Genomic DNA, 56,568 nt, shown 5'->3' on the forward strand with positions numbered 1-56,568 from the left:
CGGCGCACACACCGATGGGGGTCGGCAACATGTGCGCAAGCACCGTCACGCTCAAAGCAAAGGGGGAAAGTCTTCAAACCGGCAAGCTCGCGGGGCGACGGGGGTCGCCTCTTCGCGGCGCCGGGACCATATCCAACGACCGACGACCCACCAACATTCCGGGCCCGGCCACCCAGCGGGGTGCCTCGATCGCGTGGTTCATGTGCAACGACCGGCGGCCCGCCATCATTCCGGAACCGTGCCGGCGCCCCAGATCTCCGTGGGGCCAATCCGACAGCCGGCTCCCGGGGCCTTCCTCGGCCGTGCACCCGGGTTCAACGACCCCCAGCCGCCCGCCATTCCGGCCCCAGGATGCCGCCAGCCACTCCCAAACCGGACATCATCCGCCAGAACACTCGGACAGGCGACCACGAACCTCCGAAGATCCACTCCACGTCGCGTAAACGGCGGTATCCGACAGCCGCCGATACCGCCACATTCCGTACATGGAGTCGATCAAGGACCGGCCGGCGCGCAAAGGGCGACATACTCCACCAAAAGAGGGCCCGGACCGCCGGAAGACCACACCTCCCCCCAAAGCGCGCCCCCGAGCAGACGCCCACCAAGGCCCTGAGGCAAGTACCACCCCGTACACGCCGGGCGAACCACACAGCTCGGGCATCCGGGCGGCGATCGCCCACGACGGGGTGTGGCCCCGCCGTGACCGGCGCAGGGATCAAGCTTGACCCGCCTGGAGGCGGACACGGCGGGGCCACACCCGGAAACATCGACCAGGCAGGGCGGCGCCAGCGCGGGTCAGGCGGTGCGGACCGCGGCGGAGAGCAGCTCCCATGCTCGTCGACGTGCCCCTCGGCGCGGGTCAGGCGGTGAGGAGGTCGTCGGCCGCGGCGGAGAGCAGCTCCCATGCCTCGTCGACGTGCCGCTCGGCGGTCAGCGGCGAGCCGACCGCCAGGCGCAGCGCGTACCGCCCGTCGATCCGGGTGTGCGTGAGGTGCACCCGCCCGGTGCCGTTGACCCGGCGCAGCAGCTCCGCGCTCGCCTCGTCGCCAGCCCGCAACCGGAAGCAGACCAGCGAGAACGGGTGCGGCGCGGCCAGCTCGAACCGGTCGTCGGCCGCCACCCGCGCGGCGAAGCGGTCGGCGAGTGCCACCCCGGCGCGGATGTGCGCCCGCAGCCCCTCGACGCCGTACCAGCGAAGCACGAACCAGAGCTTGAGCGCGCGGAACCGGCGGCCCAGCGGGACCTGCCAGTCCCGGTAGTCGATCACGGCACCGGACTCGGTCGCCGCGTTGCGCAGGAACTCCGGCATCACCGTCAGCGCCTCGATCAGCTCGCCCCGGTCGGCCACCCAGAAGGCGTCGCAGTCGAAGCCGGTGAGCAGCCACTTGTGCGGGTCGAAGCAGTACGAATCGGCGTGCTCGACCCCGGCGTGCGACCAGCGCAGCTCGGGGCAGACCGCCGCCGCCCCGGCGTACGCGGCGTCGACGTGCAGCCAGACGCTGTGCTCGGCGCAGATCGCGCCGATCTCCGGCAGCGGGTCGACCGCGGTGGTGGACGTGGTGCCGATGGTGGCCACCACGATCGCCGGCACCACCCCGGCGGCCAGGTCCGCCTCGATGGCCGTCCGCAGCGCCTCCGGGCGCATCGCCTGCGTGGCCGGGTCCACCTCGATCGTCCGTACGCCGTCGGCGCCCAGCCCGGCGATCCGGGCCGCCTTCTCGATCGAGGAGTGCCCCTGCGTGGAGGTGTACGCGCGGTAGCGGCGGTCGACACCGTCGATCCGCCAGCGGCCCTTGCTGGCCCGATGCAGCGCGCCCAGCGTGGCGACCAGCATCGCCGACGAGGCGGAGTCCTGGATCACGCCGCCGCCCCGGCCGGTCGAGCGGAACCCCTCCGGCAGGTCGAGCAGGTCGGCGAGCCAGTCCAGCAGCACCGTCTCCAGCTCGGTGCAGGCCGGGCTGGTCGCCCAGAGCATCCCCTGCACGCCGAGCCCGGAGCTGACCAGGTCACCGAGCACGCTGGGGCCGGAGGTGTTGGCCGGGAAGTAGCCGAAGAAGCCCGGGTGCTGCCAGTGGGTCAGCCGGGGCGTGACGATCCGGTCCAGGTCGGCCAGGACGGCCTCGAGCGGCTCGCCCCGCTCGGTCGGCCCGGCGGGCAGCGCGGCGGCCACCGCGCCCGGCGGGTCCTGTGAGGTCACCGGCCGCTGGCCGAGCGTCGTCCAGTAGTCGGCGATCCAATCCACCACGGCGTGCCCGGCGCGGCGGAATTCCTCCGGGTCCATGTGCTCAGCCATGGTGTGGAGTCGATCAGGTGGGCCGGCCCGGGGGCAAGACCCGGGCGGGCCGACGAAATGGCACCGGGTCGCCAGGCCGCGGAACCCGCAGCGCTGGCGACCCGGTGCACCACACCGCGGCACTCCCGACCCGTCCCGACCGGGAGTGCCGTACCACCACCGGTCATCAACCTACGGGTGCCGCGCGACGGAGGGGTGACGTGGCTATGAAGAGCGTGTTTCAGGCATCCCGACGCAGGCCGCCGGCCACCTGCTCGGCGATCAGCTCGAACGAACGGACCCGGTCCGCCACGTCGTACACCATCGTGGTCAGCATCAGCTCGTCCGCGCCGGTGCGCTCCAGCAGCGCGCCGAGCTGCCGGGCCACCGTCTCCGGCGAGCCGGTCGCCTGGCCCTCCCGGCGCTGGGCCACGAACTCCCGCTCCAGCTCGGTGTACGGGTAGGCCGCCGCCTCCTCCGGCGTCGCCAGGGGCTCCGGCCGTCCCGAGCGCAGCTTCAGAAAGGACAGCCCGGCCGGACCGGCCAGCCACTCCGCCCGCTCGTCGGTCTCCGCGCAGACCGCGTTCACCGCGACCATCACGTACGGCTGCTCAAGCCACTGCGACGGCCGGAAGCTCTGCCGATAGAGCTGCAGCGCGGGCAGCGTGTTCTGCGCGCTGAAGTGGTGCGCGAACGAGAACGGCAGCCCGAGCAGCCCGGCGAGCTGGGCGCTGAACCCGCTCGACCCGAGCAGCCAGATCGCCGGCGACTGGCCCCGGCCCGGGGTGGCGGTGATCGGCCCCGGCTCCGCGCCGCTGAAGTAGTTCATCAGGTCGGCCAGTTCCCGCGGGAAGTGCTCGGCCGACAACCCCTCCATGCTCCGGCGCAGCGCCAGCGCGGTCACCTGGTCGGTGCCCGGCGCCCGGCCGATGCCCAGGTCGATCCGGCCCGGGTGCAGCGCCTCCAGCGTGCCGAACTGCTCCGCCACCACCAGCGGCGCGTGGTTGGGCAGCATCACCCCGCCCGAGCCGAGCCGGATCGTCGACGTGTGCGCCGCCAGGTGGGCGAGCAGCACCGCCGGGGCCGAACTGGCGATCGAGGGCATGTTGTGGTGCTCGGCCACCCAGAACCGCCGGTAGCCCAGCTCCTCAGTACGCCGGGCCAACTCGGTGGTGTGCCGCAGCGCCTCCCCGGCGCTGCCGCGAGCGGCCACCGGAGCAAGATCAAGAACAGACAAGGGTACGTTGATCACGCCCTGGCTCAACCGGCCGAGCACGGCCCTTGTTCCGCAAGGTGCCCTAACCCATACCGCGCGCCTGCTCGAAGATCAGGCTGGTCTGGGTGTGCTGCACCGCCGGATCCACCGCCAGATGGTCCAGCACGAAGTCCCGCAGCGCGTCCCCGGACGCCGCCCGCACGTGCAGCACGTAGTCCTCCGCGCCGGCCACGTGGAACACCGACACCACCCCCGGCAGCCGCACCGACCGGGCCCGGAACGCGTCCACCGCCGCCCGCTCGTGTGCGGCCAGCCGCACCGACACCAGCGCCTGCAACGGCAACCCCACCGCCGCCGGGTCCACCTCCGCGTGGAAGCCGCGGATCGCCCCGCACTCGCGCAGCGCCCGGGTACGCGTCAGGCACGTCGACGGGGCCACCCCGACCCGCTCGGCGAGGGCGTTGTTCGGCAGCCGGCCGTCGGCGGCCAGCTCGGACAGGATCGCGCGGTCGACGTCGTCCAGCGCGGCGAACGGTCGTACATCATTCGGTGCGACGGGCATGCGGGCATCATCCACCGAACCGCCGGGTGACGGAAGCGCAAATTGCAGAATCTTGTTCGATCCTATTGCCCGATCTCGGCCTCATGTTCGACGCTTCCGCCATGACCGCCGTGGACACCAGAGCCGTGCACGCCGGGCGCGACGACCTCGCCGGTCTCGGCGTCCACGTACCGCCCATCGACCTCTCCACCACCAACCCGCTGCCGTCGGTCGCCGACGGCGGCGACGCGTACGAGACCCTCGCCACCGGCGGCACCCTCCCGCCCGGCGGCAGCGCCGTCTACCAGCGGCTCTGGAACCCCACCGTGGCCCGCTTCGAGACCGCCCTCGCCGAACTCGAAGGCACCGCCGAAGCCGTCGCCTTCGCCAGCGGCATGGCCGCCCTCACCGCCACCCTGCTCGCCGCCACCCGCGACGGGCACCGCCACGTCGTCGCCGTCCGCCCCCTCTACGGCGGCACCGACCACGTGCTCGCCACCGGCCTGCTCGGCACCGAGGTCACCTGGGCGCAGCCCCACCAGGTCGCCGCCGCGATCCGCCCCGACACCGCCCTGGTCGTCGTCGAGACCCCGGCCAACCCCACCCTCGACCTCGTCGACATCGCCGCCCTCGCCACCGCCGCCGGCGACGCCCCGCTGCTCGTCGACAACACCGTCGCCACCCCCGTGCTCCAGCAGCCCGCCCGGCACGGCGCCGCCCTCGTGCTGCACAGCGCCACCAAGAGCATCGGCGGCCACGGCGACGTCCTCGCCGGCGTCGTCGCCTGCGACCCCGACTGGGCCGCCCGGCTGCGCCAGGTCCGCGCCGTCACCGGCGCCATCCTGCACCCGCTCGGCGCCTACCTGCTGCACCGCGGCCTGCAGACCCTGCCGCTGCGGGTCCGCGCCCAGCAGGCCGGCGCCGAGAAGCTCGCCGGCTGGCTCGCCGGCCACCCCGCCGTCACGCGCGTGCACCACCCCGCACTCCACGACCCGGCCGGGCTGGTCGGCCGGCAGATGTCCGGCACCGGCAGCCTGCTCGCCTTCGAGGTACGCGGCGGCGCGCCCGCCGCGGCCACCGTCGCCGGCGCCTGCCGCCTGATCACCCACGCCGTGTCGCTCGGCGGCGTCGACACCCTCATCCAGCACCCCGCCTCGCTCACCCACCGGCCGGTCGAGGGCGACGCCAAGCCGTGCGGCGGGCTGCTGCGGCTCTCCGTCGGACTGGAGGACCCGGAGGACCTGCGGGCGGACCTGGAGCGGGCGCTGGCGGCGATCTGACATCTGGCCGTCGTCGCGTCCGTGGTGCTGCTTGGTCTCAGGACTTCGGGCCGACGTGGCGGTCCAGGGCGGCGACCGCGTCCCGCCGGGCGACGGAGAGCGACCACGGCAGGTTCATCCGCCAGGCGATGCCGAGCAGGTCGAGGGCCCACTGACAGAGTTCCATGATGTCGGGCGATCGGTTGGAGAACATGTAGCGCGGATAGACGTACTCCCTGCCGCGGACGGTGACCCGGTTGGCGAAACGGGTTCCGTCGGAGTGGAACAGACCGCGCAGGAAGTGGCCCGCGTGTGGCGTCAGGATGTCCCACTGCCAGGGGGTGAGGACGATGGGGCGTTCGTGCTTCTTGCCCGGCCCGTGTTGTGGAATGAGGCAGGGCCAGTGCCGGGCGGTGCTCTGCACGGCGACGCAGCCGCGTTTCTGGATCCGCTGGACCTTGTTGGCCAGCACGGCGCGCATGGCGGTGTCGCAGGCGTCAATCAGATTGGGCCAGGCGTCGGCGCAGTAGATGCGGAGCACCGGCACCCGGTCGGTCGTGACGAGATGCCCGTCTCCGAGATATAGGCCCAACAGGTAGGCGTAGGCCGCAGGATCGGGCGGATCTTCCTGATCGGGGCGGCAGCGGAAGCAGCGGACGGCGCTGCCGAGCATGGCCGGTTCCGGCCGGTCGACGCACCAGTGCCAGACGGTGGTGTAGGGCAGGGAGAGGGTGCGGGCCACCGAGCGGATGTTGTGGCCTCGAGCCCTCAGAGCCCGGGCACGTGCTCGCATTTCGGGAGGATGCACATCGGCATCATCGAACAGGTGTATGACAAAAGTGCCGGGAGCGGGACTTGAACCCGCACGCCCTTTCGGGCAGATGCTTTTGAGGCATCCGAGTCTGCCGATTCCTCCATCCCGGCGTCACCCCTGCGGAGGGTGTGGCTCACTGTACCCGACTAGGCTCATGCGGGAGCATGGGTGGTGACCGTGCCGAGATGGATGGTGGGAGAGGCTCGTGGCCGAGACGCAGACGGATGGGGAGCGCAGGCGGGTACTGATCGCCGAGGACGAGGCGCTCATCCGGCTGGACCTGGCCGAGATGCTGGTCGAAGAGGGCTACGAGGTGGTCGGCGAGGCCGGTGACGGCGAGACCGCCGTGAAGCTCGCCGAGGAGTTGAAGCCGGATCTGGTCATCCTCGACATCAAGATGCCGATCATGGACGGGCTGGCCGCCGCCGAGCGGATCGCCGGCGCCCGGATCGCCCCGGTGATCATCCTCACCGCGTTCAGCCAGCGCGACCTGGTGGAGCGGGCCCGGGCCGCCGGCGCGATGGCGTACCTGGTCAAGCCGTTCCAGAAGAGCGATCTGGTGCCGGCGGTGGAGATCGCGCTGTCCCGCTACTCGGAGATCGCCGCGCTGGAGGCGGAGGTGGCCGGCCTCACCGACCGGCTGGAGATCCGCAAGACCGTGGAGCGGGCCAAGGGCGCGCTCATGACCACGTACGGGATGACCGAGCCGCAGGCGTTCAAGTGGATCCAGCGCACGGCGATGGACCACCGGATGACCATGAAGGAGGTCGCCGAGCGGATCCTCGCCGAGACCGCCGGCGGTGAGGTGGCCCAGCCGGCCTCCTGACGGCGCCGGTCGGGCGGTGCGCGGCAGCGGCGGCGATCGATAGAATCCGGCCGTGGCGACGCGGCGGCTGGTGGCGGTGCTCGGCGTCGTCGCCGTGCTGCTCGCCGGCTGCGTGCGGGCGAGGGCGCACGTCGAGCCCGGACCGCTCGACCCGCGGTGGCAGCCGCTGACGCTGACGCTGCCGGTGCCGCGGGGCACGCCGGGCCGGTTGGTGCTGCGCGACGTGGTGGCCTGCGCCGGGCGCTGGTTCGTAGTGGGCGGGGTGGCCGACCCGGCGGGGGAGACCCGTCCGGCGGCGTGGGCGAGCGCGGACGGTCTCTTCTGGTCGTCGGTGCCGATCGCGTCGGCGAGCTTCTACGGCGCGCGGCACGTGCTTTACGCGGCGGCCTGTCGGCAGGGTCGGTTGGGGGCGCTGGGCGCGCGGAACGGGGGCGTGCACGGCAATCCGCGCACCGGTACCTGGGTCCAGGATCCCGATGGCGCGCTGCGGGAGGTGGTGGCCCCGTTCGAGTTGTACGGGGGGCCGCGGGCGGTGAGTGTCTCCCGGCTGGTGGCGGGGTCGGGCGGGTGGCTGGTGGTCGGGTCCCGGGCCGACGGGGCGGCGGTGTGGACGTCGCCGGACGGGGAGCGGTTCACGCTGCGCGAGGGTGTCCCGGAGTTGGCCGGCGACGGTCGGGGCCGGACGGTCGGGTTGGACGCGGTGGCCGTACCGGCGGGCTGGCTGGTGGTGGGTGCGGTGCTGCCGCCGCACGCGACCACGGCGTCGCCGCTCGCTTGGACGTCGGTGGACGGTCGGGTCTGGCGGCGGGTGGGGCTGCCGGCGTCGGACGGGCGGAGCCAGGCGCAGCGGGTCGCTTTGGTGCGCGGTGCGGTGGTGGCGGTCGGTCCGGTGCGGGACGGGTTCGGGGTGTGGCGGGCGGCGTCACCCGACGCTGCGGGGTGGCGGAGGGTCGGTGGTTTCGGTGCGGCGGGCCCGGGCGTGTCGGCGGTGCGTGGGTTGGTGTCCGCGCCGGGCGGGGGGCTGCTGGCGGTGATCGGCGACGGGAGTGGTCACGGTCTGTGGTTCTCGGTCGATTCGGGTGGTTCATGGCGGCCGATGGCGTTGCCGGTGGTGGTGCCCGACGGTGGGGACAGTGCGGTGGCGGCGGCGTTCGGTGAAGATCGACTGATGTTGGTCGCCGATGACGGTGTGAGGTCTCGTGCCTGGTGGGCGGCGGTGCCGGTCGCCGACCGGTAGCGGGTGGGATGGCATTGGCTGCTTACCGACGAAACAAAGGCGAGAAACTCTCGTGACCGACGGTTCTTACAGCGATCGCTTCCGATCCGCCACGGCGTGTAACGGTTCGGTCAACCCGCTCTCCTGGGACTTACGCCACAGCGCCACGTGGGATAACGTCCCGGCCCAGACCGGCGACGACGGTCTGGTTCGTTCGCCCCCCGCAAGGGCCAATTGGCAGCGGGTGGTTGGGGCCATGCGACGGAGGAGGGTTCGGGCCTTGAGGCAGAAGCTCGCGCGCGTGATCGGTGGAGCCGCCATGCTGGCGCTCGTCGCCGGCGGCGCCGCCTGCAGCAGCAGCGGCGGTGACGACAGTGCGTCCGGTGGTGACAAGTGTGGCAACAAGATCGCGTTCTTCGGTGCGCTGACGGGTAGCTCGGCGGCGCTCGGCATCAACGAGAACAACGGCGTCAAGCTGGCCGTCGACAAGTACAACAAGGAGAACGCCGACTGCAAGGTCGAGCTCGTCCCGCTCGACTCGCAGGGCAGCCCCGACCAGGCCCCGAGCCTGGCGCAGAAGGCCATCGACGACCCGAAGATCCTCGGCCTTGTCGGCCCGGCCTACTCCGGTGAGTCGGAGGCCGCCGACCCGCTGTTCGCCGAGGCGGGCCTGGTGCACATCACCGCGTCCGCGACCCGGCCCAGCCTGGCGCAGCAGGGCTGGAAGACCTTCTTCCGCGCGGTGGGTAACGACCTCAGCCAGGGCCCCGCGGCCGGTCAGTACATCAAGGACGTGATGAAGGCCGACCGGGTCTACGTGATCGACGACCAGTCGGCGTACGGCGCGGGCTTGGCCGACGAGGTCAAGAAGGTGCTCGGCGCGGCCGTGATCGGCTCGGACAAGGTCCAGGGCGAGGGCAAGCAGACCGAGTTCTCCGGTGTGGTCACCAAGGTCAAGACCGCGAACGTCAAGGCGATCTTCTACGGTGGCTACTACCAGGAGGCCGGCCTGATCCGCAAGCAGCTCACCGCTGCCGGGGTCACCGCTCCGCTGGTCGCCGGCGACGGCGTCAACGACCCGGCCTACATCGCCTCTGCGGGCGCGGCGGCGGCCGAGGGCACCATCCTCACCTGCCCGTGCCAGCCCGCCAGCGAGGCGCGCGGCACCTTCAAGGAGGAGTACAAGGCGCTCAACGGCACCGACCCGGGCACCTACAGCGACACGGCGTACGACGCGGCGAACATCCTGCTGGCCGGCATCAAGGCGGGCAAGACCACCCGCGCGGACCTGCTGGACTTCGTGAAGAACTACAGCGGCGAGGGCGTGGCGGCCAACTACAAGTTCGTCGAGGGTGGCGAGCTGGACCCGGCGCAGGTGAAGGTCTGGGCCTTCAAGGTCCAGGGTGGTCAGGTCGTCCCCGACCAGGAGATCAAGAAGTCCTGACGACGGTCGCTGCTAGAGCGATTGAGTCGTGATCGCGGGTGCGGCCGGGAGCTCGCTCCCGGCCGCACCCCGCTTTTTTCGCCACACCTGATGGAGCGTCCCTCCCTTGAACTTCGACGGACTGTTCTCCAACTTCGGAGAACTCACCACGACCGGCCTGACGCAGGGCGCCATCTACGCCCTGGTCGCGCTCGGCTACACGCTGGTCTACGGCGTGCTGAGACTCATCAACTTCGCCCACTCCGAGGTCTTCATCGCCGGTGCGTTCGCCGCGATCTGGACGTGGAACGGCTTCGGCCTCGACCAGAACTCCCAGGTCAGCGGAGTCGGCTCGATCATGTTCTACCTGCTCGCGGCGGTGATTGTCGCGGCCATCGCCTCGGCGGGCACGGCGACCGTGATCGAGCGGGTGGCGTACCGGCCGCTGCGTAAGCGGAACGCCCCGCCGCTGGCCTTCCTCATCACGGCCATCGGCGCCTCGATCGCGATCTCGGAGGCGTTCGGCGTCTACACCCGTCGGCTTCCGGAGGGCGCGCCCAACCTGGTCAGCACCAAGCCGCTGTTCGAGATCGCCGGTGTGCCGATCGACTCCGTGCAGCTGCTCACCGTCGGCGCCGCGCTGGTGATGATGATCGCGCTGGACCTGTTCATCAACCGCAGCCGGCTCGGCCGCGGCGTCCGGGCGGTGGCCCAGGACGCCAACACCGCCGCGCTGATGGGCGTGAACAAGGACCGCATCATCATGCTGGTCTTCATCGCCGGCGGCACGATGGCCGGCGTGGCCGGTCTGCTCTACGACGTGAAGATCGGCACGCTGACCTACAGCGTCGGCTTCCTGCTGGGCCTCAAGGCGTTCACCGCCGCGGTGCTCGGTGGCATCGGCAACCTGCGCGGCGCGCTGCTCGGCGGCCTGCTGCTGGGTGTGGTGGAGAACTACGCCTCGGGGCTGTTCGGCTCCCAGTGGAAGGACTTCGCGGCGTTCGCCGTGCTGGTGGTGCTGCTGATGTTCCGGCCGACCGGTCTGCTGGGCGAATCGCTGGGGAGGGCACGGGCATGACAACGACCGTTAACCCGCCGAACCCGGAGCAACGGGAAGCGGCGATGGACCGGCTGCGCCACGGCCGCGAGGCGATCGCGGAGCGGTGGCGTAACGCCCCACGCTGGGTGCGCTGGGTGCTGCTCGCCGCGGTCATCGCGTTCTTCTACGCGCTGCCGAACAAGGAGTTCTACCAGTACCTCGGGCCGATCCCGACCCCGGGCGCGAACTTCACCCAGGTGATGTTCACCGTCTCGATCTACGTGCTGATGGCGGTCGGGCTGAACATCGTGGTCGGCTTCGCCGGCCTGCTGGACCTCGGCTACTTCGGCTTCTTCGCCGTCGGCGCGTACACCGTGGCGGTGCTGACCTCGCCGAGCAGCGACATCAAGGCGCTCTGGCCGTGGCTGCTGGTGGTGCCGGTGGCGATCGCGCTGACCATGGTTTCGGGCGTCATGCTCGGCACGCCGACGTTGCGGCTGCGCGGTGACTACCTGGCCCTGGTGACGCTCGGCTTCGCCGAGATGATCCGGATCTCGGCGGTCAGCCTTCCGTTCCTCAAGGGACAGCGGGGCTTCAACCAGATCCCGCACCCGCCGGGCAAGTACGCCGACGGCAAGCCGATCTTCGGCATCCTCGACGCCCGGCCGTACTACTGGCTGGTGCTCACGCTGATCATCCTGGTGGTGATCGGGGTGCGGAACCTCACCCACAGCCGGGTGGGGCGGGCGTGGATCTCCATCCGGGAGGACGAGGACGCGGCCCAGCTGATGGGTGTGCCGACGTTCAAGTTCAAGCTCTGGGCGTTCGCCTCGGGCGCGGCGATCGCCGGCCTGGCCGGCGCGCTCTTCGCCGGCAAGCAGAACTTCGTCAACTCGCAGAACTTCGAGCTGCTGAACTCGATCATCATCCTGGCCGCGGTCATCTTCGGCGGCTCCGGCAACATCTTCGGCGCCATCGTCGGCGGCGGCCTGGTGGCGTACATGATCGAGCGGTTCCGCGGCATCGAGCTGTTCGGCCTGGAGCTCTACGAGTACCGGTTCCTCTTCTTCGGCCTGGTGCTCGTGGTGATGATGATCTTCCGGCCGCAGGGCCTCATCCCGAACCGACGACGGGCGGCGGAGTTCAAGGACCGCCGCAAGGAGGTGATCGTCGGTGAGTGACGTCGAGCAGACGCCGGCCGTCCCGGCGCAGGCCACCGCGCCCGCGGTGGAGACGGCGCCCGCGCGGGAGCCGCTGCTGGAGGTCGACAACGTCACGCTGCGCTTCGGCGGTGTGGTCGCGCTGAACCAGGTGGACTTCACCCTCTACAAGGGCGAGATCCTCGGTCTGATCGGCCCGAACGGCGCCGGCAAGACCACCTGCTTCAACGCGATGACCGGCATCTACCAGCCCACCGAGGGCGAGATCCGGTTCCGCGGCGAGAAGATCAGTGGCAAGAAGCGGCACCGGATCACCAAGATGGGCATGGCGCGGACGTTCCAGAACATCCGCCTCTTCCCCGAGATGACCGCGCTGGAGAACGTCCAGGTCGGTGCCGACGCGCACCACAAGACCAGCGTCGTCTCCGCGCTGCTCCGGCTGCCCCGGCACTGGCGGGAGGAGCGGGAGGGCCGCGAGAAGGCCGAGCGCCTGCTGGAGTTCGTCGGCATCCGCAAACGGATGCACGAGTTCGCCCGCAACCTCTCCTACGGCGAGCAGCGGCGACTGGAGATCGCCCGCGCGCTGGCCACCGATCCGGTGCTGCTCTGCCTGGACGAGCCGGCCGCCGGCTTCAACCCGGCGGAGAAGGAGGAACTGCTCCAGCTCATCCGGCAGATCCGCGACACCGGCGTGACCGTGCTGCTGATCGAGCACGACATGCGCCTGGTGATGGGGGTCACCGACCGGATCGTGGTGCTGGAGTTCGGAAAGAAGATCGCCGAGGGCGTGCCCGCCGAGGTGCGGGACGACCCGAAGGTGATCGCGGCGTACCTGGGGGTGCCGGACGATGCTGCTTGAGATCGACGATGTGAGCCTGCTGTACGGGCGGATCCAGGCGCTGCACGGCATCAGCCTCACCGTGGACGAGGGCGAGATCGTGGCCCTGATCGGCGCCAACGGGGCCGGCAAGTCGACCACGATGCGGGCGATCTCCGGGATCCGGCCGGTGGCCTCCGGGCGGATCCGGTTCAACGGCGAGGACGTCACCAAGCTCCGGGCGGACCTGCGGGTGCGGCGCGGGCTGTGCCAGGCCCCGGAGGGGCGCGGCATCTTCCCGGGCATGACCGTGCTGGAGAACCTGGACATGGGGGCGTACACCCGACGGGACCGGGCGGGCGTCGCGCAGGACCTGAACCGGGTGATGGAGCTCTTCCCCCGGCTAGCGGAGCGGCGCAAGCAGGCCGGGGGTACCCTTTCCGGCGGCGAGCAGCAGATGCTGGCGGTGGGCCGGGCCCTGATGAGCCGGCCGAAGCTGCTGCTGCTCGACGAACCCTCGATGGGTCTCGCGCCGATGTTGATCCAGCAGATCTTCAACATCATCACCGAGATCAACGAGCAGGGCACGACGATCCTGCTGGTGGAGCAGAACGCGCAGCAGGCGTTGGCCCGGGCGCATCGCGCGTACGTGTTGGAGACCGGACGGATCGTCAAGAGCGGCACCGGCGCCGAGCTGCTGCACGACCCGTCGGTCAAAGAGGCATACCTCGGCGTGGCCTGACCGGCGACCCCCACATAAGGAGTACAGCCATGTTCAACCCCTCTGGTGCTCGACGGGCGGCGGTCGGGGCCGCCGGCGCCGCCGTGCTGCTGCTGTCCCTGGCCGCCTGCGGCGAGAAGGAGAATTCCGGCGAGCCCGGTGCCGGCCCCTCGGTGACCGCGGCGGCGGATTCCGCCCTCGCCGCGAAGGTGCCGGACGCGATCAAGGCGGACGGTGTGATCAAGGTGGGCACCGACTCCACCTACGCCCCGGCCGAGTTCCTCGACAACGACGGTAAGACCGTCGTCGGCTTCGACGTGGAGCTGTTCAACGCGGTCGCCCAGAAGCTCGGCCTCAAGGCCGAGTACGAGTCCGCGCCGTTCGACTCGATCCTGCCCGGTGTCGACTCGGGCAAGTACGAGGTCGGCGTCTCGTCGTTCACCATCAACGCCGAGCGCCTCAAGAGCGTCAACATGGTCAGCTACTTCTCCGCCGGCACCCAGTGGGCGACCAAGAAGGGCAACCCGGGCGGCATCGACCCGGAGAACGCCTGCGGCAAGAAGATCGCCGTGCAGACCGGCACCGTGCAGATCGACGACATCACCGCCCGGTCGAAGAAGTGCACCGACGCCGGCAAGCCGGCCATCACCATCGACCAGTACCAGGCGCAGAGCGACGCCACCGCCGCCGTGGTCAGCGGCAAGGACGAGGCCATGCTGGCCGACTCGCCGGTGGGCGCGTACGCGGTGAAGACGAGCAACGGCCAGCTGGAGCTGCTCGGCGACATCTACGAGTCGGCTCCGTACGGCTACGCGGTGAAGAAGGACCAGCAGGCCTTCGCCGAGGTGCTCAAGGAGGCCGTCCAGGCGGTCATCACCGACGGCAGCTACAAGACCGCGCTGCAGAAGTGGGGCGTCGAGGGCGGCGCCGTCACCACCGCCGAGCTGAACCCCGCCAGCTGACCATGTCGGTCGAGACGGAAACACCCGAACGGGCACGGCCGGAACCCATCCAGGCCGTGCCCGTGCGGCATCCCGGCCGCTGGGTCGCCGTTCTGGTGATCGGGGTGCTGGTCGCCATGTTCGTCCACCTGCTGGTGACGAACAAGGCGTTCAACTGGTCGTTCATGGTCGACAACATGTTCCGGCCGCCGATCATCGACGGGCTGAAGGGCACCATCGCGCTGACCATCCTCGCCATGGTGATCGGCATCGGCCTGGGCATCGTCATCGCGATCATGCGGCTGTCGACGAACCCGATCCTGCGCGGGGTCTCCTGGGTCTACACCTGGTTCTTCCGGGCGGTGCCCCGGCTGGTGCTGGCGATCCTCTTCGGCAACCTCGGCATCCTCTGGTCCCGGGTGGAGTTCGGGCTGCCGTTCGACCGGCAGATCGGCGCGCTGTTCGGGATCGACAACTTCGAGGCGCGGCTGTTCGGCTTCAGCGCCGTGGACATCCTCACCGGCTTCGTGGCCGGCATGCTCGCCCTCGGCCTGTCCGAGGCCGCGTACATGGCGGAGATCGTCCGGGCCGGCATCCAGTCGGTGGACGAGGGGCAGACCGAGGCGGCGCAGGCGCTCGGGCTGAGCCGGGCGCAGATCCTGCGCCGCATCGTGCTGCCGCAGGCCATGCGGGTGATCATCCCGCCGACCGGCAACGAGACCATCGCGATGCTCAAGGACACCTCGCTGGTCGCCTTCGTGCCGGTCAGCACCGAGCTGTTCTTCCAGCTCAAGGCCGTCGGCAACCGGACCTTCCAGGTCTTCCCGATGTACGTCGCGGCGTGCCTGTGGTACCTGGTGCTGACCAGCGTGCTGCTGGTCGGGCAGTACTACCTGGAGCGGCACTACGGGCGCGGCTTCGGCCGGAGCAGCGACGCGAAGAGCAAGCTGCAGGGCTTCGGTGTCTGGGGCCGCAGCACCGGAGGGGCAGGAGGCGCATGAGCGAGCTGATCGTGCCGGCCCAGGCCGGCGCGCCCGCGGCGGAGTCGGGCCTGATGGTCCGGGCCGAGCAGGTGCACAAGTCGTTCGGGCCCCTCGAGGTGCTCAAGGGCATCGACCTGGAGGTGCGGACCGGGGAGGTGTGCTGCCTGCTCGGGCCCTCCGGCTCCGGCAAGTCGACCTTCCTGCGCTGCATCAACCACCTGGAGAAGATCAACGCCGGCCGGATCTGGGTGGACGGCGACCTGATCGGCTACCGGGAGCGCGGCGGGAAGCTGCACGAGCTGCGGGACAAGGAGGTGGCCGCGCAGCGCCAGGCCGTCGGCATGGTGTTCCAGCGGTTCAACCTGTTCCCGCACATGACCGTGCTGCAGAACGTCGTCGAGGCGCCGGTGCTGCTGCGCCGGGCGAAGAAGGCGGAGGCCCGGGACCGGGCCGCGCAGCTGCTGGACCGGGTCGGGCTGGGGGACAAGCTCGGGGCGTACCCGGGTCAGCTCTCCGGCGGCCAGCAGCAGCGGGTGGCGATCGCCCGGGCGCTGGCGATGCAGCCGAAGCTGATGCTCTTCGACGAGCCGACCAGCGCGCTGGACCCGGAGCTGGTCGGCGAGGTCCTGGACGTGATGAAGAACCTCGCCCGGGACGGCATGACCATGATCGTGGTGACCCACGAGATCGGCTTCGCCCGGGAGGTCGGCGACTCGCTGGTCTTCATGGACGGCGGCGTGGTCGTCGAGCAGGGCAACCCGCGCGAGGTGATCGCCGCGCCGAAGCACGAGCGGACCAAGGCGTTCCTGGCCAAGGTCCTCTGACCGGTCGGGTCCGGTGCGGTACGTGTCGCACCGGACCCGACAGACCGGACACCACCACCGATGTCCGGCGGATCGCGGCCGTTCACGCCGCGCCGCGGGTCGGGCTTGTCGGCGGTACGGACTAGAGTCGCTGCCGTGACAGCTACGACGCCGCGCCTGCTCCTCGTCGACGGACACTCCCTGGCATACCGGGCCTTCTTCGCCCTGCCGGTGGAGAACTTCTCCACCACCACGGGGCAGCCGACCAACGCCGTCTACGGCTTCACCTCGATGCTGATCAACGTGCTCCGCGATGAGCAGCCCACCCACATCGTGGTCGCCTTCGACGTCTCCCGCCGCTCCTTCCGCACTGAGAAATACGCCGAGTACAAGGCCGGCCGCAGCGAGACCCCGACCGACTTCAAGGGCCAGGTCAGCCTGGTCAAGGAGGTGCTGGCGGCGCTGCGCGTCCCGGTGGTGGAGAAGGAGGGCTACGAGGCGGACGACGTCATCGCCACCCTCGCCTGCCAGGCCCGCGACCAGGGCATGGAGGTGCTGATCACCACCGGTGACCGGGATGCGTTCCAGCTGGTCGGCGACCGCATCACGGTGCTCTACCCGCGTAAGGGCGTCTCCGACCTGGCCCGGATGGACCCGGCTGCGGTCGAGGCGAAGTACGGCGTCGGCCCGGACCGCTACCGCGACCTGGCCGCCCTGGTCGGCGAGACCAGCGACAACCTGCCCGGCATCCCCGGGGTCGGCCCGAAGACCGCGGCCAAGTGGATCAACACGTACGGCGGGGTCGAGGGCGTGGTGGCCCGGGCCGACGAGATCAAGGGCAAGGCCGGCGACAGCCTGCGCGAGCGGCTCGCCGACGTGATCCGCAACTACGAGATCAACTGCCTGGTCTCCGACCTGGAGTTGCCGGTGCGCCCGGAGGACGCCCGCTGGCAGGGCTGGGACCGGGAGGCCGTGCACCAGGTCTTCGACACCCTCCAGTTCCGCATCCTGCGCGACCGCTTGTATCAGTACCTGGAGGCCGTCGAGCCGGAGGCCGAGGCGGGCTTCGAGCTCGCCGGGCAGGTGCTCACCGAGCCGGGCGGCCTCGCCGGCTGGCTGGAGACGCACGCCCCGGCCGGCACGCCGGTGGGCGTGGCGGTCAAGCTCGACACCGGCCCCAACCGTCGGCACACCGCCTCGGTGACCGGGATGGCCCTGGCCACCGCCGGCGGCGCCGCGGCCTGGTTCGACCCGGCCGCCGTCGACCCGGCCGACGAGGCGGCCCTCGCGGGCTGGCTGGCCGACGGCACCCGCCCCAAGGTGCTGCACGACAGCAAGCCGGCGGTGCTGGCCTTCGCCGCGCACGGCTGGGACCTGCAGGGCATCTCCCGGGACACCCAGATCGCCGCCTACCTGGCCCGCCCCGACCAGCGGTCCTACGACCTGACCGACCTGGCGCTGCGCTACCTGCACCGCGAGCTGCGGGTCGACGCGCCGGAGACCGGCCAGCTCACCCTGGAGGGGCTGGGCAACGACGGCGAGGCCGAGCAGAACCTCATGCTCCAGGCCCGGGCCACCCTCGACCTGGCCGACGCGATCGACGCCGAGCTGTCCCGCGACGGCGAGCAGTCGGCCCGGCTGATGGCCGGCGTGGAGCTGCCGCTCATGCGGGTGCTCGCCACCATGGAGCGCACCGGCATCGCCGCCGACACCGAATACCTGTCCGAGCTGGAGGCGCACTTCGCCGCCGAGGTGAAGGCCGCGGCGCAGGGCGCGTACGCGGAGATCGGGCGGGAGTTCAACCTGGGCTCGCCCAAGCAGCTCCAGGAGATCCTCTTCGGTGAGCTGGGCCTGCCCAAGACCAAGAAGATCAAGACCGGCTACACCACCGACGCCGACGCCCTGCAGTGGCTCTACGCCCAGCAGCCGCACCCGGTGCTGGCGCACCTGCTGCGCCACCGGGACGTGGCCAAGCTCAAGTCGACCGTCGACGGGCTGCTCAAGTCGGTCTCCGACGACGGCCGCATCCACACCACGTTCAACCAGACCGTGGCGGCCACCGGCCGGCTCTCCTCGACCGAGCCCAACCTGCAGAACATCCCGATCCGCACGGAGGAGGGGCGGCGGATCCGCCGGGCCTTCGTCGTCGGCGCCGGCTACGACTGCCTGCTCACCGCCGACTACAGCCAGATCGAGATGCGGATCATGGCGCACCTGTCGTCGGACGACGCACTGATCGAGGCGTTCAACTCCGGGCACGACTTCCACGCGGCCACCGCGTCCTCGGTCTTCGGCGTCCCGGTGGATCAGGTCACCGCCGACCAGCGGCGCAAGATCAAGGCGATGAACTACGGCCTGGCGTACGGGCTGAGCGCGTTCGGCCTCTCCCAGCAGCTCGGGATCACCGCCGAGGAGGCGCGCGGGCTGATGGAGAACTACTTCGCCGGCTTCGGCGGGGTGCGCGACTACCTGCACGAGGTGGTGGCCCGGGCCCGGCAGGACGGCTACACCTCCACCATCCTGGGCCGCCGCCGCTACCTGCCCGACCTGGTCAGCGACAACCGGCAGCGCCGGGAGATGGCCGAGCGGATGGCGCTCAACGCCCCGATCCAGGGCTCGGCGGCCGACATCATCAAGGTCGCCATGCTGCACGTCGACACCGCGCTGCGCGCGGCCGGGCTGCGCTCCCGGATGCTGCTGCAGGTGCACGACGAGCTGGTCTTCGAGGTCGCCCCCGGCGAACGGGAGACCCTGGAGGCCCTGGTCCGCAAGGAGATGGGGGAGGCGTACCCGCTGTCGGTGCCGCTGGAGGTCTCGGTCGGCGAGGGCCGCGACTGGAACAGCGCCGACCACTGACCCCGGCCGTCCCGCCCCGGTCCGGCCGGGTGTGGACACTGCGGTTGATCATGAGGTTGGCGGTGGTCGAGGCAGGTCCGGTTGCCGGTCCACCCGTCGCGGCGCCGGCCGGTCGGGCGCGGCCCGGCGAAGGCGGAGCCACGTTGATCGACTCCGCCTCGCCGATGCGGCGGCATTGACCAGGTCCGGACACCGCGACATCGCCGATCCGGCGGCACCCGGCGGCTCAGGCGACCACCGCATGAGCGGGTTCGTGGCGAGCCGCCGGCCCGGCCTCGTCCAGCTCGGCGGGCGGGCCGCGCCCGCGGCTCGGGTGCGGTCGGTCAGCGTCCCGGGCCCCGGCGCGCCTTCGGTGGGGCGCCGTGGCGCTGCAGGGCCTTCCGGGACGGGCCGCCCGGCGGCGGAAGCGGGGCCTTGACCGGGTCGTGCCCCCAGTTCATCAGGGAATAGCGCCACCGGGTCGCGCGGACGTCGCCGCTCGGTCGCTGCGCCATGTGCCGCCGGACGTACCCGACGACCTTGCGCATGTGCTTGTAGTCGGCCTCGGAGAGTTCGGCGCGCTTGCGGCGCAGCAGCTCGATGATCTTCCGGCCGGACTCGTGGCCGACCGACTCGCCGCCCCGGCTGCCCTTCTTCCGCCAGCCGACGTGCTTCGACTCGTCCGTCTCCAGCCACTTCTGGAGCTCACCGGGCTTCATGTTCACCGCCTCGGTGAACTCCCGGTAGGTGTCTCGGCCCCCGTCACTTCGGCTCATGGCGCAGCGCCTCTGGTCGGTGCGCGACGTCCCGACCCGAGTGGTCGTTGCGGATCCGGTACTGCGGGTCCTCCGGCGAGGCGTTCACGGTGTGCCCCCGGACGTGCGTCCGGTCCACCAGCTTCTCCTTGACCACGCCGTACGCCCGGCCGCTGTGGCTGGCCCAGGAGACGTGGTCGCCTTCGCGGAACTCCTTCTCGGCCATGCCCTTCGGGTACCCGGGGCCGCCCGGCGGAAACGACGACTACCCGCTGGCCGGCTTCTCCGCGACGAAGATCGCGGTGCCGGGGAAGAGCCGGCCGCGCAGCGGGCTCCACTGCCCCCAGATCCCCTCGTGCCCCTCCGGCCACTCCGGCTCCACCAGGTCCAGCAGGCGGAACCCGGCCCCCACCAGTTCCCGGATCCGGTCGCCGAGGGTGCGGTGCTGCTCGACGTACGTGGCCATCCCGTGCTCGTCCTGCTCGACGTACGGGGAGCGGTCGAAGTACGAGTGCACGGCGGCCAGCCCGCCCGGACCCGGGTCGTCGAGGAAGATCCACCGCATCGGGTGGGTGACCGAGAAGACCCACCGGCCGCCGGGGCGCAGCACCCGGGACACCTCCCGCATCACCGCCGCCGAGTCCGCCACGAACGGGATCGCGCCGAACGCCGTGCAGACCGTGTCGAAGGCGGCGTCGGCGAACGGCAGGGCGAGCGCGTCGGCCTGCACCAGCGGTACGCGTACTCCGGTGCGGGCGGCGGCCTGCGCGGCGTGCCGCAACATGCCCGCGGACAAATCCAGGGCGACCGGCCGGGCCCCCTGGGTCGCCAGCCAGCGGGCGGCGGCCGCGGCCCCGCAGCCGAGTTCCAGGATCCGCCGGCCGGCCACCTCGCCGAGCAGCCGGGCGTCGGCCTCGCGCAGCCCCTCGGGGCACCAGACGAAGTCCACGTCGCCCAGGAACGCGCCGTGCTCGGCCTGGTAGTCGTCGGCGTCGGCGTCCCACCAGCCCCGGTTGGCCCGGCGCGCCTCGGCGGCGCCCACCCGGCGCCGGGTCACCCTGTCCTCGTCCACCCGCTCACGCTAGCTTCCACCCGACTGGCCGCCGGCCGCGGTGGGTCGGGTGGGGCCGATGTGACGGACGAGACAGCTGGAGCACCTTACCGCGCGAAATCTCCGCTTTCGCAGCTGACGAGGTCGTGAGGACCCGGGAGGGCTTGCACGCTGTGGTAATGCAGCGGGTAGGCTAGAGGATGCGCTCGCGGATCGTGTGCCTCGGCAGGGAGCAGGTGCGCGGTCACCGGAGCCACTAATGATCTTCTGACGGCGATCGTTCGGTGTGCCCGGCGACGGATCCGCTGGCGCGGACTGAGTCACCGCGACGCCACGCCTGCTGTGACACCCATCCGACCGGAGCAACCGCCCACATGACGAGCAGCATCGAGGCCACCTCGAGCGCCAACAAGGTCACCGTCGACGACCTCGGTTCCGAGGAGGCTTTCCTCGCCGCGATCGACGAGACCATCAAGTACTTCAACGACGGCGACATTGTCGAAGGCACCGTCGTCAAGGTCGATCGGGACGAGGTCCTGCTCGACATCGGCTACAAGACCGAGGGCGTGATCCCCTCTCGGGAGCTGTCGATCAAGCACGACGTGGACCCGGCCGAGGTGGTTTCGGTCGGTGACCACATCGAGGCCCTCGTCCTCCAGAAGGAGGACAAGGAGGGTCGCCTGATCCTCTCCAAGAAGCGGGCGCAGTACGAGCGGGCCTGGGGCACGATCGAGAAGATCAAGGACGAGGACGGCGTCGTCCGCGGCTCGGTCATCGAGGTCGTCAAGGGTGGTCTCATCCTCGACATCGGCCTGCGCGGCTTCCTGCCCGCCTCGCTTGTCGAGATGCGGCGGGTGCGTGACCTGCAGCCGTACGTCGGTCGCGAGCTCGAGGCCAAGATCATCGAGCTGGACAAGAACCGCAACAACGTGGTCCTGTCCCGCCGGGCCTGGCTGGAGCAGACGCAGTCCGAGGTGCGCACCGAGTTCCTCAACAAGCTGCAGAAGGGCCAGGTCCGCAAGGGCGTCGTCTCCTCGATCGTCAACTTCGGCGCGTTCGTCGACCTGGGCGGCGTGGACGGCCTGGTGCACGTCTCCGAGCTCTCCTGGAAGCACATCGACCACCCGTCCGAGGTCGTCGAGGTGGGCCAGGAGGTCGAGGTCGAGGTCCTGGACGTCGACCTGGACCGCGAGCGGGTCTCGCTGTCGCTGAAGGCGACCCAGGAGGACCCGTGGCGTCAGTTCGCCCGCACCCACGCGATCCAGCAGATCGTGCCGGGTAAGGTCACCAAGCTGGTGCCGTTCGGCGCGTTCGTCCGGGTGGACGACGGCATCGAGGGCCTGGTCCACATCTCCGAGCTGGCCGAGCGCCACGTGGAGATCCCGGAGCAGGTCGTGCAGGTCGGCTCCGAGGTCATGGTCAAGGTCATCGACATCGACCTGGAGCGTCGCCGGATCTCGCTGTCGCTCAAGCAGGCCAACGAGGGCTTCGTCGAGGGCGAGGAGCACTTCGACCCGACCCTCTACGGCATGGCCGCGACCTACGACGAGCAGGGCAACTACATCTACCCGGAGGGCTTCGACCCGGAGACGGGCGAGTGGCTCGAGGGCTACGACAAGCAGCGCGAGACCTGGGAGAACCAGTACGCCGAGGCGCGCCAGCGCTGGGAGGCCCACACCAAGCAGGTGCAGACCTCCCGGGCCGCCGACGCTGAGGCCGCCGCTCACCCGGCTCCGGCCGCTGGTGCCACCACCACGACCGCGGCCCCGAGCCGGCAGGCCGAGGAGCCGTCCGGCACCCTGGCCACCGACGAGGCGCTCGCCGCGCTGCGGGAGAAGCTCGCCGGCGGCAAGTGATCCTGCGACGACTCCAGCTCGGCGCGTCTGAACGCCGCGCTTGAGCCGTCACTGACGACGGGCCCCGTCCCCGCGATCCGGTCTCACCGGGCCGCCGGGGGCGGGGCCCTCGCGTATCTCTACCCGGCCCGTCGTACGCCGGACCGCCGGGCGCGCTCGGTCGAGTCGGTGTGCGGCAGGTGGTGTTGTTACGGCCACCGGACACCCCGACCTGCGCCGACTGGCTCCGGCGGGCGCGGGCGGACGGGCGTCGGGGCGTTCCGCGCCGATCGCGCGGCCCTGAGCGGTTTGGCGCCGGCCGGATGATCGGGTTGACTGGGCGGGTGCTGATGGTGGGGTTGACCGGCGGTATCGGGTCCGGCAAGAGCGCGGTGGCCAGCCGGCTGGCCGCACTCGGCGCAGTGATCATCGACTCGGACCGCGTCGCCCGCGAGGTGGTCGCCCCAGGCAGCGAGGGGCTGGCCGAGATCGTGGCCGCCTTCTCCGACCGGGTGCTCGACGCGCGCGGCGCGCTCGACCGGGCGGCGCTGGGCGCCGTCGTCTTCGCCGACGAGGCGGCCCGTCGCCGGCTGGAGGCGATCATCCACCCCCGGGTCCGGGCGCGTACCGCCGAGCTGGCCGCCGCCGCGGCCCCGGACGCGATCGTGGTCAACGACGTACCGCTGCTGGTGGAGGTGGGGCTCGCGCCGACGTACCACCTGGTGGTCGTGGTGCAGACGGCGGTGGCCACCCGGCTGGCGCGGCTGGCGCGCGACCGGGGCATGGACCGCGCCGAGGCCGAGCGGCGGATCGCCGCGCAGGCCGACGACGCCCGCCGGCAGGCGGCGGCCGACGTGCTGCTGACCAACGACGGCCCGCTGGACGAGCTGCACGCGGCGGTGGACGCGCTCTGGCGCGACCGCCTGGTGCCCTACGAGCGCAACGTCCGCGAGCGCCGCGCGGTCCGCCCGGAGCAGGTGGTGCTCACCGACCCCGACCCGTCCTGGCCCCAGCAGTACGCCCGGTTGGCCGCCCGGATCCGGCGCGCGGTCGGGACCGACGTGCGGGTGGACCACATCGGCTCCACGGCGGTGCCCGGGCTGGCCGCGAAGAACGTCATCGACATCCAGCTCACCGTCTCGTCGCTGGCGGAGGCGGACGGGCCGCTGGCCGAGCGGCTCGCCGACGCCGGATTCCCCCGGCTGCCCGGCGACTGGTGGGACAACCCCCGCCCACCGGGCAGCGCCCACTGGGAGAAGCGGCTGCACGGCAGCGCCGACCCGGGCCGCCCGGTCTACCTGCACCTGCGGGTGGACGGCTCGCCCGGCTGGCGGTACGCGCTGCTGATGCGGGACCATCTGCGCGCCGACCCGGGCCAGCGGGCCGCGTATCTGCAGCTGAAGCGGGAGCTGGCCGCGTCCGCCCCGGACAGCGCCACCTACGGGACGCTGAAGGATCCCTGGTTCGACGAGGAGCACCTGTGGGCCGAGGAGTGGGCCGCGCAGACCGGCTGGCGGCCCTGACCGGGCTCAGCGTGTGGTCGGTGGGGATGCGGCCGTGGGCAGCGCCGGCACCGGACCCGGGGTGAGGTCGAGCTGGGCCCAGACGCCGCGCCCGGTCCGCAGCTCCAACCGGCGCGGCAGCCCGCTCCGGTCGATCCACCAGCGCAGCGCCGTGGCGCCGGAGCGTACCTCGATGACGTCCACCGCGTGGTCGGCCAGCCGGTCGTCGCGCACCCGGATCGTCGTCTCGGCCGGCCCGGGGTCGCCGGCCCGCAGCGCCGCGTCCAGCAGCCGGTCCAGGTCGTCGCCCGGCGGCCGGTCGGTCGGCCAGGTCACCCCGGTCGGTGGCGGCAGTGGTGGCGCGGCCAGGGCCCCGGCCGACCTGCCGTCGCCGGGGACCTCCACCCGGGCCGCCCGCCCGGACCGCCACCGCAGCAGGGTCCGGCGCCCCGGGGCGCCGGCCTCGACCACCGCCAGGTACGCGGCGGACTGCGCCCAGCTCAGCCAGCCGGCGGCGCGCAGGTTGGCGGTCGGGCCGAGCGGTGCGGTCAGGGTCACCGTGGCGCCTCCGCTCGCCCGCAGCCGGGTGGGTAGTCGGGCCAGCCGGTCGGCCTCACCGTCGGCGAGCGCGCGGGGCAGGCCCGGGCGGCCGCCGAGCGCGTCCACCGGGCGGAGCGTGGGGCGGTCGCTGCGCACCAGCTCGACGGTGACCGGGGTGCCGTCCGGGAGCGGCCCCTCCAGCCGGTGCAACCGCGCGTCCCGGTCCAGCCAGAGGCGGGGCCGCCAGCTCGATCCGGCGCTGTCCGCCGGTCCGCCGGCCGGTCCGGTGTCCCCGGTCGGGGCGGTGGGGCCGGCGGTGCTCGGTCCGGTGCTGCTCGGGATGGTGGTGCTCGGGCTCGGGGCCGCCGGCAGGGGTGCCTGGATGATGTCGACGGGGATGCTCTCGGCGGTTTCCTGACCCAGCCAGCGGGCCTCGGTGGGCGTGGGGTCGGTCCGGTTCGTGCTCAGCCCGAGGAGCAGGTCCCGGACGGCGGCCACGGCACGCGCGGCGGAGGGCTCCCGCAGCCGCCAGCGGTCGGCCGGGGGCACCAGCGGGGGCGGGGTCGGGCTGGGTGCCGCGGCGGGGTCGGGTCGGACCAGCAGCGCCGACCGGGTGGCCTGGAGGAGTCCGCGTTCGGGGCCGGCGCCCGGGCCGCCGATCGCCAGGTAGACCAGCGGCCGGGCCCAGTCGACCCAGCCGACGAACTCGGTGCGCCCGTCGCCCGTCCCGACCGAGCCCCGGACGCCGGCACGGACGTCGCGCTGGTTGGTGACCCGCATCGCGGCCAGCAGCTCGGCCTCCGGCGTGGTGAGCGGCCGGGTGGGATCGGCCGGCTCCGGCGACCAGCTCAGCAGCCCGGCGACCAGCGCCGCCGCCGAGGCCGCCGCGGTGACCCCGAGCGCGACCAGCAGGGCCCGGCGCCGGGTCGGCTGCTCCGGCGGGTCGCCGGTGCCGCCCGGGTCGGGGTCGGCCGGCGTTCCGGCCCGGGTGGCCGGCGGTGGAGTCGTGGCGGCTGCCGGGTCGGCCCGCCGACGGCCCAGCAGGGCCAGGAGTCGGCCACCGGGGGCCGAGCGGGCGCGGCGGTGGCGGCGGCCCGGCTCGCGTGGCACGGCTGTCGGGGCCGAGCCCTCGTCCGGGCGGGGGCCGGACGGCTCGGCGCCGGTGTCGGGCGCGGGGGTGACGCGGCGTCCGGCGCGGCGTCGCGTCCGGCCGGCGCGTGGGATCGGAAGGTCCCCGGGCGATGTCCCAGGGCTGGGCCGCGTAGGCGGGTGTGGGGGTGGTGCGCCGGATCCGGGCGGGTCGGCGGTGGGTGGAGTCGATGCGCCGGGTCCGGGCCGATCGGCGGTGTGGGCGGGCGGTGTGCGGGGATCGGGCCGGCCGACCCTGCGCGGCGCCGGTGTGCCGGGATCGGGGTGGTCGGCCGGGCGTGGACGCGCCGTGCCGGGGCCGGGTTGGTTGGTCGTGGGTGGGGTCGGTGTGTCGGCGTCAGCCTGGTCGGCCGCGCATCGGGGTGGCGTGCCTGGTCCGGGCCGGTCGGTCGGGTGCGGGGCCGGCGTGTCGGCCGCGCCCCGGGCCCGGGTGCCGGAGGCCGGCTCGCCGGCACCGCCGGGGGCCCGCTCGTCCGGGCCGCCGGTGGGCGGGTGGTGGTGGGTGTCGTCGGCGGGGGACGGGCGGACGTCGGGCGACGGAGCGGGCCGGGACGGGCGGCCGGGGGAGGTCTCCACGAGTGGAGAACGCGGCTGTCGGGATCCGGTGACGAGTAGGGGCGCTCGCGGCGGCCGGTCAGCGCCTCCAGCGCGACCACGCGGGCGCGCACGCCGGTCGTCCCGGGTGCTGCGATCCCCGGTGCCGGGGGCGGCCGCGCCCTGAGGGGCGGTCGCCGGCCCGGTCGGCCGCCGCGAGCGGCCTACGGTACGAGGGTAGTCCGGTGAGATGGAGCACACAATGGGAATATCGAAGCCGATCAGGGACGGTCCGTGGTCGGCCCGAAGTGTCGGACCTCGGGCGTACCGTGGACGTCATGGCGCTCGACATTCCCCGGCTCGACGGCCGCTTCCAGGTCGTGAGCGAGTTCCAGCCGGCTGGCGACCAGCCCGCAGCCATCGACGAGCTTGAGCGTCGCGTACGGGGCGGCGACCGTAACACGGTGCTGCTCGGCGCGACCGGCACCGGCAAGAGCGCCACCACGGCGTGGCTGGTCGAGCGGCTGCAGCGGCCGACCCTGGTGCTCGCCCCCAACAAGACCCTCGCCGCCCAGCTCGCCAAGGAGTTCAGCGAGCTGCTCCCGCACAACGCGGTGGAATACTTCGTCTCCTACTACGACTACTACCAGCCCGAGGCGTACATCCCGCAGACCGACACCTACATCGAGAAGGACTCCTCGATCAACGAGGAGGTCGAGCGGCTGCGGCACTCGGCGACCATGTCGCTGCTCACTCGCCGCGACGTCATCGTGGTGGCGACCGTGTCGGCGATCTACGGCCTGGGCACCCCGGAGGAATACCTGGACCGGGCGGTGCGGGTGGCCGTCGGCCAGGAGCTCGACCGGGACCAGCTGCTGCGCCGGCTGGTCGACATCCAGTACACCCGCAACGACATGGCGTTCCAGCGCGGCACCTTCCGGGTCCGCGGCGACACACTGGAGATCATCCCCGCGTACGAGGAACTGGCCGTCCGGATCGAGCTCTTCGGTGACGAGATCGAGAAGCTGTACTACCTCAACCCGCTCACCGGGGACGTGGTCCGCGAGGTCGACCAGCTGATGATCTTCCCGGCCACGCACTACGCGGCCGGGCCGGAGCGGATGGAGCGGGCGATCCGCGACATCGAGACCGAGCTGGGCGAGCGGCTGGCCGAGCTGGAGCGGCAGGGCAAGCTGCTGGAGGCGCAGCGGCTGCGGATGCGCACCACCTACGACATCGAGATGATGCGGCAGGTCGGCTTCTGCTCCGGCATCGAGAACTACTCCATGCACATCGACGGCCGGTTGCCCGGCAGCCCGCCGCACTGCCTGCTCGACTACTTCCCCGACGACTTCCTCACCGTGGTGGACGAGTCGCACGTGACCATCCCGCAGATCGGCGGCATGTACGAGGGCGACGCCTCCCGCAAGCGGATGCTGATCGACCACGGCTTCCGGCTGCCCAGCGCGGCCGACAACCGGCCGCTGCGCTTCGACGAGTTCCTGGAGCGGGTCGGCCAGATGGTCTTCCTCTCCGCCACCCCAGGCCCGTGGGAGCTGGAGCAGGCCCAGGGCGAGTTCGTCGAGCAGGTGATCCGCCCGACCGGCCTGATCGACCCGGAGGTCGTGGTGAAGCCCACCAAGGGGCAGATCGACGACCTGATGCACGAGATCAAGCTGCGGACCGAGCGGGACGAGCGGGTCCTGGTCACCACCCTGACCAAGAAGATGGCCGAGGACCTGTCGGACTACCTGCTGGAGAACGGCATCCGGGTGCGCTACCTGCACTCGGAGGTCGACACGCTGCGCCGGGTGGAGCTGCTGCGCGAGCTGCGCAAGGGCGAGTACGACGTGCTGGTCGGCATCAACCTGCTCCGGGAGGGTCTCGACCTGCCGGAGGTCTCCCTGGTGGCCATCCTGGACGCCGACAAGGAGGGCTTCCTGCGCAGCGGCCGGTCGCTCATCCAGACCATCGGTCGGGCGGCCCGTAACGTGTCCGGCCAAGTCCACATGTACGCCGACAAGATCACCCCGTCGATGGCGGACGCGATCGAGGAGACCAACCGGCGCCGGGCCAAGCAGATCGCGCACAACGAGGCGCACGGGATCAGCCCCGAGCCGTTGCGCAAGAAGATCCACGACATCCTCGACGACATCTACCGCGAGGCGGAGGACACCGAGAACACCCGGGTCGGCGGCGCGGTCCGGCAGCTGTCCCGCGGCAAGGCCCCGGTCAAGGAGACCCGCAGCCGTGGCCGGGGCGGTGCCGCCACCCCGTCCCGGGAGGGCATGGCCCGGGCCGACCTGGCCAACCTCATCCAGGAGCTCAACGACCAGATGCTCGCCGCCGCGCGGGAGCTGCAGTTCGAGCTCGCGGCCCGGATCCGCGACGAGGTGGCCGACCTCAAGAAGGAACTCCGCGGGATGGACGCGGCCGGGGTGAAGTGAGCGGCCGGGGCCAGCGGTGGCCGGTGTGCTGACCGAGACGGTCGTCGGCCTGCCCGACCCCCGGCTGCGCCCGTACGTGGACCGCTACCTCGGCTACCGCGAGCAGGCGGCCCGGCCCCTGGTGCGCCGCGAGGTCGCCGGCGCCTTCGTCGTGCTGATCCTCGGCTGGGGCGCCCCGCTCGACGTCACCGATCCGCGGGCCGCCGAGCGGGGCGCGTACGGGGTGAACGCGTTCCTGGCGGGGCCGTTCGACGCGTACTGCACGACGCGCACGGTCGGGGAGGGCGCCGGGGTCCAGGTGCTGCTGACGCCGCCGGCCGCGCGCCGGGTGCTGGGGCTGCCGCTGGGCGAGGTGACCAACCGGGTGGTGCCCGCCGAGCGGCTCGCCGGCTGGCTGGCCCGGCTCCGCGATGAGCTGGCCGACCTCCGCGACTGGGCGGCACGGTTCGCCCGGCTCGACGCGGCCCTCGCCGCGCGGCTGGCCACGACCGGGCCGGTCGACCCGCGGCTGCTGCGGGCCTGGCGGCTGCTCGACGACAGCGGCGGCGGGGCCGCCGTGGGGGTCTTGGCCCGGGAGGTGGGCTGGAGCCGCCGGCACCTGGCGGTCCGGTTCCGGCGGGAGTTCGGGCTGCCGCCGAAGACCGTCGCCCGGCTGGTGCGCTTCCAGCGGGCCTACGCGACGCTGGGCCGCGGGCTGACCGGGCCGCCGGGGGACGGCGCGGCGCCGACCGCCGGCACCGAGCCGCCGCCGGGCGGGGCCGGCGGGCCGGGGTGGGCGGAGCTGGCGGCCCGCTTCGGCTACTTCGACCAGTCGCATCTGATCCGCGAGTTCCGGGAGTTCGCCGGGGACACACCCGGGGCGTTGGCTGGCCCGAGGTCACATTCGTCCAATCCCGGCTGACCGGCCCGCCGGCAGACTCGGCGCATGCGAAGCATCTACCCGGTCCTCCGGTACGCCGACGCCCACGCCGCGATCGACTTCCTCCGGTCCGCCTTCGACTTCACCGTGCACGAGGTGCACGAGGGGCCGGACGGGACGGTGCAGCACGCCCAGCTCGGCTACGGTGACGGACTCGTCATGCTGGGCAGCGGGTCAGCGCCGGCGTCCCGGCCGGCCGACGACGACTACCGCGTCTACGTGGCCGTGACCGACGTCGACGCGCACCACGAGCGGGCCCGGGCGGCGGGCGCGGAGATCGTCCGGCCGCCCTTCGACACCGACTACGGCTCCCGCGACTACGTGGCCCGGGACCTGGCCGGGCTGGTCTGGTCGTTCGGCACGTACCGGCCCTGATCCGGCGCCCGCTCCGCCCGGCGCCGGAGGCCCGATTGCGGTGCGCAATTGAGGTATTGCCCTGAGTGACGGCAGTGCGTACCCTCCCACGGTGGGAGGCCACATGCCGCTGTCAGCAAGTCCGGTCGTCCGGCGGGTGCGTCTCGGCGCGGAGCTGCGCCGGCTGCGCCGCCGGGAGTCGCTCACCCTGGAGCAGGTCTGCGTCCGGCTCGGCTGGGCGTCCACGTCGAAGCTGTCCCGCATCGAGCTGGGCCAGAGCCGGCCGGACCTGGCCGACGTGCTCGACCTGCTCGACGCCTACGAGGTGCCCGCCGAGCAGCGCAACGAGCTGATCGTCATCGCCCGGGACGCCGCCACCGGCCGGGGCCTGTCCAAGGCGTTGGGCGAGATGGGCGAGCGGCAGCGGGCGTATGCGGAGCTGGAGGCGGGCGCCGCCCGCATCGTGGAATACCAGCCCGCCCTCGTGCCCGGGCTGTTGCAGACCCCCGCCTACGCCCGCCTGCGGGTGAGCGCCGGGGTGCTGCTGGGCGACGAGGTGGACGTGGACGCCGACGTACGGGGCCGGACGGTGCGCCAGGAGGTGCTGCGCCGCCCGGACCCGCCGCGCTACACGGCGCTGATCGACGAGCGGGTCTGCGAGCCGGGCGGCGTCCCAGCCGACGTCTGGCGGGACCAGTTGCGGCATCTCGTCGCGCTCGCCGAGCGGCCGCACATCACCATCCGGGTGGTGCCCCGCGACGCCGACCCGGGCGGGGGTGTCCAACCGCTGACCGGCTTCTCCTACTACGCGTACCCGGATCCGGCCGACCCCCGGACGGTGCTGGTGGAGACCCTCACCACCGACCTGCGGCTGGTCGCCGAGGCGGACATCGTCCGCTACGAGCGGCTGGTCGACCGGCTGCTGGCGGCGGCGCTGCCCGCCGAGGAGACGGTGGAGTTGCTGGCCCGCCGGCTCGGCCCGGCGCACGTGCCCCGGCCCCGCGAATCCCGCGAATCCCGCGACGCCCCGGTCCCCGAGCCGCTCTGACCCCACCCGACCGCACCAGGAACCTGCCGCGCCGCCACCGGGCCCGGCGCCCCCGATGCCCGTCGGGACCGGTGGCCGGCGCGTCGCCCGCAGGCTATGCGAGGGGTACGACAGGTCAGGCCGGCACGTCCACGAAGTGCTCGACCAGCGGTGGGTTGGCGAAGTGTGGGCCGATCAGGGCCCGCCACTGCGGGAACCGCTCGCTCTGCCGGAAGTTGACGTCGTGCGCCTCGACGGAGTCCCACTCCACCAGCAGCACGAACCGGGACGGCGACTCCACGCCCCGGGTCATTCGCACCGAACGGCAGCCCTCCGCGCCACGGAGGATGGGGTACGCCTGCGCGTAGGCGGCGGCGAAGGCGTCCTCGTGTCCGGGTGTCACGTCGATCAGGGCGACCTCAAGAACCATGCCCGAAGCCTCGCACGCCGCCCCTGGGCCGGTCCGCCCCGGGGGTCCCCGGTCCACACCAGATCGCGGAGCCGGCGGAGTCCAAGGCCGATCCGCTACCGTCCCATCTCGCGCACCTAGCCTCCTAGGACGACGTGCGCGGTGTGCGGCGGGCCCGGTCCGAAAGTGATTCCCTTGGCAATCCGGGCCCCCGGAGATGCGCTGGGCCACCCTGATGGTGAACAATGGCGCCCGAGGAGGGGAGTATTCCCCCGCAACGGAGTCGTCAGCACGGAAGAGCGCCGGCCCCCGGTGGCACGACCCGGCTCCGTTGGTCAGTGATCCGGCCTCCCGGATCGGTGGCGGAAGAGACCTCCGACAGTCACCAGAGTCAGCGTCGACGCACCCCAGCCCCGCACGGGGCGTACGGTGTGCCCGACGCTGTGTGTCTGCCGGAGGTTGGATCTTGAACGTGTCCGGATTGGCGTGGGCGGGGACCCTCATCGCGTTGACCGCGGTCCTGCTCGTCGACCTGTTCATCATCGGTCGGCGCCCGCACGAGCCCAGCGTCCGTGAGTCGAGCATCTGGGTCGGCTTCTACGTCGGGTTGGCCCTGCTCTTCGGCGCCGGGCTGTGGCTCGCCGCCGGGCCCGGCGTGGCCGGCCAGTTCTACACCGGTTGGCTCACCGAGTACAGCCTCTCGGTGGACAACCTCTTCGTCTTCGTGATCATCATGGGCCGCTTCGCGGTGCCCCGGAAGTACCAGCAGAAGGTGCTGCTCGTCGGCATCCTGCTGGCGCTGGTCATGCGGGGCGGCTTCATCGCCGCCGGCGCCGCCCTGCTCGCCCAGTTCACCTGGGTCTTCTACATCTTCGGCGCGTTCCTGATCTACACGGCGATCAACCTGGCCCGGCAGGGCGAGCCGGACGAGGATGAGTTCAGCGAGAACGTGCTGATCCGGTGGAGCCGCAAGGCGCTGCCGCTGTCCCGGGACTTCGACGGCGCGAAGCTGACCACCCACGAGAATGGGCGGCGGCTGTTCACCCCGATGCTGATCGTGATGATCGCGATCGGCACCACCGACCTGATCTTCGCGCTCGACTCGATCCCGGCGATCTTCGGCATCACCCAGGAGCCGTACCTGGTCTTCACCGCGAACGTCTTCGCGTTGATGGGGCTCCGGCAGCTCTACTTCCTGCTCGGCGGGCTGCTGGACCGGCTGATCTACCTCAGCTACGGCCTGGCCGTGGTGCTCGGCTTCATCGGCGTCAAGCTGGTCCTGGAGGCCCTGGCCGACAACAACCTGCCGTTCATCAACAACGGCGAGCACGTGGCCTGGGCCCCGCACATCCCGATCTGGCTCTCGCTGGCCGTCATCCTGGGCACCCTGGGTGTCGCCACCGCGGCCAGCCTGGTCAAGTCGTCCCGCGACCGGCGCCGCGAGCTGGCCGAGGCGCGAGGCTGACGGAACCGCACGCGACGAAGGGGTGCTCCCGCGGTCGGGAGCACCCCTTCGCGGGTACGCGGGTCAGCCGACGCGGTGGGCGGCGACCAGGGTGGCCTCCCGCTCGGCGGGGAGCCGCTCCTCCAACACCCGGCGCTGGATGTAGCAGGCGTGCAGCATCCGCCGGACCTCTCCGTGCGGCTCGCTGCTGACGATGCCGATGTGGTGGATCCGGCGGCCGGGCCGGGCGAAGAAGTAGAGGTCGCCGGGGCGCTCCTCGCCGAGGGCCAGGGGCGTGGTGGCCTTGGCCTGGTCGTCGGCGTCGCGGGGCAGCGTCACCCCGTGCCGCCGCCAGGCCAGGCGCACCAGGCCGGAGCAGTCGATCCCGCGGCTGGAGACCCCGCCCCAGACGTAGACCAGGTCGTGCAGCCGCTCCGCCACGCCGAGCACCTCCTTGGCCTCCGGCCGCTCGGTCGGCAGCGGGACCACGTCGGCCTCGGGCGCCCAGAGCGGGTCCGCCCGGCCGGGTACGTGCACGGGCCGCCACCCGTCCACCGGCCGGCCGGCCGGTGCGAGGCGGGTGCCGAGGACCACACCGGGCAGGGCCAGCGGGCCGTCCGGGGCCGCGCGCAGCGCGGTGAGCGTGGCGTCCACCACCAGTGGACCGGCCGATGTGCCGGCCTCCGCCGGGGCGGCGAGCTGGGCGGCGGGCAGCCAGCCGGGGTAGCCGCGGGGGTCCAGCTTGGCGGCGGGCTGTTCGAGGGCGACGACGTGTGCCCAACCGTCCTCGCGCAGCTCGGTGACCAGCACCCGCTCGCCGAGCAGCAGCTGGCTCAGCACGCACTCGCCGACCTGCTGGTCGCGGTCCATGCCGGCGACCCAGGCGGCGACGTCCGGCGCGTCGCCCAGCGCCGCGCGGTCGACCGGGCGGACCGCCTCGGGGGCGGACCAGAGGGTGGCTACCGGGACCCGGATGACGGCCTCGCGGCCCGGCTGCAGCTCCACGTGCACTCCCACCTCGCGTTCCTCTCTGGCGACCCTATGAAAAATTCCGCCAGCCCTCAACCGCGCGGCTGAACATTGACTTCACTCACGGCCGAGATGCCGAGGCCGGGCGCGTCGGGCAGCAGGACGTTCGCGTCGTCGTACCGGATTCCGCCCTGCACCGGCGACCAGGCCAGCCACCACGCGGCGTCGAGGTCGGAGACGGCGGTGGTGCCGTACGCGGCGACCAGGCTGGCCGCGGCGCCCACGCCCACCGCGCTCTCCATCATCGAGCCGACGATGGTGCCCATCCCGTGTGCGGCGGCCAGGTCGAGCAGCGTCCGCGCGGTGTGCAGGCCGCCGCACTTGGCCAGCTTGACGTTGACCATGTCGGCCGCCCGCCGTCGGATCACCTCGACCAGGTCGCGGACGTCGAAGACCGACTCGTCGGCGAGGATCGGCAGGTCGACCCGGTCGCTGACCCAGGCCAGCCCGTCCAGGTCCCGCCGGTGGACCGGCTGCTCGACCAGTTCGACGTCGAGCCCGGCGTCCTCGATGCCCCGGATGACCCGGACCGCCTCGCGCGGCGTCCAGCCCTGGTTGGCGTCCAACCGGATGCGTACGTCCGGGCCGACCGCCGCGCGGACCGCGCGGACCCGGTCGAGGTCGCCCCGGGCGTCGGTGCCGACCTTGAGCTTGAGCACGGTGAACCCCTCGGCCCGGCGCTGCTTCGCGGCGGCGGCCAGGTCCACCGCGTCGCCGGCGGCCAGCGTGACGTCCGTCGGGACCCGCAGGCTGGTCCCGCCGAGCAGCCGCACCAGTGGTACGCCGAGCCGCCGCGCGGCCAGGTCGTGCAGGGCGACGTCGACGGCCGCCCTGGCGGACTCGTTGCCGACCACCGCCCGGCGCACCTCGGCGCAGCGGGCCTGCAGGTCGTCGGCGTTCCGTCCGGTCAGCGCGGGGCCGAGGAGGTCCCGGACGCAGGCCTCGGCGCCGGCGATGGACGCCCCGGTGACCTGCCAGACCTGCGGGGCCTCGCCGAACCCGGACCGCCCGTCGCTGTCGATCACCTCCACGACCAGCGTGTCCACCGTGGTCGTGCGGCGCAGCGCGGTGACGAACGGGGTGTGTAAGGGGGCGGAGAGCCGGTGGGTGCGTACCGCGGCGATCGTCATGTGGGGCACCCTATATGCAGGTTGCCGGGCACTGGGGAGGGCCGATGGCGGAACGGGACTGGGCACTGGTGGGCGCGCCGAACGCGCGTGACCTCGGCGGCCTGCCGACATCCGACGGGCGGCGGGTACGCCCCGGCCGGCTGATCCGCACCGCCGCGCTGGGCCGGCTCGCCGACGAGGACCTTCCGGTGCTGGGCAGGCTGGCCCCCGCCTGCGTGGTGGACCTGCGGCACGTCAGCGAGCAGGAGGTCGCCCCGCCGGACCGCCTCGCCGGCGAGCCGCGGGTGGTGCACCTGCCGGTGTACGACGCGGCCCATCCGGTGTTCACGTACGTCTCGGCGGTGCTGCTCGGCCACGACCTGAGCGCGTACGAGGAGTTGGCCCGGGAGGGCGTGCCGGCGGCGATGGCGGCGATCTACCGGTGGTTCGTCACCGGGGAGTCGGCCCGGGCCGGGTTCGGGGCGGCCGTGCGGCTGGCCGCCGACGGGGCGAACCTGCCGCTGCTGTTCCACTGCTCGGCCGGCAAGGACCGGACCGGCTGGCTGTCGGTGGTGCTGCTCACCGCGCTCGGCGTGGACGAGGCGGCGATCCGGGCCGACTACCTGCGGCACAACGAGTTGACCGAGAGCCTGCGCGAGGTGCTGCTGGTGGCGATGACCCGGGGCCGGCCGGACCTGGACGCGGCGAGCGCGCGCCCGCTGCTGGAGGTGCGGCCCGAGTACCTGGACGCGGCGTACGACGAGGTCCGGCGGGTGCACGGCTCGTTCGGGGCGTACCTGCGGGACGGGTTGGGGGTGACCGACGAGACGGTCGCCGCGCTGCGGGCGCACCTGCTGGAGTGAGCCCGCGCCCGCCGGCCCGCACGTCGGCGGGCCGGCGGGCGGTCAGTCGGCCAGGCCGTGCCGGGACTCCCAGACCTGTGCGGAGACGTGCGCGATCAGGCGGCAGGCGTCGTCCTCCTCCTCACCGCTCGGGCCGCCGTCGGCCAGGTCGGTGGTGGTGCACACGACGATCACGTACGGCGGCGCGTCGGCCGGGAAGACCACGCCGGCGCCGTGCCGGATGCCGCGTACCCAGCCGTTCTTGTGCGCGATCCGGGTGCCGGTCGGCAGGCCGGCGGCGAGGTCCTCGCGGTGTTCCTGGGCGAACAGCACGTCCAGCATGGACGCGCAGCCGGCCGGGGAGGCGAGCGGGCCGGGTTCCCGGGCGCCGCGGGCCAGCCCGCCGAGCAGGGCGGCCAGGTCGGCCGCGGTGACCAGGTTGTCGATGCCCGCCTCCCGGGCGGCGGAGTCCTCGATGCCGCGGCCGGTGACGCTGTGCCGCGCTCCGCTCAGCGTCCATGCCTCGGCCACCGCCGGCAGTCCCACCGCGCCGATGATGATGTTGGTGGCGAGGTTGCTGGATCGGACGATCATGCGTTCGGCGAGCCAGCGCAGCGACGCGGTGCCGCCGACGCGCGCCCAGACCGCGTCGTCGTTGTCGTAGTCCCGGTCGTTGGCGAACCGGGGTGCGCCCGGCAGGGCGGAGTCGAAGCCGTTGTGCACCGGCACCGGCGCGTCCAGGTCCAGCCGGCCGGCCTCGGCGGCGCGGTGCAGCGCCACCAGCACGCCGACCTTCATGGTGCTGGCCGCGTAGTGGGTGGCGTCGGGCAGGCGGGTCCAGGTGGGCCGGGCGCCCAGCCGCCCCACGTACGCGGAGACGGTGCCCGGCACCTTGTCGAGGTGCGAGTCGAGATCCTCCCAGGTCATGCGGGTGACCGTAGCCGATCACCGGCGGGGCTGCGGGCCGGCGGGCGGTGGGGTTAGCGTGCGGAGATGACGACTGCCGCGTACGACGCCATCGCCGACTGGTACGAGCAGTACGCCACCGACACCTCGGCCGACTACATGACCCGGGTCCGCCGTCAGCTCGCCGACCTGCTCGGCGATGGTCTGGGCCGCTGTCTCGACCTGTGCTGCGGCACCGGGGTGCACGCCGCCGAGTTGCGCCGGCTGGGCTGGGCGCCGGTCGGGGTCGACCTGTCCGGCGGGCAGTTGCGGTATGCGCGTGACCGGCTGCCGGTGGCCCGGGGCGATGCGGCCCGGCTCCCGGTGGCCGACGGGAGCGTGCCCGCTGTCACCTGCGTACTCGGGCACACCGACCTGCCCGACTACCCGGCGGTGATCGCGGAGGCCGCTCGGGTGCTCGCCCCCGGTGGGTGCTTCGTCCACATCGGCGTGCACCCCTGTTTCTGCGGCGCGTTCGCCGACCGTTCCGACCCGGCGCGCATCGTCATCGACGGTGGGTACGCCGAGCGGGACCGCAGCTTCCGGTCGTGGAACTCGAGCGGGGTGCGGGCCCGGGTGGGCGCCTGGCACCTGCCCCTGGCCGACCTGCTCAACGCGGTCACCGCCGCCGGCCTCACCGTGACCCGCGTCGAGGAGTCCGGCTCCGCCCCCATCCCGGACATGCTGGCCTTCCAGGCCACCAAACCCGCCTGATCCTCACCCCCGTCGGGCCGGCCTGCGTTGATCGTGAGGTGGGCGGCGATTTCGATCTGCTGGTGGAGACGGCGGAGCCCGGGCCGCCGGGGGCGGTCCGGGCTCCGGGGTGGGCCGGGGGTCAGCCGGCGTGCTTGCGGCGGGCGGCCAGGCGGCCGCGCTGGGTCTGGTCGAGGATCACCTTGCGGATACGGACCGCGCTCGGGGTCACCTCGACGCACTCGTCCTCGCGGCAGAACTCGAGGGCCTGCTCCAGCGACAGCTTGCGCGGCGGGATCAGCTTCTCGGTCTCCTCGGAGGTCGAGGAGCGCATGTTGGTGAGCTTCTTCTCCTTGGTGATGTTGACGTCCATGTCGTCGGAGCGGGAGTTCTCCCCGACGATCATGCCCTCGTACACCTCGGTGCCGGGCTCCACGAAGAGTTGGCCGCGCTCCTGCAGGTTGGTCATGGCGAACGCGGTGACCGCGCCCGAGCGGTCGGCGACCAGCGAGCCGGTGGCCCGGGTCCGCAGCTCGCCGAACCACGGCTCGTACGACTCGAAGACGTGGTGCAGGATGCCGGTGCCGCGGGTCTCGGTGAGGAACTCGGTGCGGAAGCCGATCAGGCCCCGGGCCGGGACCAGCCACTCCATCCGGATCCAGCCGGTGCCGTGGTTGACCAGCTGCTCCATCCGGCCCTTGCGGGTGGCCAGCAGCTGGGTGATCGCGCCCAGGTACTCCTCGGGGGCGTCGATGGTCAGCCGCTCGACCGGCTCGCAGGTCTTCCCGTCGATCTCCCGGGTGACCACCTGCGGCTTGCCGACGGTCAGCTCGTACTGCTCGCGGCGCATCTGCTCGACCAGGATCGCCAGCGCCAGCTCGCCGCGGCCCTGCACCTCCCAGGCGTCGGGGCGCTCGGTGGGCAGCACCCGCAGCGAGACGTTGCCGATCAGCTCCTTGTCGAGGCGGTCCTTGACCATCCGGGCGGTGACCTTGGCGCCCTTGACCCGGCCGACCAGCGGCGAGGTGTTGGTGCCGATGGTCATCGAGATGGCCGGCTCGTCGACGGTGATCAGCGGCAGCGGGGCCGGGTTCTCCGCGTCGGCGAGGGTCTCGCCGATCATGATGTCCGGGATGCCGGCGACGGCGATGATGTCGCCCGGGCCGGCGGTCTCGGCCGGCTTGCGCTCCAGGCCCTCGGTCATCAGCAGCTCGGAGATGCGCACCCGCTGGGTGCTGCCGTCGGTGCGGCACCAGGCCACGGTCTGGCCCTTGCTGATGGTGCCCTGCCGGACCCGGCACAGCGCCAGCCGGCCGAGGAACGGCGAGGCGTCGAGGTTGGTGACGTGCGCCTGCAGCGGCGCGTCCTCCTCGTACGCGGGCGCCGGGATGGTGTCCAGCAGGGTGCGGAACAGCGGCTCCAGGTTGTGGCTGTCGTCGGGCACCGCGCCGTCGGCGGGCTGGGTCAGCGAGGCGATGCCGTCGCGGGCGCAGGCGTAGACGATCGGGAAGTCGATCTGCTCCTCGTCGGCGTCCAGGTCGAGGAAGAGCTCGTAGGTGTCGTCCACGACCTCCTTGATCCGGGCGTCGGGGCGGTCCACCTTGTTGATCACCAGGATGATCGGCAGCCGGGCCTTGAGGGCCTTGCGGAGCACGAACCGGGTCTGCGGCAGCGGGCCCTCGCTGGCGTCGACCAGCAGCACCACCCCGTCGACCATGGTCAGGCCGCGTTCGACCTCGCCACCGAAGTCGGCGTGGCCCGGGGTGTCGATGATGTTGATGGTGACCGGGTCGGAACCGTCCGCCGGCAGGTAGTGCACGCCGGTGTTCTTGGCCAGGATGGTGATGCCCTTTTCCCGTTCGAGGTCCATCGAGTCCATGACCCGTTCGGTGACCTCACCGCGGGCGCCGTAGGCGCCGGCCTGCCGCAACATGGCGTCGACCAGGGTCGTCTTGCCGTGGTCGACGTGGGCGATGATGGCGACGTTGCGGAGGTCGGTGCGAAGCTGCATACCCTCCATACTCCTGTCTGCGGTTGCCGGGGCGCGTGTCGGGGTCACCCCGAGATCGCCCGGATCTCTGCCGAAACTGCTGTTCCGACCGTTCCAGCGACTGGCATGCTGGCCCTCGTGCGGGGGACCGGATGCCTGACCTGCTGACGTGGCTGCAGGGCCTGCCGGCCGTGCTGATCTACCTGGTCGCCGCGATGATCGTCGCGGGCGAGACCGCGGTGATCTTCGGGCTGCTGGTGCCGGGTGAGGCGACCCTGCTGCTGGTCGGCTTCTTAGCCTACGCGGGGACGCTGCGGATTATTCCGGCGCTGCTGGCCATGACGGCCGCCGCCGTGATCGGTGACACACTCGCCTTCCGGGCCGGCCGCCGGTACGGGCCGCGGCTGCGCGCCTCCGGCCTCGGCGCCCGGATCGGCGCCGACCGGTGGCAGCGGGCCGACTCGCTGCTCGACCGGCTCGGCGGTCGCGGCGTGCTGGCCGCCCGCTGGGTGGCCTTCGCCCGTACCCTGGCGCCCCGGCTGGCCGGCGCGGCGGGCCTGCCGTACCGGCGGTTCGCGCCGTGGAACCTGGCCGGGGTGGTGAGCTGGGTCGGGGCCTCCGTGCTGGCCGGGTACGCGGCCGGCGAGTCGTACGCCCGGGTGTCCCAACTCCTCGGCCGGGCCACCGGCGCGGTGCTGGTCCTGCTGCTCTGCCTGGCCGGGGTGGTGCTGGCCGGCCGCTGGCTCGGCCGTAATCCGGACCCGGCCCGGGCGCTGGCCGCCCGGGCGGCCGCCCTGCCCCCGCTGCGCTGGTTGCGCGCCCGGTACGGGGTGCTGTTCTTCCTGGTCACCATGCGGGTCGGGCCGGCCTGGACGCTGCTGCTCAACCTCGCCGCCGGCCTGCTGCTGCTCTTCACCGCCGGGCTGGCCGTCGCCGTGGTGCTGGAGGCGGTGGTCCGGCACAGCGGGCTCGGGGTGGTCGACGGCCTCATCGCCGACTGGTTCGCCGCCCGGCGTACCACCGGGGTGGCCCATGCGGCGGTGGCCGTGGTCTCGGTGCTGCGCGGGTCGTCCCTGATCGCCGCGGTGGCGGTCGTCGCGGCCGTGCTGGCCTGGCGCGGCCGCCCCTGGCGGGCGGACCTGCTCAGCGTGGTCGGCACGGTGGGGGCGTTCGTGCCGCTGGTCGTGCTGGCCGTGGTCGCCGACCTGACCGGCCCGGGCGGCCCCGGCGACACGCCGGCGCTGCTGCCCACCCAGACCGCGGTGGTGACGGCGAGCTTCGGCACGCTGGCCTGGCTGCTGTCCCGCCCGGCGCGCTGGCCGGTCGCGGTGGCGGTGTGGACGGGCGCCGTGGCCGGGGTGCTCGCCGTCGGCGGCGCCCGGCTCTATCTGGGCTGGAGCACGGCCAGCGGTACCGCCACGTCCGTCCTGCTCGGGGCCGCCTGGACCACGGTGTTCATGGTCGCCTGGGCTACCCGGGACCGGGCCGTCGGCGTGGCCGACCCGCCGCCCACAGCGGAGCCCGGCGCGGCGGACGAGACGCCCCGCCCGGGGCAGCTGCCCCTGCCGCGCCCGACCGGGACGGCGCCGCACGCCCCCCGGGGACCCGCCGATCCTTGCTAGGGTGCCGCGGACGACCCCGGGGGAGGGACTGATGCGCCGAGAACTGGGCCGATGGGCCACGGCGGTGGCCGCCGGGCTGTTGCTGGCGGGCGGGGTGAGCGGGTGTGGCGGCGAGGAGCGCCCGGCCCGGGAGGTGGCGGTCGAGCTGCCCAGCGAGGCGCCTGTCGAGGCCCCCGCCGACGAGCCGAGCGAGGCCCCGCCGGCGGTCGAGGCGATGGGCGCGGCGCCGAGCGCCACGCCCAGCCCGAGCGCCACGCCGACGAGGAAACCGACGGCGAAGCCCACCCGGACCAGTTCCGGCCCGTTGGCCAAGCCGAAGCCGCCGACGGAGACGAAGGTCCCGCCGCCGCCGCCGAAGCCCGCGCCGAGTGGTTGCCAGCCCAGCTACCGGGGCACCCAGGCCACCCGCAGCCAGGTGAAGAGCGCCCTGTCCGACGCGGCGGCGAAGACCTACTGGCCGACCTCCGCGCCGGACATCAGGATCCCGCTCAACCTGCTGAAGGCCACCGCCTGGCAGGAGAGCGGCTGGCAGTCCAACATCGTGGCCTGCGACGGCGGCATCGGGCTGATGCAGGTCATGCCAGCCACCGCGGACTGGATGAACCAGCGCTTCGGCGAGTCGTACGACATCAACGCCTACCGAGACAACGCGTACCTGGGCGCCAACTACCTCGCCTGGCTCACCAAGTACATCGGCGACATGTACTTCGAGTCGGACTACCGGCTGGACGCCTCGCTGTGCACCAGCGAGCTGAACTCCTGCCTGCTCAACGCCATCATCGCGGCCTACAACTACGGGCCGTACGCGGTGGCCCAGGAGGGCGAGCCGCTCACCATCCCCAACCCGCAGTACGTGCGCAACGTGCGGGCGTTGATGACCGAGTGCGTCTGCCTGAGCTACTGAACTGACCGGCGCGGCCGGCGGGGACCGGTTCTATGCTGCAACCCGGACCAGTCGGACAGGGGGCATCGGCGAGCCGTGGCAGCGCAGCGCAGGTACCGGCGGTGGGACCACCGGCGCGCGGGCGTCGGCGCCGACCCGGCCGCCGCGGGACCCCCCGCGGAGTGAGCGTGGACCGGCTGCTCGCCCGGCTCGCCACCGCCGCGCTGCGGCTGCCCGCCGCCCGGACCCGGCGGGTCGCGGTGACCCGGGACCTCCCGCTCCGGGTGCGCGACGGGGTCACGCTGCGCACCGACCACTACGCCCCCGACCTGCCGGGCGCGCCCACCGTGCTCATCCGCACCCCGTACGGGCGGGGCGGGCCGATCCGGCTGCTAGGCCGGCTCGTCGCCGAGCGCGGCTTCCACGTGGTGATCCAGTCCTGCCGGGGCACTTACGGCTCCGGCGGGGAGTTCGCCCCGCTGGTGCACGAGCGCGACGACGGCCTGGACACCCTGGACTGGCTGCGCCGGCAGCGCTGGTGGTCCGGGTCGTTCGGCACGTTCGGCGCCAGCTACCAGGGTTTCGTGCAGTGGGCGCTCGCCGCCGAGGCGGCCGACGAACTGCGCGCGATGGTCGCGGTGGTGACCGCCTCGGCCACCCGGGACTCGACGTACGCGGGGGAGTCCTTCGCCCTGGACACCGTGCTCACGTGGGCGGAGCTGCTGCAGGCGCAGACGGTGCCGTGGCTGGCCCGGCAGTGGGAGCTGAAGCGGGGGCAGCCCCGGTTGACCCGGGCGCTGGCCCACCTGCCGCTGGCCGAGGCGGACCGGATCGCCACCGGGGTGACCGTGCCGTTCTTCCAGGAGTGGCTGCGCCACCACACCCCCGACGCCGACTACTGGCGGCTGCGGGTCTTCGGCGACCGGATCGCCGAGGTGCGCGCGCCGGTGTCGATGATCAGCGGCTGGCACGACATCTTCCTCCCCGCCCAGCTCGACGACTACGCCCGGCTGCGGTCGGCCGGGGCCCGGCCCCGGCTGACCGTCGGCCCGTGGACCCATGGCAGCCCCGGGCTGCTGGTGGCCGCCCTCCGGGAGGGACTGGACTGGCTCGACGAGCACCTGGCCGGGCGCCCGACCGGCCGGCGGGCCCCGGTCCGGGTGCACGTCGGGGGTGTGGGCGGCGGTTGGCGGGACCTGCCCGACTGGCCGCCGCCGGCCGTGCCGACCCGCTGGCACCTGCACGCCGGTCGGGCCCTCGACCCCGCCCCGCCGTCGTCGTCCCCGCCCGACCGGATCTGGTACGACCCGGCCGACCCCACCCCGTCGCTCGGTGGTCCGCTCCTGGTCGCCCAGCGGGCCGGCGCCGTGGACAACCGGCCGGTGGAGGCGCGGCCCGACGTGCTGACGTACACCAGCGGGCCGCTGGACGGCCCGGTCGAGGTGGTCGGCCCGGTCCGCGCCGAGATCCACGTCCGCAGTGAACTCTCCTACCTGGACGTCTTCGTACGCCTCTGCGACGTGGACCGGCGCGGCCGGTCCTGGAACGTCTGCGACGGCCTGGTCCGGGTGGCGCCGGGGCGTTTTCCCACGGATCCCTCCGGTGCGGTCCGGGTGCCGGTCACCCTCTGGCCGACCGCGCACCGCTTCGCGCCCGGGCACCGGCTCCGCGTCCAGGTGTCCGGCGGTGCGCACCCGCGCTACGCGCGTAACCCCGGCACCGGGGAACCGCTGGGCACCGCGGTCACCCTCCGTGCTGGATGGCGGGAGGTCCTGCACGACCCCGCGCACCCGTCCGCCCTGCTGCTCCCGCACGCCGCGGCGCCCCCGGCGGCCCGGCCATAGTTCCAGATAGTGCCTCTGAGCTGGGCAATTGTCTCCCGGCGTGGATATTCTCGGGTCAGTTGCCCGGCGCCGTGCACCATCCCGGCCGGACGCGTCCCCGGACCGTCCGCCTCACGCCCAGTGATTGTCGTGCCCGGCCGGCTGACGATCCACAAGGGGGGAATCCCATGACGCGGGCCCCGAACAACCTGTTGGCCGTCCGCAACCTGCTGCTCGCCCACCTCAACGTCGACAAGAACACCGTACGGCCGGCGGATCTCGAACCCGGCGAGGTCGGCATCGTCGGCGACGCCAACCACCGGGGCGGATACCACTGCGGCTCCGACCGGGTGGTGACGAACGACTACTCCGTGGTGGAGTCCACCCGGGACTCCTCCGGGCTGACCCTCGACGCGTCCGCCCTGGACGTCGGGATGTTCACCGTCCGCTCCGGCGGCGGCACCCACAACCTGCGTACCTTCTCCACCTGGTGCGTCGCGCAGTGCGTCGACGGCGCGGCCGACACCCGGGACATCAGAGAGATCATCTACTCGCCGGACGGCAAGGTGGTGAAGCGGTGGGACCGGCTACGGAAGCGCACCACCGGCGACTCCAGCCACCTGACCCACACCCACTTCAGCTTCTTCCGCGACTCCACCAGGGCGGGCCGGGACCAGACCCCGCTGTTCCGCCGCTACCTGACCGGCATCGGACTCCTGGAGGACGACATGGCCCAGTTCACCGACGCGCACGCCGCTGTGCTCAACCAACTCGCCGCGGTGCTGCCCACACTGGTCAGCCAGTCCGGGTACACCGACGGACGGATGGAAGCCATCGCCAACGGCCGCACCAAGGTGCGCAGCGACCTCAAGGGCGGCGGCCAGCCCGTGTGGCTGGTGGACCAGGTGAACGGCGTCCGCGCCGACCTGGCCACGCTCGCCGGCCGGCAGCCGGTCGACGTGCAGGCGCTGGCCGCCGCACTCGCGCCGCTGCTGCTGGCGCAGCTCACTCCGGAGGCGATCGCCGCGGCGCTGTCGCCGGAGATCGCCCCGCAGGTCGCCGAGGAACTGTCCCGGCGGCTGGCCGCCTGACCCGGGACGGCGGCGCGGGATGTGCTTCGGCGGCGGTCGGGGAAGCCCGACCGCCGCCGCCGGCACGGAACTACATCGGGCGGACGTTGTCCGCCTGCGGGCCCTTCTGGCCCTGGGTCACGTCGAACTCGACCTTCTGGCCCTCCTGCAGCTCGCGGTAGCCGCTGCTCTGGATGGCCGAGTAGTGGACGAACACGTCCGGACCCCCACCGTCCTGCTCGATGAAGCCGAAGCCCTTTTCCGAGTTGAACCACTTGACCGTGCCGGTTGCCATGCGTCTCTCCCTGTTCAAAGCGGGTGAGCACCGGCCGCGGCCGATGATCGCCCTGTACCTTCCCGACAGTAACCGGCCGAACCGGGATCTGCTGGCGGAAGTGGCGGCGTGCCTCGTGAATACGCGCCGAGCGGGAAAATCCCTCCGGATGGCGGCCCCGCCCGGCATGCTTGCCCGAGTGAGGGCACAGACCGCGTTGGCCGACCTGGAGCGGGAGATCGCCGTGCCCGGCGGCGGGCCGGACCGGCTCCGGCTGGTCGCTACGCCGTTCGTGCCCGAGGTACGGCTGCACATCGCCGAGGACGCGATCCTGTGGTGGGCCCGGATGGAGGCGGCCGCCCGACGGCCGCTGCCGCCGCCGTACTGGGCCTCGGTCTGGGCCGGTGGTCAGGCGCTGGCCCGCCACCTGCTCGACCACCCCGAGCTGGCCGCCGGCCGCCGGGTGTTCGACCTGGCCGCCGGCTCCGGGCTGGTGGCCATCGCCGCCGCGCTGGCCGGCGCCGAGCGGGTGGTCGCCAACGACGTCGACCCGTACGCGGTCGCCGCCGTCACGGTCAACGCCCGGGCCAACCGGGTGGCCGTGGCCGCCACCGCCGGCGACCTGCTGGACGGCACCGTCCGCGCCGACCTGCTGCTGGCCGGGGACGTGCTCTACGACGCCGCGCTGGCCGACCGGATGCTGCCGTTCCTGCAGCGGGCCGCCGACCGGGGCGTCGAGGTGCTGGTCGGCGACCCCGACCGGGGACACCTGCCACCGGACCGGCTGGAGGTGGTGGCGAGCTACCCGGTGCCGACCACCGAGCCCTCCGTCGACTCCCCGGTACGCCGGGTGCAGGTGCTGCGTCCCCGGTGACCGGTCCGGCCGCTCGGGGGCGACCCCGAGGCGGAATCAGGGGACGGTGGGGGATCCAGCCGGATGTGCCCCCGGACGGGAGGCCATAGCGTACGCGGCATGACGGATCTGCTGGCCCAGGTCGGGGAGCTGCCCACCACCCTGCTGATGGGGTTGCTGGGCATGGTCATGCTCGCCGACGCCGTACCCCTGGTCGGGGTGCTGGTGCCCGGCGACGCCGCGGTCCTCGCCGCGGTCGGCGCGGGCCGGCCGGCGACCGGGCTGGCCACCGTGGCGGCGGTGGTGGCGGGCTGCCTCGCCGGCTGGTCGCTGAGCTTCCTGGCCGGGCGGCGCTGGGGCGAGCGGCTGCGGCGCAGCCGGCTGGGCGACTGGATCGGCGAGTCGCGCTGGGTGGCCGCCGAGGCGCTGCTGCACCGTGGCGGCGGCCGGATGGTGCTGGTGGCGCCGTTCCTGCCGGTGTTCAACGCGTTGCTGCCGTTGGCCGCCGGCGGCCTGCGGATGTCGTACCGGAGGTTCGCCACCTGCGCGGCGCTCGGCGCGACGCTGTGGGCCGGCCTCTACGTGGCGCTCGGCGTCACCGCGCGGGCGCTGACCGGGCTGCTGCCCGGGGCGCCGAACCCGACCGTGCTCACCATGGCGGTCGGCCTGCTGCTCGCCGGTCCGGTGCTGCTCGGCACCCGGCACCGGCTCCGCGCGGTCACCGGCGCGGGCGCCGCCTCCTGAGCGGACCGGCCGGACCGCTGACCGCCGCCGGCGCCGGACCGCTGAGCGCCGGCGGCGCCGACCCGCGGGCCGGCGCCGCCGGATCGCTCACCAGCCGCGGGCCCGCCACTGCGGCAGAGCGGGGCGCTCGGCGCCCAGCGTGCTGTCCTTGCCGTGCCCCGGATAGAACCAGGTCTCGTCCGGCAGCCGGTCGAACAGCTTGTGCTCCACGTCGTCGATGAGCTGCCCGAACCGTTCCGGGTCCTGCTCGGTGTTGCCGACGCCGCCGGGGAAGAGGCTGTCGCCGGTGAACAGGTGCGGGATGCCGGACGGGTCGCGGTAGAGCAGCGCGACCGAGCCCGGGGTGTGGCCCTTGAGGTGGATCACCTCCAGGGCGCAGTCACCGACCGCGACCGTGTCGCCCTCGCGCAGCGGCTCGGCGGGGATCGGCAGCCCCTCGGCGTCGTCGGCGTGCACCAGCGGGCGGGCGCCGGTCTTGGCGACCACCTCCTCCAGGGCCACCCAGTGGTCCATGTGCCGGTGCGTGGTGACCACCGCGGCGAGCCCGCCGTCGCCGACCAGGTCGAGCAAGCGCGGCGCCTCGTTCGCGGCGTCGATCAGCACCTGCTCGCCGGTGCCCCGGCAGCGCAGCAGGTAGGCGTTGTTGTCCATCGGACCCACCGACACCTTGGTGATGGTGAGCCGGTCGAGCTCGCGGACGGCCGGCTCGCCGCCGGGCGTGACGTCTCCGGTGTAGGTCATGGGACAGCTATATCCATTCCGGTGGGTTCGGCAGGGGACCGTCGGGGGTGACGGTGAGCACCTCGCCCGCGGCGCGGCCGATCAGCCAGGCGGCGAGGTCCGGAGCGGCGCCGGCGACCGTGGGCGCGCCGGCCCGGTCGCCGATGCCCAACTCGTGGCAGCCGCTGCCCGGAAAGCGCAGCACCATCGCGGGTGCGGCGGCGCGGTCGCCCAGGTCGGCGGCGACCTCGTGCAGCAGCCGGTGGCTGAACGCCTCCGGCCAGTCCGCGGGCCGGTAGCCGGCGGCCAGGTCCACGTGGTGCACCTCCACCTCCCGCAGCCGGTCCCAGACCAGCAGGGCGGCCACCCGGGGGCCGCGCGGTGTCTGCACCATCGCGGTCCACGCCTCGGCCGGCATGGCGGCGACCGCCTCGGCGAACCGGTCCGCGGACCGGCGCAGGTCGTCGAAGAGGTCGTCCGGTGAACGGGCCGCGCCGGCCTCGATGTCCGCGGCCCGGGCCTCCGGGCTGGCATACATCGGGACGGCCGCGCCGGTGCGGGCGGCGGTGAGCAGGTTGACGAAGCCGTCGGCGTTGCGGGCCAGGTGGGTCAGCACGTGCCCGCGGGTCCAGCGCGGCAGCAGCGAGGCGGCGGCGACGTCCGCGGCGTCGAAGGCGGCCACGGTACGCAGCAACCGGGCGGTGGCGTCGTCCACCTCGCCGGTCAGCAGCAGCGGATCGTTGCTCACGTCGCCACCCCGCTGTCGAGCCTGATGGTTCGCTCGCTGCGCTCGCTCACGAACCGACCCTAGCGGTCCGGCGCCGCCGCGTCGTCGGGGAAATCGCTTTCGGCGCGTCGACGCGCCCCTTACCGTCGGTCCCACGGTTTCAGGTCGCGGCGTCAGACCGGCCTTCATTCGGTCCGGAGCGCCGCCTGGCGGCGGGCAGGCCGAATTACGGCCGCCGGCCGAGCTGAAGCCGTCGCAGAACGCGGCACCGGGAGTCGGGACGGAGGTGGTGAGCATGCCGGTGGTAGCACGCGTGTTCCGCCATGAACCCCCTCGACACCGATGAGGACACCATGACACTCGATCTGACCGCCCTCGGCTGGGACGCCGACTGGGCGGCCCACGTACGCCGGCGCACCGACCGCCGCCCGGGCCGGGTGGCCCGGGTCGACCGGGGAATCTGCACCGTGCTCCGACCCGAGGGCCCGGTCCGGGCCAGCCTGGGCGGCGGGGTGCTGGCCGCCGCCGCCCGCGACCTGACCGCCCTGCCCTGCGCCGGCGACTGGGTGCTGCTGGCCACCTGGCCGGACGGGCCGGTGACCGTGGAGGCGGTGCTGCCCCGCCGCACCGCGCTGATCCGGCGGACCGCCGGCAAGGACGCCAGCGGCCAGGTGCTCGCCGCCAACCTCGACGCCGCCGCGGTGGTGGAGCCGGTGCATCCCGAGCCGGACACCGCGCGGATCGAACGGCTGCTCTCCCTGGCCCACGAGTCCGGGGCCGAGCCGCTGCTCGTGCTCACCAAGGCGGACCTGGCCGCCGACCCGGTGGCGATCGCCCGGCAGTTGGCCGCCGCCGCCCCCGGGGTTCCGGTGCTGCCGGTCAGCGCCGAGCGGGGCAGCGGGCTGGACCCGCTGCGCCGCTACGTCGCGCCGGGGCGGACCCTCGGCCTGCTCGGGCCCTCCGGCGCGGGCAAGTCGAGCCTGGTCAACGCCCTCGCCGGGGCGGAGGTGATGCGGACCCAGGCGATCCGGCGGGTGGACGGCAAGGGCCGGCACACCACCACCTGGCGCGCGCTGGTGCCGATCCCCGGCGGGGGCGCGGTGCTGGACACCCCGGGCGTCCGGGCGGTCGGCCTGCTGGACGGCTCGGCCGGGCTGGACCGGGCCTTCGCGGACATCGCCGAGCTCGCCGCCGGCTGCCGGTACGCCGACTGCGCCCACGAGGCCGAGCCGGCCTGCGCGGTGCGGGAGGCGCTGGACAGCGGTGAGCTGTCCGTCCGGCGCTGGGAGAGCTGGCGCCGGCTCCAGCGCGAGGTGGCGTACGAGAGCCGACGCCGACAGGCCCGGCTGGCCGCCGAGCGGCGGGGGAGCTGGCGGGGCGAGCGGCGGCGCACGGCGCGTCCGGCGTCGCCGCCGTCGCCCGGCGGATACTGAGCCGAACACCGGTCGCGCCGGCCCGCCCGGGGTCGGCGCGACCGGGATGAGCTGGGGGAATGTGCGCACGACGAAAGTTGTCGTACCTCAGGGCTAGAGTTGCTCGGGCGTTTTCCCTGCGCCTCGACAACGTCGAAAAACCGCTCAGACCAGGCTCCGAGCGGACAGATCCGCCTCACATTCTTTCTCCGGGAGCACACGCACCGTGGCCGACCGACTGATCATCCGTGGCGCGCGCGAGCACAACCTGCGTGACGTCAGTCTCGACCTGCCCCGGGACGCCCTGATCGTCTTCACCGGGCTCTCCGGGTCGGGCAAGTCGAGCCTGGCGTTCGACACCATCTTCGCCGAGGGCCAGCGCCGCTACGTCGAGTCGCTGTCGTCGTACGCCCGGCAGTTCCTCGGCCAGATGGACAAGCCCGACGTCGACTTCATCGAGGGGCTCAGCCCCGCGGTCTCCATCGACCAGAAGTCCACCTCGCGCAACCCGCGCTCCACCGTCGGCACCATCACCGAGGTCTACGACTACCTCCGGCTGCTGTTCGCCCGCATCGGCGAGCCGCACTGCCCGATCTGCGGTGAGCGGATCTCCCGGCAGACCCCGCAGCAGATCGTCGACCGGGTGCTCGGCATGGCCGAGGGCACCCGGTTCATGGTGCTCGCCCCGGTCGTCCGCGGTCGCAAGGGCGAGTACGTCGACCTGTTCGCCGAGCTGCAGGCCAAGGGTTACGCCCGGGCCCGGGTCGACGGCGTGGTGCACCCGCTGACCGAGCCGCCGAAGCTCAAGAAGCAGGAGAAGCACACCATCGAGGTGGTCATCGACCGGCTCAGCGTCAAGCCCAGCGCCAAGCAGCGGCTGACCGACTCGGTCGAGGCGGCGCTCGGCCTCTCCGGCGGGCTGGTGCTGCTCGACTTCGTCGACCTGCCCGAGGACGACCCGGCCCGGGAGCGCCGCTACTCCGAGCACCTGGCCTGTCCCAACGACCACCCGCTCGCGATCGAGGACCTGGAGCCCCGGGTCTTCTCCTTCAACGCCCCGTACGGCGCCTGCCCCGAGTGCACCGGCCTCGGCACCAAGAAGGAGGTCGACCCGGAGCTGGTGATCCCGGACCCGGAGCGCACCCTGCGCGGGGGTGCGATCCAGCCCTGGGCGACCGGGCACAACCTGGAATACTTCCTCCGCCTGCTGGAGGCCCTCGGCGAGGCCGAGCACTTCGACATCGACACGCCCTGGCGGGCGTTGCCGTCCCGGGCGCAGAAGACGATCCTGCACGGCTCTGACGACCAGGTGCACGTCCGCTACCGCAACAAGTACGGCCGCGAGCGCTCCTACTACACCGGCTTCGAGGGCGTGGTGCAGTGGATCGAGCGCCGGCACACGGACACCGAGTCGGAGTGGTCGCGGGAGAAGTACGAGGGCTACATGCGGGACGTGCCCTGCGCGGCCTGCGGGGGCACCCGGCTCAAGCCGGAGGTGCTCGCGGTCACCGTGGCCGGCAAGAGCATCGCCGAGGTCTGCAACCTCTCCGTCGGCGAGGCGGCTGACCTGCTGGCCGGCATCGAGCTCACCGACCGGCAGAAGATGATCGCCGAGCGGGTGCTCAAGGAGATCAACGCCCGGCTGAAGTTCCTGCTCGACGTCGGGCTGGACTACCTCTCCCTGGACCGTCCGGCGGGCACCCTCTCCGGCGGCGAGGCGCAGCGCATCCGGCTCGCCACCCAGATCGGCTCGGGCCTGGTCGGCGTCCTCTACGTGCTGGACGAGCCGTCCATCGGCCTGCACCAGCGGGACAACCACCGGCTGATCGAGACCCTGCTGCGGCTGCGCGGGCTGGGCAACACGCTGATCGTGGTCGAGCACGACGAGGACACCATCCGGGTCGCCGACTGGATCGTCGACATCGGCCCGGGCGCCGGCGAGCACGGCGGCCGGATCGTGCACAGCGGTTCCGTGCCGGCGCTGCTGGAGAACGCGGAGTCGGTCACCGGGGCGTACCTGTCCGGGCGGAAGGTGATCCCGACGCCGGGCCACCGCCGGCCGCAGACCCCCGGTCGCGAGCTGGTGGTGCACGGGGCGCGCGAGCACAACCTGCGCAACCTCACCGTGAGCTTCCCGCTCGGCCAGCTCATCGCGGTCACCGGGGTCAGTGGCTCGGGCAAGTCCACGCTGGTCAACGACATTCTGTACGCGGTCCTGGCCAACCAGATCAACGGCGCCCGGCTGGTCCCCGGCCGGCACACCCGGGTCAGCGGCCTGGAGCACGTGGACAAGGTCGTCGGCGTCGACCAGTCGCCGATCGGGCGTACGCCGCGGTCGAACCCGGCCACCTACACCGGGGTGTGGGACCACATCCGCAAGCTGTTCGCCGAGACCACCGAGGCGAAGGTCCGGGGGTACGGCCCGGGCCGGTTCTCGTTCAACGTCAAGGGGGGCCGCTGCGAGGCGTGCTCCGGCGACGGCACCATCAAGATCGAGATGAACTTCCTCCCGGACGTCTACGTTCCCTGCGAGGTGTGCAAGGGCGCCCGCTACAACCGGGAGACCCTCGAGGTGCACTACAAGGGCAAGACGGTCGCCGAGGTGCTGGACATGCCGATCGAGGAGGCGGCCGAGTTCTTCTCCGCCATCCCGGCCATCCACCGGCACCTCAAGACCCTCGTCGACGTGGGTCTCGGGTACGTGCGGCTGGGCCAGCCCGCCCCGACGCTCTCCGGCGGCGAGGCGCAGCGCGTCAAGCTCGCCTCGGAGCTGCAGAAGCGTTCCACCGGCCGGACCGTCTACGTGCTGGACGAGCCGACCACCGGCCTGCACTTCGAGGACATCCGCAAGCTGCTGATGGTGCTGGAAGGCCTGGTCGACAAGGGCAACACCGTGATCACCATCGAGCACAACCTCGACGTGATCAAGACGGCCGACTGGCTCATCGACATGGGCCCGGAGGGCGGCCACCGGGGCGGCACGGTGCTCGCCACCGGCACCCCGGAGGAGGTCGCCGAGGTGCCGGAGAGCCACACCGGCCAGTTCCTGCGTCCGATGCTCAAACTCGACGGCGAGGCCAAGGGCGCCGCGGCGGCCACCACCCGGGCGGCGCGGGCCAACGGCGGCGCCAAGTCGCGTACCCGTAAGGTGCCGGCCGGAGCCCGCTGAGCCGGCCGTGCGGCGGCCCGGCACCACCCGCCGGTCCGCCCCACGTCCCTCGGCATCGGCAGGATCCAGCGCGTTCGGGGCTTCGGCACCCATTTCGTGACGCGCCTGTATGAACCGTGCGGCACAGTGATCCGTGTCCAGAAATGGACACGGATCACGATGGGCTGCGGCAGTCGAGAGGAAGGCCGGACATGAGCGACGATCAGGTGAAAACCGAGCCCGGTACGCGGACGCGGCGGGCCCTGCTCACGGGCGCCGGGGCGGTCGGCGCGGCGGTGGTGCTCGCCGCCTGCGGCAACGAGGGCGCGGGTTCGGGGACCTCGGCGCCGACCAGCGGCGGCCCGGGCGCGACCGGCGCCGGCGACGCCGAGGGCGGTAACCGGGACAGCATCGGCCCGCTGGCCCGGACCACCGACATCCCGGTCGGGGGCGGTGCCGTGTTCGCCAGCAAGGGCGTCGTGATCACTCAGCCGGAGCCGGGCCAGTTCAAGGGCTTCAGCCCGATCTGCACCCACCAGGGCTGCCCGGTGTCGAACGTCGACGGCGGCACCATCAACTGCACCTGCCACAACAGCAGGTTCTCGATCGTCGACGGCTCGGTGAAGCAGGGCCCCGCCACCCGGCCCCTGCCACCGAAGAACATCAAGGTCACCGGCGACCAGATCACCCTCGCCTGAGCGCTTCGGCGTCCCCCGCCGCGGGTCCGGTGGGGGACGCGTGGCGGCGGTGGGGTGTCGGGGGTGCGGACTAGGCTTGCTGCGTGGCTGACCCCTCGACCTATCGTCCCGCACCCGGCACCATCCCGGAGTCGCCAGGGGTCTACCGTTTCCGAGACGGCACCGGCCGGGTGATCTACGTCGGCAAGGCGCGGAACCTGCGCAGCCGGCTCAACTCCTACTTCGCCGACCCGGTCAACCTGCACCAGCGCACCCGGCAGATGGTCTTCACCGCCGAGTCGGTCGACTGGATCACCGTCGCCACCGAGGTCGAGGCGCTCCAACAGGAATACACCTGGATCAAGCAGTACGACCCGAGGTTCAACGTCCGCTACCGGGACGACAAGTCCTACCCGTACCTGGCGGTCACCCTGGACGAGGAGTACCCGCGGCTGCAGGTGATGCGCGGGGCCAAGCGCAAGGGGGTGCGATACTTCGGGCCGTACTCGCACGCCTGGGCGATCCGCGAGACGCTGGACCTGCTGCTCCGGGTCTTCCCGGCGCGGACCTGCTCCTCCGGCGTGTTCAAGCGGGCCGGCCAGGTCGGCCGCCCGTGCCTGCTGGGCTACATCGGCAAGTGCTCCGCGCCCTGCGTCGGCAGCGTCACCGCCGAGCGGCACCGGGAGATCGTCAACGGCTTCTGCGACTTCATGGCCGGCCGCACCGACACCATGGTCCGCCGGCTCGAACGGGAGATGCTGGAGGCCAGCGAGGAGCTCGAGTTCGAACGGGCCGCCCGGCTGCGCGACGACCTGGCCGCGCTACGCCGGGCCATGGAGAAGCAGACGGTGGTGCTCGGCGACGGCACCGACGCAGATGTGGTGGCCTTCGCCGACGACCCGCTCGAGGCCGCGGTCCAGGTCTTCCACGTCCGTGACGGCCGGGTGCGCGGCCAGCGCGGCTGGGTGGTGGAGAAGACCGAGGAGCTGAGCACCGGCGACCTGGTGCACCACTTCTGCACCCAGGTCTACGGCGGGGAGCAGGGCGAGGCGGACGTCCCCCGCGAGCTGCTCGTCCCGGAGCTGCCCGGCGACGTCGACGCGCTCTCCGACTGGCTCTCCGCCCGTCGCGGCAGCCGAGTGTCGCTGCGGATCCCGCAGCGCGGCGACAAGCGGTCGCTGCTGGAGACGGTGGAACGCAACGCCAAGGACGCGCTCGCCCGGCACAAGCTCAAGCGGGCCGGCGACCTGACCACCCGCAGCAAGGCCCTCGACGAGATCAGCGAGGCGCTCGGCATGCGGACGTCGCCGCTGCGCATCGAGTGCTTCGACGTCTCGCAGATCCAGGGCACCGACGTGGTCGCCAGCATGGTCGTCTTCGAGGACGGGCTGCCCCGGAAGAGCGAGTACCGGCGGTTCATCATCCGGGGCGCCAGCGACGACCTCTCCGCCATGTCCGAGGTGCTCCGCCGGCGGTTCGCCCGCTACCTCGACGCCCGCGCCGAGACCGGGGAGATCGGCGAGGAGACCGCGGGCGACCCGGACCGGCCCGGCATCGACCCGACCACCGGGCGCCCGCGCCGGTTCGCGTACCCTCCGCAACTGGTCGTGGTCGACGGCGGCGCACCCCAGGTGGCGGCGGCCGCGCAAGCGCTCGCCGAGCTGGGCATCGACGACGTGGCGCTCTGCGGGCTGGCCAAGCGGCTGGAGGAGGTCTGGCTGCCGGACGACGAGTTCCCCGTCATCCTCCCGCGCACCTCCGAGGCGCTCTACCTGTTGCAACGCGTCCGCGACGAGGCGCACCGCTTCGCCATCACCTTCCACCGGCAGCGGCGCTCGAAGCGGATGACCGAGTCGGCGCTCGACAACATCCCCGGCCTCGGTGAGGTACGCCGGAAGGCGCTCCTGCGCCACTTCGGCTCGCTCAAGCGCCTCTCCGCCGCCACGGTGGAGGAGATCACCGAGGTGCCCGGAGTGGGGAAGCGGACGGCCGAGGCGATTCTGGCCGCCCTCGACGAGCACGCCAAGCCGACCCCGACCTCCTGACCGCCCCCAGCCCGCCGCGTGGCCCAGGCCTCCGTGGGAACGTCACGGCCCGCGCTGGGCCGCCGCCGGGATCGCCTTCCGTCCCGCCCCGGAGAGCTCGTGGCCGGCGACGCCCACCCGGCCGATCCCGGCCCAGCGCTCCCGCGACGAGGCGACCACACCAGCTGATCCGCCTGTCCCGGCGACTGGTGTCGAGGTTCGGGTCGGCGATCTGGGGGGTGCGGTTCCGGCCGGGCCGTGTCTGTTCCGGTGGCTACGAACTTGATGGCGTAGACGAGCGCCGGTCCGACCCGGAAACGTCCCGCATGAGGATTCTCGTGGCTATGGCTCGCTGATCCGTTCACGTCATCAAGTTCGTAGTGTCCCGACCGCTACGGCATTCGCCGCCCGGGGCCGCCGGCCCTGGCGGCGCCCGTCCGGCCAGGCCTGCCCCGAATCTCTCGCCCGGCACGGAATGTCCGAATCTGGCGAGGCCTTCGCTAGCCGGAGTTATGCCCGGTCTGGGCGCGGCTGTCTGATGGCCAGGCTGGCCCGGTGGAATCATGCCCGGGCCCGTGGCGTTGAACATGGCAGACCACGCCGCATCTGCGGCCCCGCCTCGACGGCGGGCCTGCCCGGCTGGCCGCGAGACCCCGGCCCGGTTCCCGGGAGCCGGTGGAATGATCGCCAGCCCCCGGTCGTTACATCCCCCGGCCGCCCGAGCACCAGCCCGGGCCGGCCCCCGGGAGCCCGGCGGAATGACCCGCCGCCCCGGATGGTTACACCCCTGGGACATCCGCGAGCAGCCCCGTGTGGGCCGCCGGATGAACTTCCCGCTTCTGACTTTTCCTTTTCCACGGCACACCCGCGCACCCCCTGCGTGCGTGCCGTTTTCCCCCGATCGAAAGGTTCTGATCATCATGCGTACCAACACCATCCTGCGTAAGACCGTGCTGACCGCTGCTGGTGTCGTCGCCACCGCGGGTGGCATCGCCGGCCCCGCCATCGCCGCCCACGCCGCCCCCGCCCACAAGGCCGCCGTCCAGGCGCAGGCCAGCAAGAACGGCGAGCGGGAACTGAACGTGCGCTACGAGGCCCAGCCGAACTTCTACTACTGCGGCCCCGCCGCCACCCGCAACGCCCTCTCCGTG

47 protein-coding genes, 1 tRNA gene and 1 pseudogene are annotated in these 56,568 nt (G+C 72.7%); 32 read left to right on the forward strand and 17 right to left on the reverse strand.

Features of this window, described 5'->3' with window-relative positions:
• Window positions 1–859: 859 nt before the first annotated feature.
• The 3 genes from ACY34I_RS28460 to ACY34I_RS28470 form a co-directional block, all read right to left on the reverse strand.
• Window positions 860–2,293: a pyridoxal-dependent decarboxylase gene (locus ACY34I_RS28460; RefSeq protein ID WP_462758121.1), complete on the reverse strand. Its 1,434-nt coding sequence runs from the start codon at window positions 2,291–2,293 to the stop codon at window positions 860–862.
• 220 nt (window positions 2,294–2,513) lie between these two features.
• Window positions 2,514–3,524 carry an LLM class flavin-dependent oxidoreductase gene (locus ACY34I_RS28465; RefSeq protein ID WP_187413670.1) on the reverse strand — a complete coding sequence of 337 codons (1,011 nt, stop codon included), beginning with the start codon at window positions 3,522–3,524 and terminating at the stop codon, window positions 2,514–2,516.
• A gap of 46 nt (window positions 3,525–3,570) precedes the next feature.
• Entirely contained in the window at window positions 3,571–4,050 is a 480-nt protein-coding gene (locus ACY34I_RS28470) for an Lrp/AsnC family transcriptional regulator (protein ID WP_148800466.1), read from the reverse strand.
• Between the two features lie 83 nt (window positions 4,051–4,133).
• Here ACY34I_RS28470 and ACY34I_RS28475 point away from each other — a divergent pair, with 83 nt between their 5' ends.
• Window positions 4,134–5,309, forward strand: coding sequence for a trans-sulfuration enzyme family protein (locus ACY34I_RS28475; RefSeq protein WP_462758122.1), 1,176 nt, complete (start codon window positions 4,134–4,136; stop codon window positions 5,307–5,309).
• A gap of 37 nt (window positions 5,310–5,346) precedes the next feature.
• On the opposite strand, the gene ACY34I_RS28480 is transcribed toward ACY34I_RS28475, so the two are convergent.
• Window positions 5,347–6,030 carry a transcriptional regulator gene (locus ACY34I_RS28480; protein ID WP_255472289.1) on the reverse strand — a complete coding sequence of 228 codons (684 nt, stop codon included), beginning with the start codon at window positions 6,028–6,030 and terminating at the stop codon, window positions 5,347–5,349.
• A gap of 98 nt (window positions 6,031–6,128) precedes the next feature.
• A tRNA-Leu gene (locus tag ACY34I_RS28485) sits at window positions 6,129–6,212 on the reverse strand.
• Between the two features lie 95 nt (window positions 6,213–6,307).
• Here ACY34I_RS28485 and ACY34I_RS28490 point away from each other — a divergent pair.
• The 11 genes from ACY34I_RS28490 to polA all read left to right on the forward strand — a co-directional run bounded on the left by ACY34I_RS28490 (window position 6,308) and on the right by polA (window position 18,887).
• Window positions 6,308–6,928 carry an ANTAR domain-containing response regulator gene (locus tag ACY34I_RS28490; protein ID WP_073833838.1) on the forward strand — a complete coding sequence of 207 codons (621 nt, stop codon included), beginning with the start codon at window positions 6,308–6,310 and terminating at the stop codon, window positions 6,926–6,928.
• 52 nt (window positions 6,929–6,980) lie between these two features.
• The gene (locus ACY34I_RS28495; RefSeq protein WP_462758123.1) at window positions 6,981–8,165 is read left to right on the forward strand and encodes a hypothetical protein; all 1,185 of its coding nucleotides are present in this window, start codon (window positions 6,981–6,983) and stop codon (window positions 8,163–8,165) included.
• A gap of 259 nt (window positions 8,166–8,424) precedes the next feature.
• Window positions 8,425–9,588, forward strand: a complete 1,164-nt coding sequence (locus tag ACY34I_RS28500) for a branched-chain amino acid ABC transporter substrate-binding protein (RefSeq protein ID WP_148800470.1) — start codon at window positions 8,425–8,427, stop codon at window positions 9,586–9,588.
• A 106-nt stretch (window positions 9,589–9,694) separates the two neighbouring features.
• Window positions 9,695–10,645, forward strand: a complete 951-nt coding sequence (locus ACY34I_RS28505; protein ID WP_148800471.1) for a branched-chain amino acid ABC transporter permease — start codon at window positions 9,695–9,697, stop codon at window positions 10,643–10,645.
• Window positions 10,642–11,787 (forward strand): branched-chain amino acid ABC transporter permease, encoded by a 1,146-nt coding sequence (locus tag ACY34I_RS28510; RefSeq protein ID WP_462758124.1) that lies wholly within the window; start codon window positions 10,642–10,644, stop codon window positions 11,785–11,787. Before ACY34I_RS28505 ends, ACY34I_RS28510 begins: the two co-directional genes overlap by 4 nt.
• Complete coding sequence (locus tag ACY34I_RS28515) at window positions 11,780–12,625, forward strand: ABC transporter ATP-binding protein (RefSeq protein WP_462758126.1); 846 nt, start codon at window positions 11,780–11,782, stop codon at window positions 12,623–12,625. Before ACY34I_RS28510 ends, ACY34I_RS28515 begins: the two co-directional genes overlap by 8 nt.
• Window positions 12,615–13,325: an ABC transporter ATP-binding protein gene (locus ACY34I_RS28520; RefSeq protein ID WP_148800477.1), complete on the forward strand. Its 711-nt coding sequence runs from the start codon at window positions 12,615–12,617 to the stop codon at window positions 13,323–13,325. The genes ACY34I_RS28515 and ACY34I_RS28520 overlap by 11 nt, the downstream gene beginning before the upstream one ends.
• A 29-nt stretch (window positions 13,326–13,354) precedes the next feature.
• Window positions 13,355–14,266: an ABC transporter substrate-binding protein gene (locus ACY34I_RS28525; protein ID WP_462758127.1), complete on the forward strand. Its 912-nt coding sequence runs from the start codon at window positions 13,355–13,357 to the stop codon at window positions 14,264–14,266.
• A gap of 2 nt (window positions 14,267–14,268) precedes the next feature.
• Window positions 14,269–15,246 carry an amino acid ABC transporter permease gene (locus ACY34I_RS28530; protein ID WP_462758128.1) on the forward strand — a complete coding sequence of 326 codons (978 nt, stop codon included), beginning with the start codon at window positions 14,269–14,271 and terminating at the stop codon, window positions 15,244–15,246.
• Window positions 15,243–16,052, forward strand: coding sequence for an amino acid ABC transporter ATP-binding protein (locus tag ACY34I_RS28535; protein ID WP_462758129.1), 810 nt, complete (start codon window positions 15,243–15,245; stop codon window positions 16,050–16,052). Before ACY34I_RS28530 ends, ACY34I_RS28535 begins: the two co-directional genes overlap by 4 nt.
• A 135-nt stretch (window positions 16,053–16,187) precedes the next feature.
• The gene (gene polA / locus ACY34I_RS28540) at window positions 16,188–18,887 is read left to right on the forward strand and encodes a DNA polymerase I (protein WP_462758130.1); all 2,700 of its coding nucleotides are present in this window, start codon (window positions 16,188–16,190) and stop codon (window positions 18,885–18,887) included.
• A 323-nt stretch (window positions 18,888–19,210) separates the two neighbouring features.
• Here the strand turns inward: polA and ACY34I_RS28545 are convergent, their stop codons facing one another.
• From ACY34I_RS28545 to ACY34I_RS28555, 3 genes are read right to left on the reverse strand one after another with little or no spacing between them, the layout of a single operon-like run.
• Entirely contained in the window at window positions 19,211–19,642 is a 432-nt protein-coding gene (locus tag ACY34I_RS28545; RefSeq protein WP_462758131.1) for a DUF3140 domain-containing protein, read from the reverse strand.
• Entirely contained in the window at window positions 19,629–19,847 is a 219-nt protein-coding gene (locus ACY34I_RS28550) for a hypervirulence associated TUDOR domain-containing protein (protein WP_462758133.1), read from the reverse strand. The genes ACY34I_RS28545 and ACY34I_RS28550 overlap by 14 nt, the downstream gene beginning before the upstream one ends.
• A 39-nt stretch (window positions 19,848–19,886) precedes the next feature.
• Entirely contained in the window at window positions 19,887–20,693 is an 807-nt protein-coding gene (locus ACY34I_RS28555; RefSeq protein ID WP_462758134.1) for a class I SAM-dependent methyltransferase, read from the reverse strand.
• Between the two features lie 353 nt (window positions 20,694–21,046).
• Here ACY34I_RS28555 and rpsA point away from each other — a divergent pair, with 353 nt between their 5' ends.
• Both rpsA and coaE read left to right on the forward strand, forming a co-directional pair.
• A complete protein-coding gene (gene rpsA, locus ACY34I_RS28560) occupies window positions 21,047–22,528 on the forward strand; it encodes a 30S ribosomal protein S1 (protein WP_462758135.1) in 1,482 nt (493 codons plus the stop codon).
• 323 nt (window positions 22,529–22,851) lie between these two features.
• Complete coding sequence (coaE, locus tag ACY34I_RS28565; RefSeq protein ID WP_462758160.1) at window positions 22,852–24,030, forward strand: dephospho-CoA kinase; 1,179 nt, start codon at window positions 22,852–22,854, stop codon at window positions 24,028–24,030.
• Between the two features lie 6 nt (window positions 24,031–24,036).
• Here coaE and ACY34I_RS28570 read toward each other — a convergent pair whose 3' ends face one another.
• The gene (locus ACY34I_RS28570) at window positions 24,037–25,659 is read right to left on the reverse strand and encodes a hypothetical protein (RefSeq protein WP_462758136.1); all 1,623 of its coding nucleotides are present in this window, start codon (window positions 25,657–25,659) and stop codon (window positions 24,037–24,039) included.
• Window positions 25,660–26,570: 911 nt separating this feature from the next.
• Here ACY34I_RS28570 and uvrB point away from each other — a divergent pair.
• The 4 genes from uvrB to ACY34I_RS28590 all read left to right on the forward strand — a co-directional run bounded on the left by uvrB (window position 26,571) and on the right by ACY34I_RS28590 (window position 31,000).
• On the forward strand, window positions 26,571–28,679 hold the full coding sequence (gene uvrB / locus ACY34I_RS28575; RefSeq protein WP_148800498.1) for an excinuclease ABC subunit UvrB: 2,109 nt from the start codon (window positions 26,571–26,573) through the stop codon (window positions 28,677–28,679).
• 25 nt (window positions 28,680–28,704) lie between these two features.
• Window positions 28,705–29,580, forward strand: coding sequence for a DUF6597 domain-containing transcriptional factor (locus ACY34I_RS28580; protein ID WP_462758137.1), 876 nt, complete (start codon window positions 28,705–28,707; stop codon window positions 29,578–29,580).
• Window positions 29,581–29,604: 24 nt separating this feature from the next.
• Window positions 29,605–29,973 (forward strand): VOC family protein, encoded by a 369-nt coding sequence (locus ACY34I_RS28585; protein ID WP_462758138.1) that lies wholly within the window; start codon window positions 29,605–29,607, stop codon window positions 29,971–29,973.
• A gap of 103 nt (window positions 29,974–30,076) precedes the next feature.
• Window positions 30,077–31,000, forward strand: coding sequence for a DUF5753 domain-containing protein (locus tag ACY34I_RS28590; protein ID WP_462758139.1), 924 nt, complete (start codon window positions 30,077–30,079; stop codon window positions 30,998–31,000).
• A gap of 115 nt (window positions 31,001–31,115) precedes the next feature.
• Here the strand turns inward: ACY34I_RS28590 and ACY34I_RS28595 are convergent, their stop codons facing one another.
• Window positions 31,116–31,409 carry an antibiotic biosynthesis monooxygenase family protein gene (locus ACY34I_RS28595; protein WP_148800503.1) on the reverse strand — a complete coding sequence of 98 codons (294 nt, stop codon included), beginning with the start codon at window positions 31,407–31,409 and terminating at the stop codon, window positions 31,116–31,118.
• 445 nt (window positions 31,410–31,854) lie between these two features.
• Between ACY34I_RS28595 and ACY34I_RS28600 the strand changes: the two genes are divergently transcribed.
• The gene (locus tag ACY34I_RS28600) at window positions 31,855–32,853 is read left to right on the forward strand and encodes a TerC family protein (RefSeq protein WP_148800505.1); all 999 of its coding nucleotides are present in this window, start codon (window positions 31,855–31,857) and stop codon (window positions 32,851–32,853) included.
• A 63-nt stretch (window positions 32,854–32,916) separates the two neighbouring features.
• Here the strand turns inward: ACY34I_RS28600 and ACY34I_RS28605 are convergent, their stop codons facing one another.
• Window positions 32,917–33,849 carry a C40 family peptidase gene (locus ACY34I_RS28605; RefSeq protein WP_462758140.1) on the reverse strand — a complete coding sequence of 311 codons (933 nt, stop codon included), beginning with the start codon at window positions 33,847–33,849 and terminating at the stop codon, window positions 32,917–32,919.
• A gap of 44 nt (window positions 33,850–33,893) precedes the next feature.
• Window positions 33,894–34,991 carry a mandelate racemase/muconate lactonizing enzyme family protein gene (locus ACY34I_RS28610; protein ID WP_462758141.1) on the reverse strand — a complete coding sequence of 366 codons (1,098 nt, stop codon included), beginning with the start codon at window positions 34,989–34,991 and terminating at the stop codon, window positions 33,894–33,896.
• Between the two features lie 44 nt (window positions 34,992–35,035).
• On the opposite strand from ACY34I_RS28610, the gene ACY34I_RS28615 reads away from it, so the two are divergent.
• Window positions 35,036–35,833, forward strand: coding sequence for a tyrosine-protein phosphatase (locus tag ACY34I_RS28615; RefSeq protein WP_462758143.1), 798 nt, complete (start codon window positions 35,036–35,038; stop codon window positions 35,831–35,833).
• Window positions 35,834–35,875: 42 nt separating this feature from the next.
• Here ACY34I_RS28615 and ACY34I_RS28620 read toward each other — a convergent pair whose 3' ends face one another.
• Entirely contained in the window at window positions 35,876–36,739 is an 864-nt protein-coding gene (locus ACY34I_RS28620; protein ID WP_462758144.1) for a serine hydrolase, read from the reverse strand.
• A gap of 66 nt (window positions 36,740–36,805) precedes the next feature.
• Here ACY34I_RS28620 and ACY34I_RS28625 point away from each other — a divergent pair, with 66 nt between their 5' ends.
• Window positions 36,806–37,471: a class I SAM-dependent methyltransferase gene (locus ACY34I_RS28625; RefSeq protein ID WP_462758145.1), complete on the forward strand. Its 666-nt coding sequence runs from the start codon at window positions 36,806–36,808 to the stop codon at window positions 37,469–37,471.
• Between the two features lie 121 nt (window positions 37,472–37,592).
• Here ACY34I_RS28625 and typA read toward each other — a convergent pair whose 3' ends face one another.
• On the reverse strand, window positions 37,593–39,461 hold the full coding sequence (gene typA, locus ACY34I_RS28630) for a translational GTPase TypA (protein ID WP_462758146.1): 1,869 nt from the start codon (window positions 39,459–39,461) through the stop codon (window positions 37,593–37,595).
• A gap of 131 nt (window positions 39,462–39,592) precedes the next feature.
• Here typA and ACY34I_RS28635 point away from each other — a divergent pair, with 131 nt between their 5' ends.
• The 4 genes from ACY34I_RS28635 (at window position 39,593) to ACY34I_RS28650 (ending at window position 44,859) form a co-directional block, all read left to right on the forward strand.
• On the forward strand, window positions 39,593–41,062 hold the full coding sequence (locus tag ACY34I_RS28635) for a DedA family protein (RefSeq protein ID WP_462758147.1): 1,470 nt from the start codon (window positions 39,593–39,595) through the stop codon (window positions 41,060–41,062).
• Window positions 41,063–41,093: 31 nt separating this feature from the next.
• Window positions 41,094–41,966 (forward strand): transglycosylase SLT domain-containing protein, encoded by an 873-nt coding sequence (locus ACY34I_RS28640; protein WP_462758148.1) that lies wholly within the window; start codon window positions 41,094–41,096, stop codon window positions 41,964–41,966.
• 161 nt (window positions 41,967–42,127) lie between these two features.
• Complete coding sequence (locus ACY34I_RS28645; protein ID WP_462758149.1) at window positions 42,128–43,789, forward strand: CocE/NonD family hydrolase; 1,662 nt, start codon at window positions 42,128–42,130, stop codon at window positions 43,787–43,789.
• Between the two features lie 167 nt (window positions 43,790–43,956).
• A complete protein-coding gene (locus tag ACY34I_RS28650; protein WP_462758150.1) occupies window positions 43,957–44,859 on the forward strand; it encodes a hypothetical protein in 903 nt (300 codons plus the stop codon).
• 70 nt (window positions 44,860–44,929) lie between these two features.
• Here ACY34I_RS28650 and ACY34I_RS28655 read toward each other — a convergent pair whose 3' ends face one another.
• The gene (locus ACY34I_RS28655; protein ID WP_462758151.1) at window positions 44,930–45,133 is read right to left on the reverse strand and encodes a cold-shock protein; all 204 of its coding nucleotides are present in this window, start codon (window positions 45,131–45,133) and stop codon (window positions 44,930–44,932) included.
• Between the two features lie 166 nt (window positions 45,134–45,299).
• Here ACY34I_RS28655 and ACY34I_RS28660 point away from each other — a divergent pair, with 166 nt between their 5' ends.
• Complete coding sequence (locus ACY34I_RS28660; protein ID WP_462758162.1) at window positions 45,300–45,986, forward strand: class I SAM-dependent methyltransferase; 687 nt, start codon at window positions 45,300–45,302, stop codon at window positions 45,984–45,986.
• 99 nt (window positions 45,987–46,085) lie between these two features.
• Window positions 46,086–46,709 carry a DedA family protein gene (locus ACY34I_RS28665; RefSeq protein ID WP_462758152.1) on the forward strand — a complete coding sequence of 208 codons (624 nt, stop codon included), beginning with the start codon at window positions 46,086–46,088 and terminating at the stop codon, window positions 46,707–46,709.
• 87 nt (window positions 46,710–46,796) lie between these two features.
• On the opposite strand, the gene ACY34I_RS28670 is transcribed toward ACY34I_RS28665, so the two are convergent.
• A complete protein-coding gene (locus ACY34I_RS28670) occupies window positions 46,797–47,450 on the reverse strand; it encodes an MBL fold metallo-hydrolase (protein ID WP_462758153.1) in 654 nt (217 codons plus the stop codon).
• A 7-nt stretch (window positions 47,451–47,457) separates the two neighbouring features.
• On the reverse strand, window positions 47,458–48,177 hold the full coding sequence (locus ACY34I_RS28675; protein ID WP_462758154.1) for a maleylpyruvate isomerase family mycothiol-dependent enzyme: 720 nt from the start codon (window positions 48,175–48,177) through the stop codon (window positions 47,458–47,460).
• 332 nt (window positions 48,178–48,509) lie between these two features.
• On the opposite strand from ACY34I_RS28675, the gene rsgA reads away from it, so the two are divergent.
• From rsgA to ACY34I_RS28700, 5 genes and pseudogenes are all read left to right on the forward strand, one after another.
• Window positions 48,510–49,589, forward strand: coding sequence for a ribosome small subunit-dependent GTPase A (gene rsgA, locus ACY34I_RS28680; RefSeq protein WP_462758155.1), 1,080 nt, complete (start codon window positions 48,510–48,512; stop codon window positions 49,587–49,589).
• Between the two features lie 205 nt (window positions 49,590–49,794).
• Window positions 49,795–52,737 (forward strand): excinuclease ABC subunit UvrA, encoded by a 2,943-nt coding sequence (uvrA, locus tag ACY34I_RS28685; RefSeq protein WP_462758156.1) that lies wholly within the window; start codon window positions 49,795–49,797, stop codon window positions 52,735–52,737.
• Window positions 52,738–52,928: 191 nt separating this feature from the next.
• Window positions 52,929–53,414 (forward strand): Rieske (2Fe-2S) protein, encoded by a 486-nt coding sequence (locus tag ACY34I_RS28690; RefSeq protein ID WP_462758158.1) that lies wholly within the window; start codon window positions 52,929–52,931, stop codon window positions 53,412–53,414.
• 83 nt (window positions 53,415–53,497) lie between these two features.
• Entirely contained in the window at window positions 53,498–55,438 is a 1,941-nt protein-coding gene (uvrC, locus tag ACY34I_RS28695; protein WP_462758159.1) for an excinuclease ABC subunit UvrC, read from the forward strand.
• 899 nt (window positions 55,439–56,337) lie between these two features.
• Window positions 56,338–56,568, forward strand: a pseudogene (locus ACY34I_RS28700) (C39 family peptidase); the annotation flags it as partial.

It is taken from the genome of Micromonospora sp. RTBAU3-60 (assembly GCF_054963695.1).

What these genes read in the sequence shown, in the direction of transcription:
- ACY34I_RS28460 (WP_462758121.1), bottom strand. Translation starts at nt 2,293, where the DNA reads ATGGCTGAGCACATGGACCCGGAGGAATTCCGCCGCGCCGGGCACGCC.
- ACY34I_RS28470 (WP_148800466.1), bottom strand. Translation starts at nt 4,050, where the DNA reads ATGCCCGTCGCACCGAATGATGTACGACCGTTCGCCGCGCTGGACGAC.
- ACY34I_RS28475 (WP_462758122.1), top strand. Translation starts at nt 4,134, where the DNA reads ATGTTCGACGCTTCCGCCATGACCGCCGTGGACACCAGAGCCGTGCAC.
- ACY34I_RS28510 (WP_462758124.1), top strand. Translation starts at nt 10,642, where the DNA reads ATGACAACGACCGTTAACCCGCCGAACCCGGAGCAACGGGAAGCGGCG.
- ACY34I_RS28520 (WP_148800477.1), top strand. Translation starts at nt 12,615, where the DNA reads ATGCTGCTTGAGATCGACGATGTGAGCCTGCTGTACGGGCGGATCCAG.
- ACY34I_RS28525 (WP_462758127.1), top strand. Translation starts at nt 13,355, where the DNA reads ATGTTCAACCCCTCTGGTGCTCGACGGGCGGCGGTCGGGGCCGCCGGC.
- ACY34I_RS28530 (WP_462758128.1), top strand. Translation starts at nt 14,269, where the DNA reads ATGTCGGTCGAGACGGAAACACCCGAACGGGCACGGCCGGAACCCATC.
- ACY34I_RS28535 (WP_462758129.1), top strand. Translation starts at nt 15,243, where the DNA reads ATGAGCGAGCTGATCGTGCCGGCCCAGGCCGGCGCGCCCGCGGCGGAG.
- ACY34I_RS28545 (WP_462758131.1), bottom strand. Translation starts at nt 19,642, where the DNA reads ATGAGCCGAAGTGACGGGGGCCGAGACACCTACCGGGAGTTCACCGAG.
- ACY34I_RS28550 (WP_462758133.1), bottom strand. Translation starts at nt 19,847, where the DNA reads ATGGCCGAGAAGGAGTTCCGCGAAGGCGACCACGTCTCCTGGGCCAGC.
- rpsA (WP_462758135.1), top strand. Translation starts at nt 21,047, where the DNA reads ATGACGAGCAGCATCGAGGCCACCTCGAGCGCCAACAAGGTCACCGTC.
- uvrB (WP_148800498.1), top strand. Translation starts at nt 26,571, where the DNA reads ATGGCGCTCGACATTCCCCGGCTCGACGGCCGCTTCCAGGTCGTGAGC.
- ACY34I_RS28585 (WP_462758138.1), top strand. Translation starts at nt 29,605, where the DNA reads ATGCGAAGCATCTACCCGGTCCTCCGGTACGCCGACGCCCACGCCGCG.
- ACY34I_RS28590 (WP_462758139.1), top strand. Translation starts at nt 30,077, where the DNA reads ATGCCGCTGTCAGCAAGTCCGGTCGTCCGGCGGGTGCGTCTCGGCGCG.
- ACY34I_RS28595 (WP_148800503.1), bottom strand. Translation starts at nt 31,409, where the DNA reads ATGGTTCTTGAGGTCGCCCTGATCGACGTGACACCCGGACACGAGGAC.
- ACY34I_RS28610 (WP_462758141.1), bottom strand. Translation starts at nt 34,991, where the DNA reads ATGACGATCGCCGCGGTACGCACCCACCGGCTCTCCGCCCCCTTACAC.
- ACY34I_RS28615 (WP_462758143.1), top strand. Translation starts at nt 35,036, where the DNA reads ATGGCGGAACGGGACTGGGCACTGGTGGGCGCGCCGAACGCGCGTGAC.
- ACY34I_RS28620 (WP_462758144.1), bottom strand. Translation starts at nt 36,739, where the DNA reads ATGACCTGGGAGGATCTCGACTCGCACCTCGACAAGGTGCCGGGCACC.
- ACY34I_RS28625 (WP_462758145.1), top strand. Translation starts at nt 36,806, where the DNA reads ATGACGACTGCCGCGTACGACGCCATCGCCGACTGGTACGAGCAGTAC.
- typA (WP_462758146.1), bottom strand. Translation starts at nt 39,461, where the DNA reads ATGCAGCTTCGCACCGACCTCCGCAACGTCGCCATCATCGCCCACGTC.
- ACY34I_RS28635 (WP_462758147.1), top strand. Translation starts at nt 39,593, where the DNA reads ATGCCTGACCTGCTGACGTGGCTGCAGGGCCTGCCGGCCGTGCTGATC.
- ACY34I_RS28640 (WP_462758148.1), top strand. Translation starts at nt 41,094, where the DNA reads ATGCGCCGAGAACTGGGCCGATGGGCCACGGCGGTGGCCGCCGGGCTG.
- ACY34I_RS28650 (WP_462758150.1), top strand. Translation starts at nt 43,957, where the DNA reads ATGACGCGGGCCCCGAACAACCTGTTGGCCGTCCGCAACCTGCTGCTC.
- ACY34I_RS28655 (WP_462758151.1), bottom strand. Translation starts at nt 45,133, where the DNA reads ATGGCAACCGGCACGGTCAAGTGGTTCAACTCGGAAAAGGGCTTCGGC.
- ACY34I_RS28660 (WP_462758162.1), top strand. Translation starts at nt 45,300, where the DNA reads ATGCTTGCCCGAGTGAGGGCACAGACCGCGTTGGCCGACCTGGAGCGG.
- ACY34I_RS28665 (WP_462758152.1), top strand. Translation starts at nt 46,086, where the DNA reads ATGACGGATCTGCTGGCCCAGGTCGGGGAGCTGCCCACCACCCTGCTG.
- ACY34I_RS28670 (WP_462758153.1), bottom strand. Translation starts at nt 47,450, where the DNA reads ATGACCTACACCGGAGACGTCACGCCCGGCGGCGAGCCGGCCGTCCGC.
- rsgA (WP_462758155.1), top strand. Translation starts at nt 48,510, where the DNA reads ATGACACTCGATCTGACCGCCCTCGGCTGGGACGCCGACTGGGCGGCC.
- ACY34I_RS28690 (WP_462758158.1), top strand. Translation starts at nt 52,929, where the DNA reads ATGAGCGACGATCAGGTGAAAACCGAGCCCGGTACGCGGACGCGGCGG.